The 57671-nt window shown below is 64.4% G+C and carries 53 protein-coding genes (1 of these 53 only partly in view); 28 read left to right on the forward strand and 25 right to left on the reverse strand.

Features of this window, described 5'->3' with window-relative positions:
• On the forward strand, nucleotides 1–391 hold the 3' portion of the coding sequence (locus tag ACIA48_RS09560; protein ID WP_396730083.1) for a PAS and ANTAR domain-containing protein. It extends 332 nt beyond the left edge of the window; the window shows 391 of its 723 coding nt (coding positions 333–723); the start codon falls outside the window, past its left edge; its stop codon occupies nucleotides 389–391.
• Here ACIA48_RS09560 and ACIA48_RS09565 read toward each other — a convergent pair.
• Both ACIA48_RS09565 and ACIA48_RS09570 read right to left on the reverse strand, forming a co-directional pair.
• Entirely contained in the window at nucleotides 388–1734 is a 1347-nt protein-coding gene (locus ACIA48_RS09565) for an APC family permease (protein WP_396730085.1), read from the reverse strand. The two genes, ACIA48_RS09560 and ACIA48_RS09565, sit on opposite strands and share 4 nt — an antisense overlap.
• A 36-nt stretch (nucleotides 1735–1770) precedes the next feature.
• On the reverse strand, nucleotides 1771–2655 hold the full coding sequence (locus ACIA48_RS09570) for a helix-turn-helix domain-containing protein (RefSeq protein WP_396730087.1): 885 nt from the start codon (nucleotides 2653–2655) through the stop codon (nucleotides 1771–1773).
• 56 nt (nucleotides 2656–2711) lie between these two features.
• Here ACIA48_RS09570 and ACIA48_RS09575 point away from each other — a divergent pair, with 56 nt between their 5' ends.
• From ACIA48_RS09575 to ACIA48_RS09605, 7 genes are read left to right on the forward strand one after another with little or no spacing between them, the layout of a single operon-like run.
• Complete coding sequence (locus ACIA48_RS09575) at nucleotides 2712–3974, forward strand: sulfotransferase family protein (protein ID WP_396730089.1); 1263 nt, start codon at nucleotides 2712–2714, stop codon at nucleotides 3972–3974.
• The gene (locus ACIA48_RS09580) at nucleotides 3975–5222 is read left to right on the forward strand and encodes an alkyl sulfatase dimerization domain-containing protein (protein WP_396730090.1); all 1248 of its coding nucleotides are present in this window, start codon (nucleotides 3975–3977) and stop codon (nucleotides 5220–5222) included.
• Nucleotides 5219–5959 (forward strand): SDR family NAD(P)-dependent oxidoreductase, encoded by a 741-nt coding sequence (locus ACIA48_RS09585; protein WP_396730092.1) that lies wholly within the window; start codon nucleotides 5219–5221, stop codon nucleotides 5957–5959. Before ACIA48_RS09580 ends, ACIA48_RS09585 begins: the two co-directional genes overlap by 4 nt.
• A gap of 13 nt (nucleotides 5960–5972) precedes the next feature.
• The gene (locus ACIA48_RS09590) at nucleotides 5973–6437 is read left to right on the forward strand and encodes a VOC family protein (RefSeq protein ID WP_396730094.1); all 465 of its coding nucleotides are present in this window, start codon (nucleotides 5973–5975) and stop codon (nucleotides 6435–6437) included.
• Nucleotides 6434–7405 (forward strand): LLM class flavin-dependent oxidoreductase, encoded by a 972-nt coding sequence (locus ACIA48_RS09595; RefSeq protein ID WP_396730096.1) that lies wholly within the window; start codon nucleotides 6434–6436, stop codon nucleotides 7403–7405. Before ACIA48_RS09590 ends, ACIA48_RS09595 begins: the two co-directional genes overlap by 4 nt.
• 28 nt (nucleotides 7406–7433) lie before the next feature.
• Nucleotides 7434–8126, forward strand: coding sequence for a TVP38/TMEM64 family protein (locus ACIA48_RS09600; RefSeq protein ID WP_396730098.1), 693 nt, complete (start codon nucleotides 7434–7436; stop codon nucleotides 8124–8126).
• A 31-nt stretch (nucleotides 8127–8157) separates the two neighbouring features.
• Nucleotides 8158–9096, forward strand: a complete 939-nt coding sequence (locus ACIA48_RS09605; protein ID WP_396730099.1) for a R2-like ligand-binding oxidase — start codon at nucleotides 8158–8160, stop codon at nucleotides 9094–9096.
• Here ACIA48_RS09605 and ACIA48_RS09610 read toward each other — a convergent pair.
• The gene (locus ACIA48_RS09610) at nucleotides 9093–11942 is read right to left on the reverse strand and encodes an RND family transporter (protein ID WP_396730101.1); all 2850 of its coding nucleotides are present in this window, start codon (nucleotides 11940–11942) and stop codon (nucleotides 9093–9095) included. The two genes, ACIA48_RS09605 and ACIA48_RS09610, sit on opposite strands and share 4 nt — an antisense overlap.
• Nucleotides 11943–12056: 114 nt before the next feature.
• Between ACIA48_RS09610 and ACIA48_RS09615 the strand changes: the two genes are divergently transcribed.
• Nucleotides 12057–12812 (forward strand): LLM class F420-dependent oxidoreductase, encoded by a 756-nt coding sequence (locus tag ACIA48_RS09615; RefSeq protein WP_396730102.1) that lies wholly within the window; start codon nucleotides 12057–12059, stop codon nucleotides 12810–12812.
• Nucleotides 12813–12964: 152 nt separating this feature from the next.
• Here ACIA48_RS09615 and ACIA48_RS09620 read toward each other — a convergent pair whose 3' ends face one another.
• Nucleotides 12965–13366 (reverse strand): Zn-ribbon domain-containing OB-fold protein, encoded by a 402-nt coding sequence (locus ACIA48_RS09620; protein ID WP_396730747.1) that lies wholly within the window; start codon nucleotides 13364–13366, stop codon nucleotides 12965–12967.
• A gap of 87 nt (nucleotides 13367–13453) precedes the next feature.
• Between ACIA48_RS09620 and ACIA48_RS09625 the strand changes: the two genes are divergently transcribed.
• Entirely contained in the window at nucleotides 13454–14647 is a 1194-nt protein-coding gene (locus ACIA48_RS09625) for a thiolase family protein (RefSeq protein ID WP_396730104.1), read from the forward strand.
• A gap of 331 nt (nucleotides 14648–14978) precedes the next feature.
• Nucleotides 14979–15485, forward strand: coding sequence for a DUF302 domain-containing protein (locus ACIA48_RS09630; protein ID WP_396730106.1), 507 nt, complete (start codon nucleotides 14979–14981; stop codon nucleotides 15483–15485).
• Between the two features lie 4 nt (nucleotides 15486–15489).
• Here the strand turns inward: ACIA48_RS09630 and ACIA48_RS09635 are convergent, their stop codons facing one another.
• Genes ACIA48_RS09635 through ACIA48_RS09655 form a run of 5 tightly spaced genes read right to left on the reverse strand, consistent with a single transcriptional unit; the run spans nucleotide 15490 to nucleotide 19368 of the window.
• Nucleotides 15490–16071 carry a carboxymuconolactone decarboxylase family protein gene (locus tag ACIA48_RS09635; protein ID WP_396730108.1) on the reverse strand — a complete coding sequence of 194 codons (582 nt, stop codon included), beginning with the start codon at nucleotides 16069–16071 and terminating at the stop codon, nucleotides 15490–15492.
• Entirely contained in the window at nucleotides 16068–16934 is an 867-nt protein-coding gene (locus ACIA48_RS09640) for a TIGR03619 family F420-dependent LLM class oxidoreductase (RefSeq protein ID WP_396730110.1), read from the reverse strand. Before ACIA48_RS09640 ends, ACIA48_RS09635 begins: the two co-directional genes overlap by 4 nt.
• Complete coding sequence (locus ACIA48_RS09645) at nucleotides 16931–17761, reverse strand: TauD/TfdA dioxygenase family protein (RefSeq protein ID WP_396730112.1); 831 nt, start codon at nucleotides 17759–17761, stop codon at nucleotides 16931–16933. The genes ACIA48_RS09640 and ACIA48_RS09645 overlap by 4 nt, the downstream gene beginning before the upstream one ends.
• A gap of 6 nt (nucleotides 17762–17767) precedes the next feature.
• Nucleotides 17768–18091, reverse strand: coding sequence for a hypothetical protein (locus ACIA48_RS09650; protein ID WP_396730114.1), 324 nt, complete (start codon nucleotides 18089–18091; stop codon nucleotides 17768–17770).
• Nucleotides 18088–19368, reverse strand: a complete 1281-nt coding sequence (locus tag ACIA48_RS09655; protein ID WP_396730116.1) for an SRPBCC family protein — start codon at nucleotides 19366–19368, stop codon at nucleotides 18088–18090. Before ACIA48_RS09655 ends, ACIA48_RS09650 begins: the two co-directional genes overlap by 4 nt.
• Nucleotides 19369–19460: 92 nt before the next feature.
• Here ACIA48_RS09655 and ACIA48_RS09660 point away from each other — a divergent pair, with 92 nt between their 5' ends.
• Both ACIA48_RS09660 and ACIA48_RS09665 read left to right on the forward strand, forming a co-directional pair.
• Nucleotides 19461–20378 carry a LysR family transcriptional regulator gene (locus tag ACIA48_RS09660; protein ID WP_396730749.1) on the forward strand — a complete coding sequence of 306 codons (918 nt, stop codon included), beginning with the start codon at nucleotides 19461–19463 and terminating at the stop codon, nucleotides 20376–20378.
• 8 nt (nucleotides 20379–20386) lie between these two features.
• Nucleotides 20387–20800, forward strand: a complete 414-nt coding sequence (locus ACIA48_RS09665) for an EthD domain-containing protein (RefSeq protein ID WP_396730118.1) — start codon at nucleotides 20387–20389, stop codon at nucleotides 20798–20800.
• On the opposite strand, the gene ACIA48_RS09670 is transcribed toward ACIA48_RS09665, so the two are convergent.
• A complete protein-coding gene (locus ACIA48_RS09670) occupies nucleotides 20788–21294 on the reverse strand; it encodes a nitroreductase/quinone reductase family protein (protein WP_396730120.1) in 507 nt (168 codons plus the stop codon). The genes ACIA48_RS09665 and ACIA48_RS09670 overlap by 13 nt on opposite strands.
• Nucleotides 21295–21341: 47 nt before the next feature.
• Here ACIA48_RS09670 and ACIA48_RS09675 point away from each other — a divergent pair, with 47 nt between their 5' ends.
• Nucleotides 21342–21872, forward strand: a complete 531-nt coding sequence (locus ACIA48_RS09675; protein ID WP_396730122.1) for a nitroreductase/quinone reductase family protein — start codon at nucleotides 21342–21344, stop codon at nucleotides 21870–21872.
• A gap of 40 nt (nucleotides 21873–21912) precedes the next feature.
• Nucleotides 21913–22068 carry a hypothetical protein gene (locus ACIA48_RS09680; protein ID WP_396730124.1) on the forward strand — a complete coding sequence of 52 codons (156 nt, stop codon included), beginning with the start codon at nucleotides 21913–21915 and terminating at the stop codon, nucleotides 22066–22068.
• Nucleotides 22069–22074: 6 nt separating this feature from the next.
• Here ACIA48_RS09680 and ACIA48_RS09685 read toward each other — a convergent pair whose 3' ends face one another.
• The gene (locus ACIA48_RS09685; RefSeq protein ID WP_396730751.1) at nucleotides 22075–22926 is read right to left on the reverse strand and encodes an alpha/beta hydrolase family esterase; all 852 of its coding nucleotides are present in this window, start codon (nucleotides 22924–22926) and stop codon (nucleotides 22075–22077) included.
• Between the two features lie 123 nt (nucleotides 22927–23049).
• Nucleotides 23050–23481 carry a VOC family protein gene (locus ACIA48_RS09690; protein WP_396730126.1) on the reverse strand — a complete coding sequence of 144 codons (432 nt, stop codon included), beginning with the start codon at nucleotides 23479–23481 and terminating at the stop codon, nucleotides 23050–23052.
• Nucleotides 23482–23620: 139 nt separating this feature from the next.
• Between ACIA48_RS09690 and ACIA48_RS09695 the strand changes: the two genes are divergently transcribed.
• Both ACIA48_RS09695 and ACIA48_RS09700 read left to right on the forward strand, forming a co-directional pair.
• A complete protein-coding gene (locus tag ACIA48_RS09695) occupies nucleotides 23621–24424 on the forward strand; it encodes a SigB/SigF/SigG family RNA polymerase sigma factor (RefSeq protein WP_396730127.1) in 804 nt (267 codons plus the stop codon).
• Between the two features lie 68 nt (nucleotides 24425–24492).
• A complete protein-coding gene (locus ACIA48_RS09700) occupies nucleotides 24493–27690 on the forward strand; it encodes an MMPL family transporter (RefSeq protein ID WP_396730129.1) in 3198 nt (1065 codons plus the stop codon).
• A gap of 313 nt (nucleotides 27691–28003) precedes the next feature.
• On the opposite strand, the gene ACIA48_RS09705 is transcribed toward ACIA48_RS09700, so the two are convergent.
• Complete coding sequence (locus tag ACIA48_RS09705) at nucleotides 28004–29800, reverse strand: alpha/beta hydrolase domain-containing protein (RefSeq protein WP_396730131.1); 1797 nt, start codon at nucleotides 29798–29800, stop codon at nucleotides 28004–28006.
• A gap of 83 nt (nucleotides 29801–29883) precedes the next feature.
• Nucleotides 29884–30777, reverse strand: coding sequence for an alpha/beta fold hydrolase (locus ACIA48_RS09710; RefSeq protein ID WP_396730133.1), 894 nt, complete (start codon nucleotides 30775–30777; stop codon nucleotides 29884–29886).
• Nucleotides 30778–30899: 122 nt separating this feature from the next.
• Here ACIA48_RS09710 and ACIA48_RS09715 point away from each other — a divergent pair, with 122 nt between their 5' ends.
• Entirely contained in the window at nucleotides 30900–31871 is a 972-nt protein-coding gene (locus ACIA48_RS09715) for a hypothetical protein (protein ID WP_396730135.1), read from the forward strand.
• 72 nt (nucleotides 31872–31943) lie between these two features.
• A complete protein-coding gene (locus tag ACIA48_RS09720; RefSeq protein WP_396730137.1) occupies nucleotides 31944–32816 on the forward strand; it encodes an alpha/beta fold hydrolase in 873 nt (290 codons plus the stop codon).
• Between the two features lie 27 nt (nucleotides 32817–32843).
• On the opposite strand, the gene ACIA48_RS09725 is transcribed toward ACIA48_RS09720, so the two are convergent.
• Nucleotides 32844–35708: an RND family transporter gene (locus ACIA48_RS09725; protein WP_396730139.1), complete on the reverse strand. Its 2865-nt coding sequence runs from the start codon at nucleotides 35706–35708 to the stop codon at nucleotides 32844–32846.
• Between the two features lie 272 nt (nucleotides 35709–35980).
• Here ACIA48_RS09725 and ACIA48_RS09730 point away from each other — a divergent pair, with 272 nt between their 5' ends.
• Nucleotides 35981–36247: a hypothetical protein gene (locus tag ACIA48_RS09730; RefSeq protein WP_396730141.1), complete on the forward strand. Its 267-nt coding sequence runs from the start codon at nucleotides 35981–35983 to the stop codon at nucleotides 36245–36247.
• A 72-nt stretch (nucleotides 36248–36319) separates the two neighbouring features.
• Here the strand turns inward: ACIA48_RS09730 and ACIA48_RS09735 are convergent, their stop codons facing one another.
• From ACIA48_RS09735 to ACIA48_RS09750, 4 genes are all read right to left on the reverse strand, one after another.
• Nucleotides 36320–36628 (reverse strand): STAS domain-containing protein, encoded by a 309-nt coding sequence (locus ACIA48_RS09735; RefSeq protein WP_396730143.1) that lies wholly within the window; start codon nucleotides 36626–36628, stop codon nucleotides 36320–36322.
• On the reverse strand, nucleotides 36628–40782 hold the full coding sequence (locus tag ACIA48_RS09740; RefSeq protein WP_396730144.1) for a SpoIIE family protein phosphatase: 4155 nt from the start codon (nucleotides 40780–40782) through the stop codon (nucleotides 36628–36630). Before ACIA48_RS09740 ends, ACIA48_RS09735 begins: the two co-directional genes overlap by 1 nt.
• A 1-nt stretch (nucleotide 40783) precedes the next feature.
• A complete protein-coding gene (locus ACIA48_RS09745; protein ID WP_396730146.1) occupies nucleotides 40784–41137 on the reverse strand; it encodes an STAS domain-containing protein in 354 nt (117 codons plus the stop codon).
• Nucleotides 41138–41204: 67 nt separating this feature from the next.
• Entirely contained in the window at nucleotides 41205–41882 is a 678-nt protein-coding gene (locus ACIA48_RS09750) for a PAS and ANTAR domain-containing protein (RefSeq protein ID WP_396730148.1), read from the reverse strand.
• Nucleotides 41883–41985: 103 nt separating this feature from the next.
• On the opposite strand from ACIA48_RS09750, the gene phoU reads away from it, so the two are divergent.
• Nucleotides 41986–42630, forward strand: a complete 645-nt coding sequence (phoU, locus tag ACIA48_RS09755; RefSeq protein ID WP_396730150.1) for a phosphate signaling complex protein PhoU — start codon at nucleotides 41986–41988, stop codon at nucleotides 42628–42630.
• Nucleotides 42631–42644: 14 nt separating this feature from the next.
• Here the strand turns inward: phoU and ACIA48_RS09760 are convergent, their stop codons facing one another.
• Together ACIA48_RS09760 and ACIA48_RS09765 are read right to left on the reverse strand one after the other, a co-directional pair.
• On the reverse strand, nucleotides 42645–43379 hold the full coding sequence (locus ACIA48_RS09760) for a TIGR02206 family membrane protein (protein ID WP_396730152.1): 735 nt from the start codon (nucleotides 43377–43379) through the stop codon (nucleotides 42645–42647).
• A gap of 294 nt (nucleotides 43380–43673) precedes the next feature.
• Complete coding sequence (locus ACIA48_RS09765; protein ID WP_396730154.1) at nucleotides 43674–45899, reverse strand: acyl-CoA dehydrogenase family protein; 2226 nt, start codon at nucleotides 45897–45899, stop codon at nucleotides 43674–43676.
• A gap of 95 nt (nucleotides 45900–45994) precedes the next feature.
• On the opposite strand from ACIA48_RS09765, the gene ACIA48_RS09770 reads away from it, so the two are divergent.
• Nucleotides 45995–46567 carry a TetR/AcrR family transcriptional regulator gene (locus ACIA48_RS09770; protein ID WP_396730156.1) on the forward strand — a complete coding sequence of 191 codons (573 nt, stop codon included), beginning with the start codon at nucleotides 45995–45997 and terminating at the stop codon, nucleotides 46565–46567.
• Between the two features lie 325 nt (nucleotides 46568–46892).
• Here ACIA48_RS09770 and ACIA48_RS09775 read toward each other — a convergent pair whose 3' ends face one another.
• Nucleotides 46893–47864: an alpha/beta fold hydrolase gene (locus tag ACIA48_RS09775; RefSeq protein WP_396730158.1), complete on the reverse strand. Its 972-nt coding sequence runs from the start codon at nucleotides 47862–47864 to the stop codon at nucleotides 46893–46895.
• 187 nt (nucleotides 47865–48051) lie between these two features.
• Here ACIA48_RS09775 and ACIA48_RS09780 point away from each other — a divergent pair, with 187 nt between their 5' ends.
• Complete coding sequence (locus ACIA48_RS09780; RefSeq protein ID WP_396730160.1) at nucleotides 48052–48225, forward strand: CsbD family protein; 174 nt, start codon at nucleotides 48052–48054, stop codon at nucleotides 48223–48225.
• A 69-nt stretch (nucleotides 48226–48294) separates the two neighbouring features.
• On the opposite strand, the gene ACIA48_RS09785 is transcribed toward ACIA48_RS09780, so the two are convergent.
• The 3 genes from ACIA48_RS09785 to ACIA48_RS09795 all read right to left on the reverse strand — a co-directional run bounded on the left by ACIA48_RS09785 (nucleotide 48295) and on the right by ACIA48_RS09795 (nucleotide 49987).
• Complete coding sequence (locus tag ACIA48_RS09785; RefSeq protein ID WP_396730162.1) at nucleotides 48295–48813, reverse strand: hypothetical protein; 519 nt, start codon at nucleotides 48811–48813, stop codon at nucleotides 48295–48297.
• A complete protein-coding gene (locus tag ACIA48_RS09790; protein ID WP_396730163.1) occupies nucleotides 48810–49391 on the reverse strand; it encodes a hypothetical protein in 582 nt (193 codons plus the stop codon). Before ACIA48_RS09790 ends, ACIA48_RS09785 begins: the two co-directional genes overlap by 4 nt.
• 137 nt (nucleotides 49392–49528) lie before the next feature.
• Complete coding sequence (locus ACIA48_RS09795; protein WP_396730165.1) at nucleotides 49529–49987, reverse strand: OsmC family protein; 459 nt, start codon at nucleotides 49985–49987, stop codon at nucleotides 49529–49531.
• Nucleotides 49988–50087: 100 nt separating this feature from the next.
• On the opposite strand from ACIA48_RS09795, the gene ACIA48_RS09800 reads away from it, so the two are divergent.
• The 5 genes from ACIA48_RS09800 to ACIA48_RS09820 all read left to right on the forward strand — a co-directional run bounded on the left by ACIA48_RS09800 (nucleotide 50088) and on the right by ACIA48_RS09820 (nucleotide 57593).
• Complete coding sequence (locus ACIA48_RS09800) at nucleotides 50088–51245, forward strand: LLM class flavin-dependent oxidoreductase (protein ID WP_396730753.1); 1158 nt, start codon at nucleotides 50088–50090, stop codon at nucleotides 51243–51245.
• A gap of 496 nt (nucleotides 51246–51741) precedes the next feature.
• Entirely contained in the window at nucleotides 51742–53442 is a 1701-nt protein-coding gene (locus tag ACIA48_RS09805) for a hypothetical protein (protein ID WP_396730167.1), read from the forward strand.
• Nucleotides 53443–53666: 224 nt separating this feature from the next.
• The gene (locus tag ACIA48_RS09810) at nucleotides 53667–54383 is read left to right on the forward strand and encodes a CDP-alcohol phosphatidyltransferase family protein (RefSeq protein WP_396730169.1); all 717 of its coding nucleotides are present in this window, start codon (nucleotides 53667–53669) and stop codon (nucleotides 54381–54383) included.
• Between the two features lies 1 nt (nucleotide 54384).
• Nucleotides 54385–55305, forward strand: coding sequence for a phosphatidate cytidylyltransferase (locus ACIA48_RS09815; protein ID WP_396730170.1), 921 nt, complete (start codon nucleotides 54385–54387; stop codon nucleotides 55303–55305).
• A gap of 8 nt (nucleotides 55306–55313) precedes the next feature.
• Nucleotides 55314–57593, forward strand: a complete 2280-nt coding sequence (locus tag ACIA48_RS09820) for an ATP-binding cassette domain-containing protein (protein WP_396730172.1) — start codon at nucleotides 55314–55316, stop codon at nucleotides 57591–57593.
• The last annotated feature ends 78 nt before the right edge of the window (nucleotides 57594–57671 follow it).

Genomic DNA, 57671 nt, shown 5'->3' on the forward strand with positions numbered 1-57671 from the left:
GACCGGTCGAGAGCACATCGTGATCGTGGTCGTGGACCCCGTGCTCGACTCCAACGGAGTTTTGGGTGCACGCGGCCACTACATCGACGTGACCACGGCCTTGAAAGAAACCAGTCGTGACATTCTCGACGAGACTCTGCCGAAGCTCGTTGAAGCGCGCGCCGCGATCGAACAGGCGAAGGGAGCGCTGAGGCTCGTTTACGGCATGAACGACGAGCAGGCGTTCAAGCTTCTTCAGTGGCGATCGCAGGAGAACAACACGAAGCTGCGCGCGCTGGCGACCCAACTCGTGAGCGAACTCGACGCCCTGACATCGGCGACATCAGCGCTCCGTACCGAATTCGATCACCTCATCATGACTGTGCACGAGCGGGTCAACGGGGACAGCTAGCGGTCTGCACGTCGCGTTGCCGCTCGCGCCGAGAAGTAAAGCACCACACCAAGCGTCAACAGAATGGCCGCGAAGAGCCACACCTTGGCGGTTTGTTGACTGAGCAGCAGGACGCAGGACGCTACGCCGAGCACCGGCACGACCGTCCATACCCTGAAATGAGAATGCTCGACGGTGTCGCGACGCAGGACCAGCACAGCGACGTTCGTGGAGATGAAGACGATCAACAACAGCAGCACGACGGTTTCGGCGAGCGTCGACAGGTCGCCCACCAGAGTGAGGAGCATCGCCACCGCCGTCGTCGCGACAATCGCCACCCACGGCGTCCGCCGCTGCGGCAGCACGCGGCCCAGCACGCCGGGAAGTAGCCCGTGCTCGGCCATGCCGTAGGCAAGCCGGCTCGACATGATCATGGTCAACAGGGCGCCGTTGGCGACTGCGACGAGTGCGATCGCACTGAACAGCCAGTCCGGTACACCGACGCCGGACGCCGCCACGACGGACAGCAACGGACCCGATGACGCGGACAGCTCACTGGACGGCAGAGCCGTCGCACTGGCGACTCCGACCAGGCCGTAGATGACACCCGCAGTGATGAGGGCGCCGAACAGCGCCGCCGGATAGACCTTGCTCGGGTTCCGGATCTCTTCGGCGACATTGGCCGACGTCTCGAAACCGACGAACGAGTAATACGCGACGATCGCGCCGGCAAGGATCGCCAGCGCCGGCGTCGTGCCCTCGGGGAGTTCCAAAGCGCGGCCAGTGTCGCCACGACCGCCGCCGACCATGACCGCCACCGAGATGATGACAATGAGCAAACCGGTCAGCTCGACAGCCGTCATCACGACGTTGCTCTTGAGCGACTCACTGATCCCTCGGGCGTTCAGGCATGCGACGAGAGCCAAGAATCCGATAGCGGCCGGGACCGCCGGGATGTCTACGAACGTAGCGAGATAGTCGCCGGCGAAAGCCAGCGCGAGCCCGGCAGCGCTTGTTATACCGGCGGCAAGCATGGAAAAGCCGACAAGAAACGACACCATGGGCCGGCGGTACGCGCGCTCGGCGAAAACCGCTGCGCCGCCCGCCTTGGGGTACTTCGTGACGAGCTCGGCATACGATCCCGCCGTCAGCAGAGCGAGCAGCAGGGCGGCAAGCAACGGTGCCCACAACATTCCGCCGACATCCTCAGACAGCACACCCATCAAGGCGTAGATGCCCGCTCCCAGCACGTCGCCGAGAATGAACATGAACAGCAGCGGCCCGGTGATCTTTCGCTTGAGTTTGCCGTCGGGCTCGGCGTGGTCTTCAGGGGTGTGCGCTGGTGCTGTCGATTCGCTGCTCACTGCGCAAGCGTTGACGAGGCGAGGTCACTCCAAACGTCAGTTGCCCTCCTCGATCCGGCGGGCGGCATCGCGTACCGCGGTCCCGATCTTGCGAATCTCCTTGGCCGTCAGACTGCGGAACGGCGCGACGGTGATCGACTTCGCGACAACGCCTTCAACATCCTTGACGGGCGCAGAGATGGTCGCGATCTGATGATCGGAACCGGCGTCGAGTTCGTCGGGCAGATAGTCAACCAGTGCCAGATCGGCGAATGTCCCGGCCAGTCGTGCGGTGATCTCGTCGGGCTCTCCGTCTGCGGCTAGCGCGCGCAGTGCCAGGTAGACGCGGTCATATTCGCGACTGAGCCGTTCGATGACATACCCGCGCTCACGCACCTGGGCGAGCACGGCGGTCAGCCGCCTGTGGAGCTTGGGAGACGGTTCACCGATTCCGGCGAGCCACGCCTTGATGCTCGGCTCCCCCGCCCAAGCCACATAGTCGCGCCCGAACGGCGCGACCAGTGGCATGCGCAGCCCCGCCGTCACCCGCGGGGCGGTAAGCGAATCCCCCACCGAATCCGTCACCACCAGCGTCGCCGCTTCGCGGCGAGCCAGGAAGACCTGCGCGCCAACGGTTTCGGACAGGCTCTCCAGCAGCGGCCGGAATTCCCGGTCGTTGGTCGGCCGGACCAGCGCGCCGATGGCCGGACCCCACGAGTAGCTTGCCGACGGTTCGTGCCGGACGACCCAGCGGTGCTGAGCGAGAGTGGCCAGGATGGCATGACCGGTGGCGCGGCTGATGCCGAGACTGCGACAGATGTCAGCCAGCGAGAAGCTGCGCTCCGGATCGCCGGCCAACAGGTGCATCACCGCCACGACGCGTTCGGTGGGCGGAGAGGGCACTTGACGGCCGTCGCTTCCGGCGTCTACGTTCAGCGTCACAATATCGAACGGTATGTCGAATATTCGAATCACGCAAACAATCCGAGGGAATGGCGATGGGCAGCACTGCTGAGCTCAGCTTCGACGATCTGACCGCGCCGCAACTGACCGACGTCCAAAGGCAGATACTCGAGTACACCGAAAGCCGGCACGTCGACCTTGGCATCGAACAGATGATCAACGAGGCCAGTACCGAAGCGCGAGCCGACGACTTCGCAGCCGACGACGGATTTTCGGACCGGGTCACCGCCTACGTTGGCGCGATCGAAGACGACGACGGCCTGACCCAACTGATCCGCGGAACGCTGCGCCAACGCATCGTGCGGCTGCTGCGCAACCGGCTGTCGCTGACCGACCTGCTCAAGCGCTTCCCAGAAATCGAGTCGATTCCGATCGAGAAGCCGTTCATCGTGGTCGGGATGCCCCGCTCGGGAACGACGCATCTGGTCAACCTGCTGGCCGCCGACCCTCGACGCCGCGCGCTACCGTACTGGGAAAGCCAAGAGCCGCTGCCGATCCCGGGCCAGGGCCCCGATGTTCACGGCGTCGATCCGCGCTACACCCGCGCGAAGGACGAACACGACGCAATGATGGTCAGCGCTCCGGCCACCGCCGCCATGCACGACCGCTTTCCCGAGGCGATCGAAGAGGAAGTCGAGATTCTCGACCTGGACTTCGCCGGGTATGTCCTGGAATGGCACGCCCGCGTCCCCGGCTGGCGTGATTATTACCTCGAACTCGACCAAACGCGGCACTACGCGTACATGAAGAAGGTGCTGCAGGCGTTGACGTTCCTGCGGGGCCCCCGCACCTGGGTGCTCAAATCACCGCAGCACTGCGAACAACTCGGCCCGCTGATGTCGACGTTCCCTGACGCCACCGTGGCCTTCACACACCGCGATCCGGTCGCGGTGATCCAGTCCGCGATCACGATGATGGCGTACTCCGACCGGCTGCGCCGCCGCAGCATCGAACCGCAGTGGCTGCTGGACTACTGGGCCGACCGGGTCGAGCAACTGCTGCGCGGCTGTGTGCGGGATCGGGCGCTGGTCCCCGCGGAACGCAGTGTCGACATCAGCTTTCACCACCTCAACGGCCACGAGTTCGATCTGCTCGACGACCTCTACGCGCGCGCCGGCGTCGAGCTGACATCCAAGGTCCGCAGGGCGTTCCAGGCCTATCTGGACAGCAACCCGCGCGGTAAGCACGGGTCGGTCCGATACGAATTGCAAAGGCACTTCGGGGTGTCCCCCGACGAACTACGCTCGCAATTCGCCTTCTACTTCGAACGATTCGATGTGCGACCGGAAGGACAGTAGGTGAGCGACGAACCGATCTACCGGAGCCGTCCCGGCGCTGACGCACTCGCCCCGGCGGCGGCCGAACACGCCGAGGAGGTCGCTCCCGGCATCTGGTGCTCCCCCGGACTGTCGAACACGTACCTGCTGACTACGACCGACGGCCGCGTCGTCATCAACACCGGCATGGGATTCGAAAGCCAGGTCCACCGCGCGAATTTCGACGCGGTCGATAGCTCGCCCATCCGCTACATCATCGTCACCCAGGGCCACTACGACCACGTCGGCGGCCTCGACACGATGCGCGATCCGCAGACTCAGGTGGTGGCGCAGGCCAACTGGCGTCACTGGCGTGACGACAACGAGCGCCTGCTGTCGTACCGCGCCAACAACAGCGCGTTCGCATTCTCCGACAAGCTCGCCAACGGCATCGCTGCGATCCAGCAGCGGTTCGGCAAGCGGCTGCCCACCCAGTCCGCACACTCCGCCGACATCGACCTCGACGACTCGCTGACGTTGACCGTCGGCGGGCGCACCATCGAACTCTTGGCAACGCCGGGCGGCGAGACCACCGATTCGATGGTCGTCTGGCTTCCCGAACAGCGGGTATGCCTGTGCGGCAACACCTTCGGACCGGTCTTCGGCCACATCCCGAACTTCGTCACGATGCGTGGCGACCGCTACCGTGACCCACTGACTACCATCGCCTCGATCGAGCGGGTCCGCGAGCTTCGGCCGGAGGTCCTGATCACCGGACACTTCGACCCGATCAGCGGCGCCGACCGCATCCACGCCGAACTCACCCGCCTGCGCGACGCGATCGCCTACCTGCATGACCGGACCGTGGACGGCATGAACGCGGGCACGGACGTGCACACCCTGATGCGGGAGATCACACTGCCCGCCGAACTCGAGGTCGGCCAGGGCTACGGCAAGGTGTCGTGGGACGTACGGGCGATCTGGGAGAACTACTCCGGGTGGTTCCATCACCGCTCGACCACAGAGCTTTACGAAATCGGCCCCGACGAACTCAACGCCGACCTTGTCGACCTCGCCGGCGCCGAGCGCGTCGTCGCGCGGGCCGAAGAGCGGCTGGCGGCAGGTGATCCGGTGCATGCGATCCATCTCGCCGAGGCCGTCACCCGTACCGAGCCGACCCATACGGGCGCCCGCGCCGTCCTCAAGACCGCCCATCAGGAGCTACTCGCCGCCAGCACCAACTTCTGGGAATCCGCCTGGCTCACCAAGAAGATCGGAGAGTACTCATGACCGCGTGCGCCACCTTCGACTTCACCGGAACCAACGCGCTGATCACCGGTGGCACGAGCGGGATCGGCCACGCGACAGCGATGCTGTTCCGCGACGCAGGCGCCACAGTGACCGTCACCGGCACCAGAACAGGTCCCGGCGACTACGACACGGACCTCAGCGGGATGACCTACCGGCAGCTCATCCTCACCGATACGGATTCGATTGACGAGTTGGTTTCGGCCACAAGCACACTCGATGTGCTCGTCAACAATGCCGGCGCCAACTTCCCGGGCGGACTGAACGAGGCCGAACCCGACGGCTTCGACGCGTCCGTGGCGCTGAACCTTACCGCGCCCTACCGCTTGACCGTCGGGCTGCGCAAGGCCCTGGCCGCATCGGGCGGTGCCAGCGTCGTGTTCCTGTCGTCGTTGTCGGCGCTGCGGGCGGTGACCATGGTGCCCGGATACGGTGCCGCCAAGGCCGGCATCGCGAGCCTCACGCACAACCTCGCAGTGAAATGGGCGCCGCGCGGCATCCGGGTCAACGCGGTCGTGCCCGGTGTGATCGACACCCCGATGACCGAACTCGCCCAGGCGGTGCCCGAGATCATCGACGCGGAGCTCGCCCGAATCCCGCTGGGCCGCTTGGGCACACCCGCCGAGATCGCCGCGACCATAGCCTTTCTGTGCACGGAGCAGAGTTCCTATACCAGTGGGGCGCTGTTCGTCGTCGACGGCGCGTCCACCAGCCAGTGAACGAGGAGCAGCGATGACGCACCCGCTCCGGCCCGAGAACTTCTACCACACCGGCGTCGTGGTGCCGGACTTGTCAGCGGCCGCCGAAAGGCTCACGGCGGCAGCCGGATACACCTGGACCACACCCATCAAGGGCCCGGTGACCATCCGCACGGTCTCAGGGACGCAAACCGTCGAGATGCAGTTCGTGTATTCGCTGCAGGCACCACACCTCGAACTCATCGAAGCGGTTCCGGGCACCCCGTGGACCACCGCAAAGGACAACGCCGTCCACCACCTCGGCTACTTCACCGATGACTTCGGCGCGACAGTCGACGCGCTGCAGGAGCTCGGATACGCGCTGGAGATGTGCCACACGACCGATGGTGAGGCACCGTCGGTATTTGCGTATTTCCGGTCCCCCGAGGATGTCCGGATCGAGATCGTCGACCGTACGGTGTTCGGTGACCTCGACGCGTTTCTGAAGGCATTTCAATGACAATGGCGATCTTGCGATTCAATTTCGCCGCGCCACAAGATGATCCGGCCGCGCGGCGCGACCGTATACAGGCCGCGATGGAACTCAGTTCCTGGTCGGAAACCCGCGGCGTGAGCGCCGTCAGCTTCGACGAACACCATCAGAGCGGGCACGGCTGGAGCTGTAATCCGATCATGACCGCCGCGGTCCTGTTGTCCCGCACCGAACGCGTCATCGCCAGCGTCGACTGCACGCTGGGACCGCTGTGGCATCCGGTGCGGCTCGCCGAGGACATCGCCATGGCCGACACAATCGGTGGCGGACGGTTGATCGTCACGATCGGGATGGGATATCGGCCCGCAGAATACGAGTTGTTCGGGACGCCGTTCGACGAACGCGGCCGCCTGATGGACGAGCTGCTCGACAAGCTGACGGAGCTGTGGTCGTCACCGGACTTCACCCCGGGCCCACTGACGCGGCCCCACCCAATGGTGTTCGTCGGCGGCAGTGTGCGCGCCACCGCGAGACGGGCCGCCAGGCACGGCCTACCGCTCAACCTGCCCAGCCACCTACCCGAGATCGCCAACTACTACCGCGAACTGTGCGCCGAGGCTGGCCAGACCCCGATCGTCGTCATGCAGCCACCCCGCAGTCGCGGAATGGTCTTCCTGCACGAGGACCCCGACCGTGCCTGGGCTGAACTCGGCGAGCACTACCTGTGGGAAGCGCGCGTCTACTCGGGATGGGGCGGCGGCGAGGTGCACTCGTTCATGCACGGCACAGAGAAGATCGAGACTCTCGAGGACGTGAAGGCCGCGGGCCGATATCGCTTCATGTCGCCCGAACAGTTGATCGCCGACGTGAAAGAGAATCCGGACGATCACATCGTGCTGCACCCGCTTGTCGGCGCCATGCCTATCGAGGAGGCGTGGAAGTCAGTCCAACTGCTGACCGACGAGGTGCTGCCCGCCCTGAAAGGGCGTCGATAGGGCGGCAGCGGGCACAATCGCAGTCAGCATGTCCGATATCGAAGAACCGCCGCCCGCATCGCGTCGGCGCCACATCGCGCGCCTGGCCGTCGTCGTGACGTTTCTGCTCGGGCTGTTCTACCTCGTCGCGATCGCCAGGGTGATCGATGTCGAAGCCGTGCGCGACGTCGTCGCCGCGACCGGTCCCGCGGCTCCCCTCGCCTATGTCGTGGTGTCTGCTCTGCTCGGAGCGGTGTTCGTGCCAGGGCCGATACTGGCGGCGGGGAGCGGCGTGCTATTTGGACCCGTACTTGGCCTATTCGTGACGCTGGGCGCGACCGTGGGGACGGCGATCGTCGCGAGTCTCATCGGCCGCCGCGCCGGTCGCACCAGCGCACGCGAACTGCTCGGCGCCGAACGGGCCGATCGGCTGGACAGCCTGATTCAGCGGCGCGGGTTGTGGGCCGTCGTCGGGCAGCGCTTCATCCCGGGCGTCTCGGACGCGCTCGCCTCCTACGCGTTCGGCGCTTTCGGGGTCCCGTTGTGGCAGATGGCTGTTGGCGCTTTCATCGGCTCGGTACCGCGGGCGTTCGTCTACACGGCATTGGGCGCATCGATCGGGGATCTGAACTCACCGTTGGCCTACGTCGCGGTCGCGATCTGGTGCGTCACCGCCGTCGTCGGCGCGTTCGCCACCCACCACGGCTACCGGAAATGGCGCGCCCGCTCTACGTACCGTTGACTGTGACCGTGCTCACACTAGAGTCGGATCCATGGACAGGAACCACTCTGATTCACTCGCCGCAGGCGGCCTCAACTGGGACAGCCTTCCGTTGAAGTTGCTCGCAGGCGGCAATGCCAAATTCTGGAATCCGGCCGATATCGACTTTTCACGCGACAGGGCCGACTGGGAGGCGATGTCGGAACTCGAACGGGACTGGGCCACTCGACTATGTGCCCAGTTCATCGCGGGCGAGGAAGCCGTCACCCAGGACATCCAGCCGTTCATGGCGGCTATGCGGGCCGAAGGCCGCCTCGGCGACGAGATGTATCTGACGCAATTCGCGTTCGAAGAAGCCAAACACACCCAGGTGTTCCGCATGTGGCTCGACGCCGTCGGCATGACGGGCGATCTGCAGCACTATCTGGACGATCTGCCGTCCTATCGTCAGATGTTCTACGAGGAGCTTCCGAAATCGCTCAGTGCGCTGGCGACGGACCCCTCACCGGCCGCTCAAGTTCGGGCCTCGGCGACGTACAACCACATCATCGAGGGGATGATGGCGTTGACGGGATACTATGCGTGGCACCGCATTTGCGTCGACAACAACATTCTTCCCGGAATGCAGGAGCTGATCCGTCGCATCGGGGACGACGAGCGCCGCCATATGGCGTGGGGCACCTTCACGTGCCGGCGACACGTTGCCGCTGACGACGCCAACTGGGTGGTCTTCGAGAACCAGATGTCAGAACTCATACCGTTGGCGCTGCGCAACACCGACGACGCGTTCGCGCTCTATGAGGAGATCCCGTTCAACTTCACCATGGACGAGTTCACGGCGTACGCCACCGACAAGGGGATGCGGCGACTCGGAACCATCAGCAGCGCACGGGGGCGGCCGCTCGCTGAGATCGACGTCGACTACTCGCCGGTGCAGTTGGAGGACACGTTCGCCGACGAGGACAAGAGGGCGTTGGCGGCGTCGGCCTAGGCGGGGGCACCGATCCCCCTGGACTGAAGACGACGTCTCGAGGCGGCCGTGCGGATGGTTTGAGGCCACCAGAACCACCGGCCAAGTAACGCCGCGATGGACGGCGTCATGAACGAGCGCACCACCAGCGTGTCGAAGAGAAGCCCTAGCGCGATGGCGGTACCGGCCTGACCCATGACGATCATCGGACTCACCATGAATGTGGCCATCGTGAAGGCGAACACCAGGCCTGCCGATGTCACCACGGAACCAGTTCCGGCCATCGCACGGATGATGCCGGTTTTCAGCCCGTGATGTAGCTCCTCTTTGAAGCGAGACACCAGCAGAAGGTTGTAGTCCGACCCCACCGCCAGCAGGATGATCACCGAGTACGCCAACACCGACCAGTGCAGATCGATACCGATGATGTGCTGCCAGATCAGCACCGAGAGCCCGAGTGATGCGCCCAGGGAAATGAGCACCGTGCCGACAATCACCGCGGCTGCCACCACACTGCGCGTGATGATCAGCATGATCGCGAAAATCAGTGCCACCGCGGCGATCACGGCGATCAGCAAGTCGTAGGTATTGCCGTCCTTCATATCTTTGTAGGTCGCAGCTGTGCCCGAGAGATAAATGGTCGAACCTTCCAGAGGCGTACCCTTGATGGCCTCTTTGACCGCAGTTCCGATGGGTTCGATGCGCGAAATACCCTCATTGGTCGCCGGATCGCCTTCATGCTCGATGATGAATCGCACCGACTTGCCGTCCGGTGAGATGAAGTTCTCCATGCCACGCTTGAACTCTTCGTTGTCGAAAACTTCCGGCGGTAGGTAGAACGAGTCATCGTTCATCGACTCGTCGAACGCCTCACCCATCGCGCTCGAGTTGTCCTGCATCGCCGCCATCTGATCCTGTATGCCCTTCTGGGAGGCATACATTGTGAGCATCATCGTCCGCATGGTCTTCATCGTCTCGATCATCGGCGGCATCAGCGTGACCATCTGGGGCATCAGCTGATCCAAGCGCTCCATATCCGGTAGCAGCTCCTGGATGTCGTCGGTCATCGTGTTGACACCGTCGATCGTGTCGAAGATCGACCGCAGCGCCCAGCAGATCGGAATGTTGTAGCAGTGCGGTTCCCAGTAGAAGTAATTGCGCACCGGTCGAAAGAAATCGTCGAAATTGGCGATGTTGTCCCGTAATTCGGCGATATCGACGGTCATGTTCTTGATTTTGCCAACCATCGAATGAGTCGTCGCCGCCATCTCCTCGGTTAGCGTCGACATCTTCTCCATCGTCATGATGGTGTTGGCCATCTCGTCGGCTTGGACGAGCATGTCGGCCATCCGATCCTGCTGATACTTCTCATTCATCTGCTGAGTGGTGCCCTGCATGCCGAGCAGAAATGGAATTGACGTGTGCTCGATCGGCTTTCCGGTGGGCCGTGTGATCGCCTGGACCCGAGCGATGCCTGAAACTCGGAAGATGGCTTTGGCGATCTTGTTGATCACCAGGAAATCGGCCGAGTTGCGCAAGTCGTGATCGCTCTCCACCATCAGCAGTTCCGGGTTCATCCGGGCCACGCCGAAATGCTTCTCGGCGGCGGCATAGCCGAGATTGGCCGGAATGTCAGCGGGCAGATAAACGCGGTCGTTGTAGCTCGCCTGGTAACCGGGTAGCGCAAGCAAACCGACCAGAGCAAGAGCAAGCGTCGCGACCAGGACGGGCCCCGGCCATCGCACCACCAGGGTGCCGACCCGACGCCACCCGCGGGATTTGATGTCGCGTTTGGGTTCGAAAAGCCCGAAACGGCTGCCGATCGCGACTACCGCCGGGCCTAGTGTGAGGGCGGCGATGACCGCCACCAGAGTGCCGACCGCGCACGGCACTCCCAAGGTGTTGAAGTACGGCAGCTTGGTAAAGCTCATGCAGAGCATCGCGCCTGCGATTGTCAGTCCGGAACCCAGCACGACATGAGCTGTCCCACTGAACATGGTGTAGTACGCCGATTCGCGGTCCTCCCCTGCTCCCCGGGCTTCCTGGTATCGGCCGATCAGGAAGATCGCATAGTCGGTGGCCGCCGCGATCACCAGCAGGGTCAACAGTTGGACCGCAAACGTCGACAGCCCGATGATCTCGTGATATCCGAGGAAGGCTACGGCGCCGCGGGAGACACCTAGCACGACGAACACCATCAAAATCACCGCGATGACCGTGCGGATCGACCGGTATACCAACAGCAACATGACGATGATCACGAGGAAGGTGATCATCGTGACCATCAAAATGCTGCTGTCGCCGGCGTGCTGCTGGTCGGCCCACAGCGCGGCGCTTCCTGTGACGTACACATTCAGTCCCGGTGGAGCCGGCGTCGAGTTCACGATCTCGCGAACTGCTGCAAGGGACTCGTTCGCCAGGCTCTCGCCTTGATCGCCACGGAGATATATCTGCACGAATGCTGACTTGCCGTCATTACTTTGAGCCCCGGCCGCAGTCAGCGGATCACCCCAGAAATCTTCGACGTGTTCGATATGGGCGTGGTCTGCCTCAACCCTGTCGATCAAAGCGTCGTAATAGCGGTGCGCATCAGCGCCGAGGGGCTGGTCACTCTCCAACACGATCATCGCGCTGCTGTCGGACTCGAACTCCTGGAAGTTCTCGCCGATCTTTTTCATCGAGAGGTAGGACGGCGCACTGGTCGGATTCATCGAAACGGTGTGGTCGGCGCCGACCTTTTCCAACGACGGCAGCAACACATTGGTAGCGACCGTCAACACCAGCCAGCCGAGCACGATTGGAACCGACATCACGCGGATGAAGCGCGCGATCTTCGATCGCGCCATCGACGCTTCACTCACCCGCATCCACCGCTCCTCCGAGACCGGACGAGAATCGCCGTATTGGTAGTGAAATTAGACGTAACTGACGGTTGACTGTCAATTACCTGTGATCCTCGCAGCCAGGAGGTACGGACGTACGTGATCAAGGTCGGCGTTCAGATCCATCCGCAGAACACCACGATGGCCGCGTTACGGGCCGGGTGGCAGGGCGTCGACGACCTCGGCGTCGACAGCCTGTGGACATGGGACCACTTCTTCCCACCGCTGTACGGCGAAGCGGACGAGGCCCATTTCGAGGGTTGGCAGATCCTGTCGGCAATGGCGGTGACCACGTCGGCGGTCTCCCAGCTCGGGATGCTGGTGACGGGCGGGTGCTACCGCAATCCGGACCTGCTCGCCGACATGGCGCGCACGGTGGATCACCTGTCGGGCGGACGTGCCGTGCTCGGCATCGGGTCGGGCTGGATGGACAAGGACGAGATCGAATACGGCTATCCCATCCGCACCCCGGGGCAGCGCCTCGACGCCTTGGCCGAAGCGCTCCCGCGCATTCGCCGTCGCCTCGGCCTGCTGCAGCCCGGTCCGCTCGGACGTCTGCCGATCCTGATCGGCGGCCAAGGCGAACGCAAGACCTTGCGCCTGGTGGCGCAATACGCCGACATGTGGAACGGCTACGGCGACGCCGCGGCGATTCGCGCGAAGAACGCCGTCATCGACCGGTGGTGCGCCGAGATCGGGCGCGATCCCGCGGAGATCGAGCGCACAGTCTGGATCGAGCGGGCGGATCCGGACCTCATCCGCTCCCTGGTCGACGTCGGCGCCGAGCATCTGATCCTCGGCCTACGAGCTCCTTACGATCTGCGCGAGGTGGAACGACTGGTGGCGGCCCGCTAGTCGTTGCGTGGCGTTCGGCCGCGGGCCGGTTCGCTCCGCCGAACCCCGCCAGACCATAGTGGGACGGTGCCAACCTCTGAGCGACAATGTCGCTCAACTACTACCAAGTGGCGAAGATGCGCGACTTTGTCGCTGAGAGCTTGGCAGCGCGACTAACTGGTCTGCGGCGCGAACACCGGCATGTAGACGCTTTCGTCGCCGGCGTCCTGACGTTCGAAACGCACCTCGACGGGCAGGCCAATGCGAACCGATTCCGGTTCGCAGTCAACAATATTGGAGGCGATGCGCAGATCTGCCTGTTCCTCCAGCTCGACGATCGCGATCACGTACGGCACGGGCACGCCCGGGTTGAACGGCTGATAGTTGACCGTATAGGTGAACACCGTGCCACGGCCGGACACCGGGCGATACTCCAGCACGCCGTCGCAGTCCGGGCATTCGGTGGCCAATGGAGTAACCCACACGCCACATTGGCCGCAGAAGGGGATGTTGAGTGCTCCGTCGGCTCCCCCGGTCCAGAACGCCCGGTTGTGGTCGTCGAGCGTGGGCAGCATCCGCGCTGAGGGTGGGGCGTCGTCGGACATAGGAAGCAAAGTACATTCCTATCGGCTGTCATTACAAAAATAGATGGATGGGTGCCGATGAGCTTCTTCGAGAAGGACACGATTGTCAGTGGCCTCGGCATTTCGCGCATCGGTCGCAAGACCGGCATTCCCGGATTGGAACTGACCATGGAGGCGGTCCGGGAAGCGATCGCCGACGCCGGTCTGACACCCGGGGACATCGACGGCATCGCGACCTTCGGCGACACACTGCCTTCTGAAGTTGTTGCAAGCCTTGGCAATCAAGCGGCCGACGTCGGCGTCGGGTTTGGGACGGGCGGGGTGCTGACCCCGTTCATGTCGGCACTGGTCGCCGTGTCGGAGAAACGGGCGCGGCACGTGCTCGTCTATCGGACGGTACAGATGCTCGGGGGTGCGATGACCGGCTCGACGGCTTCGCCACTCCTCGCTCCGCTGGCCGACCCGCCGCTCGAGCCCCGGCTGCCGGGGACGCGCCGGAAGCTCAAACCGTTCGAGGACATCAACGCGCTGCTGGCGGCCCATGCGTACTCGGCGGCGAACTGGGTCGGTATGCACTGCCAGCGCCATATGGAGCTGTACGGAACGACGAAAGAGCAGTTGGGCTGGCTCGCCATCAACAGCAGGCGCAACGCCGGACTCAACCCCCGCGCGGCGTTCCGCGAGCCGATGACCATGGACGACTACTTGACCGCACGCCCGATTTCGACGCCGCTGGGCCTCTTCGACTGCGATGTTCCGATCGACGGGGCCATCGCGCTGATCGTTTCGCACGCAGACTATGCGGCGGACTGCCCGAACCCCGCGGTGAAGGTCGAGGCGGTCGGCGGTGCCTACGGGTCCGATGGGTGGTTCCATCGCGACGACTTCCCGAGGATGGCGTCCAGCGAGGCCGCAACGGAGATGTGGTCGCGCACAGATCTCACACCGGCCGATGTAGATGTGGCCGAAATATACGACGGCTTCACATTTCTCACGTTCGCATGGCTGGAGGCGCTGGGCTTCTGCGGTGACGGCGAAGCCGGACCATTCGTCGAGGGGGCGAAGCGTATCGCGCTCGACGGTGAGCTACCGCTGAACACCTACGGGGGGCAACTGTCCGCCGGGCGCATGCACGGCTACTGGCTCTTACACGAAGCCTGTCTGCAGTTGCGGGGGCAGGCCGGTGATCGCCAGCTTGCGCGACAGCCAGAGGTGGCTGTCGCCGCGGCCGGTGGCGGTCCGATCGCCGGTTGCATGGTGCTGACCCGCTGATCGTCAGCATGTCGGGGATCAGTCGATGATGGTCACGATGCCCGGCGCAGTACAACGCCGATGATGCGCACGTGACTCAAACCACCCATCGCATCGATGAGGTTGCGGGTTCCTTCTTCGCGGATCCTGGCGGGCCAACCCGGCGCGATCGAAGACGTCGCAGACGATCGGCTACCATCGATTGGCCTAGGTTCGCGGGCCATTCTTGGCATACGTTTCTGGGCCATTCAGCAGCACGTTCGAATCATCTGGGTTTATTTAACTGAACTCAGAAATAGATCCGGACACGGCGCGCTTTTACCTGGCAAGAGTGAACGTCAGGAGTCCGATCATGTCCGTATCTGAACCGCAGGTGATTCCGTTCGACGGAGTCCGCCTCCGCTATGCCAGCACCAAGAGATTCGACGCTCTCGTCGACGCCGTCCTCGCCGATGTCGGCCGCGACCCGGTGCCCATCGATGACATCGGCAAGTTGTACGCGACCTGGGAGTCCTATGGACACGAGGTGCAATCCCACGTTGGCCCAAGCGGTTTCATGCTGTTCGGTTCGCTGAACCACGGCGGATGGATCGCCAAGGCCGGCATCCATCGCAAGGTGTTGCGACTGATCATCGGAAACCCGCTGATCGCGATCACCATGCTGCGCCACGATGTGACCGCGGGCCTCTTCGCGCCGGTCGAACTACTACTGACAGAGGAGGACAACGGCACCAGCGCGTTGACCTACGTCGTGCCGTCATCCCTTATGGTCGTCGAACCCGATCCACCACTGCTGTCGGCGGCCCAAGATCTCGATGCCAAACTCGCCGCACTGGTCGCGAAAGTGGCAGCGTCCTAGGCCTTCAGGTCGGAAGTTGCGCGCTGCCGGGCGGCGGCACGAGCGCCCACGTTTCGCACGCCATCGCGAGCATGGCATAGGTGCCGACCACGAAGATGAGCTCCATCGCCTGGTGTATGCCAACGCTGTCGACGAGCCGGCGCCATGTCTCCGGCGCCGCACGCCCTTGGGTCAGCAGTTCGTCGGTGGCCTCGAGCACCAGCCGGTCGACGCCGTCGAATCCGCCGTTACCCGCGGCCAGGCGCGCGATGTCCGCTTCCTGCAGGCCGCCAGCGGTGGCAACCCTGACATGCTCACCCCAGAAGAACACCGACCGCCGCGTGTGCGCCAGGCGAAGGATCGCCAACTCGCGCAGACGCAGCGGGAGCTCGCCGCGTTGCAGCAGAAAGGCGTTGTACGCCAGGAACTCCCGGGTCATCGCGGGATATCGCGCGAGGACCCCGAGGATGTCGAAGTTCATCGGGTCTCGCGGCTCCCCCGAACCCGCCCGCGGCACGTCCTCACCCGGTATGCCGAACAGCGCGCCCACCGCGGCGTATTCGTCGTCGCCCCACTCGTCCTGCGTCAGCGGTGGCAACAAGGTCACGACGGCGCCCCGGTCAGGCCGTGCAGTTCGGCCAACGCGTGGAGCTGCTCGTGGTAGTGCTCGAACGAGTCGTGGACGAAATAGGCGAACACCGTCGTCGTACCGGCCGCAGCCATCTTCTCGAGCGTCTGTCTGGTCGCCTCCGGATTTCCCACCGGATCGAGCGGCTTGTCGGCGGGCAGCACCACCTCGAAGTCGTCGGGTACGTCGCGGGTGCTCAGCCACTCGGCAGCGGTATCGATCGGCACGGCGAACGGGCACCAGCCGTCGGCCAGCGTAAGCGCGCGTCGCAGCGAGCGCTTCGTGCGTCCGCCAACCCAGATCGGCACCTTGGGCTGCAGAGCGCAAGGGTCGACGGTGAGACCACCGAAGGAGTAGAACTCCCCTTCATACGTCGGCTCGTTGGTCGGCAACGCGACCCGCAATGCGCGCAACGCGTCGTCACCACGCTCCCCTCGGCCGTCGAACGGTGCGCCGAGCAGATCGAACTCCTGCTTCAGCGAGCCGACCCCGACACCGAGGATCACCCGCCCGTTGCTGACGTGATCGAGTGTCCCGTAACGCTTTACGATCTCCAGCGGATGGTGATAACCCAGCACCAGAGTCATCGTAGCGAGCCGGATCCGCTCGGTGCGCGCCGCGATGTAGCCAAGGGTGGCCAGCGGATCCCAGTAGCGCGCACCACGCCGGCCCGCCTCGGACGCAGGGATGCCGATGTGCTCGCTGCATGTCAGGAACTGATAGCCCAGGCGATCCGCGGTCTCGGCGATCCGACCGATGTCTTCAATCGTCGCGTCACGTTCCCACGTCAATGCCGCGCCGCCGACGTTGGTGACTACCGGCGTCGCAATTCCGATTTTCACTGCAGCGGCTCTTCACCCGCGAGGATTGTGCGATGCATGAGTCGCCCGCTGTCGACGGGATATTCGAGCACGCGGTGCATCGTGCCGGTGTTGTCCCACATCAAAAGGTCACCGGGCTGCCACTGATGGCGGTAGACGTACTGCGGCTGGGTGGCCCAGTCACGGAGGCGGGCAAGGAGCGCGCGGCTCGCCTCGACCGGCATGCCGACCACGTAATCGGCTGTCGCACCAAGCAGCAGCGACTTGCGACCGGACTGATGCGTCCACACGATGGGACACGCCTTCGTCGGTGACTTCTGCCAGAACGTGATCTCCTCGAAGCTCATTTCGGGCCGGACGTAATACTGCGAGCGTTCGGCGCTGTGCACCACGCGAAGATCCGCGATGAGTTCCTTGTCCGACTCCGGCAGGTCGTCATAGGCCGCGTAGGTATTGCAGAACTCCGTCTCGCCTCCGGTTTCCGACAGCGTGATGGCCCGCAACAGGGTCGCGAGGTTCGGGAAGGGCTGCAATGACCCGTCGAAGTGCCAGAACATCGAGCCCTTCAGGTATTCGGCTCGTTGGTTGACGTTCTTGTCGAGCGAGATCTTGTAGATGCCGCTCTCCCCCTCGTTCGCCGGGATGGCCCCGAGGGTACTGGCGATCGCGACCTGTTGTTCGTCGGTGATGTCGAGTCCGCGGAAGAACACGACACCGCGCTGCTCGAGGATTGCGCGGATGTGCTGCGCCTCGCCACCGCTGAGGAGCGTGTCGAGGTCGGTCCTGATCTCGCTACCGATCCTCGGGGTTAGGTCGACGACATCGAGTTGTGCAGAGGTGAGTCCCATGTGGAATCAGCTCACTCTCGTGAGAATCGTGTTGGCCGAATGCTTTACGCGTGGCTGCTTCCACAGTTCGACCGCCAAAGACACGGTGATCAGCGAGTAGAGCAGATTGCGCAGATTCGCGACATCGTCGGGCAGCGGTTCGGAGTAATCGAACTTGTCGACGTAGGTGACGGCTTCTTCGGCGAACGGGAACACCTGGTCGTAGAACGCCTGGATCTCCTCCATGGAGGAGTTCACCCGCTTCACGTAGCGCTGATGTCCATCCTCGATGGCCCACTCGTCGACCAGGTGCTCGAGTTGGGAGAACTCCGGCGGCAAAATCGGGCTCATCGAGCCGCCGCCTGCTCGCCCGCCGTCACATAGTCACCGACCACCTTGTGCAGATGACGCAACAGGATCTCCTCATCGTTCATCGTGAAGTGCGTCAGCGCACCGCTGTTCAGCATCGCCTGAAGACCCTCGGACGGGCTGGCGTCCTCCAGGATGATGTCGTTGAGAAACGTCATCGTCAGCTCTTGGCCCAACCGCTCACGGTGCGTAGTCGGCGGCTGGTAGTACGCCTCTGTTTCGAAGATGTGCGAATGCGGCCCCGTGGGCCAGTGCGTGTGCACCGTGAAACCCGATGCACCGAAGATCAGCACGAAGTTCGGGAAGAACTGGAAGGAATCGAATCCGTACTTCTCGGCGCGGGTCGGGTTGATACCCGGCGGCATCGACCCTCGATTGGGCTTCTTGTTCCACGGTCCCGCGGCACTGGCCTCCATCACGCATTCGATCGGTTTGGAGTAGGGCGTCTTCTGCGACGGCTCGCCGGCGAAGGAGAACATCCGGTGCGGCCCCTTGATCTGGTATCCCAGCGCATCGGTGAACGGATTCGGTTGGTCGAACGCATCTCTGGCCTCCGCCGTGAGCGCACCGAACGACGAGGCGTGCAGGTAGGGGCCATGGTAGCTCTCCGCGAATCCATCAACGAAAATCTTCCAGTTGCACTGTAATTCGGCCTTGAACTGGTAGACCTGGTGCGGCCCATCGAAGGGATAGCCCTCGAGACCGTGTGCAAGTTCGCCGAGGTACGAGCGCACCGATTCGGTGTTGTCCGGGTTGAGATTGATGAAGATGAACCCCTCCCACACTTCGCACTGGATGGCGGGAACCCGGCAGCTGTCGGCGTCGAAATCGAGCAGCAGATCCTTACGCGTCGTCGAATGCAGCGAGCCGTCCAGCTTGTAGCGCCAGCCGTGGAAGCGGCAGTACAGCAGTGGCGCGCGACCCGAGACCTCCTGGAAAGGATCGTCCTCCCACAGCATCTTGTTGCCGCGGTGCGGGCAGATGTTGTGCATGGCGCGAACGACGCCGTCCTTGCCCCGCACGACGATGACCGAGGTGTTGAGGAACCTCAGCTCGCGGGTGAAGTAGCTGCCCGACTTCGGCACCCGCTCCACCCGGCCGACATAGAGCCACGTCTTCTTGAAGACGTGTTCTCGTTCCTTCTCGTAGAACTCCTCGGAGACGCAGTCTTCGAGTGACACCGGGCCCCGGCCGAGTTCGGGATACGCGTCGGTCCAGTGGCCGCTTTCGGGTTTGGTCACAGGGCTGTTGTGACTCATGAGGCTCCACCTCCTGGCCGAAAACTACAGCTGCGGAAATGGTCAAAACAGATGCAGAAGCGCAACACCCTGTTGCATATTTGGAACAGCTGATGGAACAGAACCTGCCCTTCGACGTCGACGCCCTGCTGGTATTCGGCAAGGTCGTCGAGAGTCGCAGCCTGTCCAAGGCGGCCGCTCTGCTCGGCATGCCCAAATCCACGGTGAGCCGCAAGCTGACCAAGCTCGAGGCCGATCTTGGCATCAAGCTGCTCCGCAAGAACACTCATCAGCTCACCGTCACCGACCTCGGCGAGAAGGTCTACAGCCACGCCGTGAACATTCTCGCCGAGGCCAACGGAGTGCGGGCGCTCGTCGAAGGCAGCCGGGAGGAACCGCAGGGCGAGCTGAGGGTCGCCATTCCGATCTTCCTCGGCATCGACTACGCGTCGCGCGTCGGTGCTGCTTTCCTACAGCGTTATCCCCACTCACGGTTGGACATCCGACTGGTAGACAACCTCGTCGACCCGATTAGAGACGGGTTCGATGTGGTCTTCGGCACCGGGCCGCTCCAGGATTCGACGTTGATCGCGCGGAAGGTGTTCAGTCTCGAGCTCTTCCTCTGTGCCACACCGGACTTCGTGTGCCGGTTGCCTGACCCGATCACCGACCCAGCACAGTTGGATACCCTCCCGTTCATCGATTTCGGCTTCGGCGGTCCTCGCAAGTTCAGCGTGTCGAAGCACAAGCGTCGATACGAGCTGTCACCTCAAATACGGGCGCGAGCCAACAACTTTCAGGTGAGCAAGCAGTACATCCTGCAGGGACTCGGTATCGGTCCGATGCCTACACAGATAATCTGCACGACCGAGCTACGGGAGGGCAGTATCGTGCCCGTTCTCCCGGAGTGGCAGCTCGACGCAATGGACGTGCACATGATCTATCCATTCGAGCTCTCTTTCTCCACACTCATCAGCGCGTTCTATGAGACGGCCTGCGAGATCATCGTCGAAAACTCGGCACGAACCTAAGGAAGTGAATGTTCAAGCAAGTGTGCTTCTTTCGCAAGCGTCCGGATATGACGATGGACGAGTTCATCGACTACTACGAAAATCAGCACTCCCGGCTGTCGGCCCGGATGGGACGATCGCCGTCGATCCCCAATGCCGTGCGCTATGTGCGGCGCTACCTGAGCCCGGAAATGAATCCGGTCACGGGCGAGGTGATCGATCCGGGCTACCACTGCATCATGGAAATCTGGTGGAACAGCCGCGAGGACTTCGAGAACTCACAGCGGATCATCGCCGACCCTGAACGCTTGCCGGACATCATGGCTGATGAGGCAAAACTCTTTGCCACCCACAGCAACCCGATGTGCTCGGTGGCGGAGTACGACTCCCCGATGGGTCCAGAGGGTCAGCTGCCGCGCGTCGAGTTGGTCTACGAGGACTGAAGGTCGGATTCCTCGAACACGTCGATTGACGCGACAGGCTTCATCATGACCACCGGAATGTGCCGCGTCGTCGCCCTCTGGTAGTTCAGATACGGCGGATACACGCGCGACATGAAGTCCCAGATCCGGTGTCGCTCTTCACCTTCTGGCTCACGCCACGACGCCCGGAACGCCTGGGTCGCGATCTGCACGTCGACCTCGTCACCGGCGCGCAGATTGTGATACCAGTCCGGGTTCTTGTCGGCACCGCCCTTGGACGCGACGATGACCACCTCGCCTGCGATGTCGCCGTAGATCAACGGGACGATCTGCGTCTTACCCGACTTGCGACCCTTGATCCTGATGAGGCAGTGGGTCGTGAACGCATGGCCACCGACCTCGGTGATATCCATGATGTGGCCCTGCGCGCCGCCGGAACGTAGGTACATGTCGCGGTGGCTGGCCATCCAGTCGCGGCGGTCCTGCCGAATAGCCGCTGCGGACTCGTTGCTCATTGCGCTTCTTCCTCCTGCCTGGTCTCGACATACATACCATGGCGACCATGGCCGATCTGTTGAATGGCATCCCACGGGTCGATGCGACTGCCAAGACGCCCCTCATGCTGCGGATCATCGCCCGCGTCCTGTCCACAGAACTGGGATCCGTCGTCCATCGCCATGTCATGGCTCCCCTTGACGGGCCGCTGGGCCGACTGACCCGCGGCCGCGTGCACTTCGGGAAGGGCACGATCCCCCTCGTCGTGTTGCGCTCGACCGGAGCCAAGTCCGGCATCCCGCGCGATGTGCCGCTGGGGTATTTCACCGACGGAGACGACGTCATCCTGATCGCCTCGAACTACGGCCAGGCCCATCATCCGAGCTGGTATTACAATCTGCTGAAAAACCCTCAGTGCCAGCTGTTTCCGGACGGGCGCACCGACGGCGGGGGTCACTTCGTGGCCCGCCGCACCGAGGGTGCGGACCACGACCGGCTGTTCGCCCTCGCGAAAGGCTACGCGTCGAACTTCGCGTCGTATGAGGTGAAAACCGACGGCGTCCGCGCCATCAACGTGTTTCGCCTGTCGCCCGCGTAGCGGGGTTTAGTCAGCGCGGCGCGCGGAGAATCTCTGCGGCATGCAGCAGACCAACGATCCGCCCTCGACGCCGAAGGACGCCACCAAAGCGACCGACGAGCAACGAGACATCCAGGAGAAGCTGGACCACCAGGACGACGACCCTGAGGCCCCCGGCGGGCATCAGACCAAGGACCAGGTCGCCGACGAGACTTAACCCAGATCACCTGCCGTGGGTGGCGAAGAATTGTCCACTGGCGAACGATGCGTCCAACCAGGTGTGACCGCCACCGTCGATCTGGACGAACGCGACCTCGGTGCCGTCGGCGCAGCCGGCGGAGGTGAACCGATGCACCGAGGGTGCCGGCGAATCCTCGCTGGGTGCGCCCGGGCACCCATCCAGCTCACGCCACCGCTGCGCCATGGCCGGTGCGGAAACGATGTCGCTCGCCCCGCCCCGGCCCACCATCGGGCCGCCATTGAATGGCACGACGTTGTCGGCCGTCCCGTGAATGCTCAGCACGGAGACGGGTTGTGATGGGCTGCATGGGAACGCCGAGCCGAGGGTCCCCGCGACGGGCGCGACCGCGGAAAAGACGTCTGCGCGGGAACATGCCAGCCGATTGGCCATGAACGCGCCGGCCGACATTCCTGTGGCGAACACGTGGCCCGGGTCGATGCCGAAGTCCTGCGTGAGCCGGTTGGCGAGCGCGACGAGGAAGCCCACGTCGTCGACGCCCTGACGATCAGGAACCGAGGCACCCCGCCCATCGGCCCAGCTGAGGTCGATGCCGTCGGGGTAGACCACCACGAATCCGTGCTGATCGGCGACGGCGTTGTAGTTCGTCATGGCCAATTGAGCGCCGCCGGTCATCCCGGCACCGTGCAAATTGATGACCAGGCCGGTCGGTTGCTCCAGCCCTGGCGGAACGTGAACAAGGTAGTTGCGCTGGAGCCCGCCGAAGTTCAAGCCGTCGGGAAAGTCCCCACCCGGAACCGCCGAGGCGTGCGAACCACTGAACGAGAGAAGACCCAGAATGACAGCGGCCACCAGTGCCGGCGTGCGCCCAATCAACCGCAATTCATCTCCCCCTGTCGCGACATGACACCCGACCGTACGGACCGCCATCGTGACTGCGCAACCAACTGAGAGGCGCGTGACGGTGAAGTTCCCTGCTAGCAGGCGCAGCGAACGCGATCAACCCGCGACGAAAAGCTCGAGCTGAATGTTGTCGGGGTCGCGAAACACGACGGTCGCGAAGGGGAAGGGCAGGTCCCCGCCCCTGATGCCGGAGTGTTCGATCCCGAGTTCGTCGAGGCGAGCCGTCCACGCCTCGAGATCGCTGCGTGAGGCGACGTTCAGCGCCACGTGGTCCAGCCCCGTACGGGCCTCGTTGAAGGCCTGCCCGTCGTTGCCGGTGTTGGTGTGCAGGCCGATCACGACGCCCGACCGCGGTTCGACGAGCAACTCGCCGTAGCCGGTGTCCTCACACCCGTAATGCGGGAATTTCATGGGCACCCGGTCAGCGCCGAGCAGTCGCTGATACCAGGCCAGACTGGCCTCGAGGTCAGTCACGGTGATGGAGATGTGATGGATCCCGGAGATACCGGGAACTGCAGTTTCGCGCACGTCAGGCTCCATGCCGAAGGTTTACCAGGTCGACGGTGAGTTTGTTTCGTCATGAAGGCATTTGGGTACAGTCCCTAACACGCAGAGGTTCAGATCCGAGCCGCGTCATTCAAACGCAACCGGATAGGGGCAAACTCTCGTGTCCGAACATTCTTCTGAGTATGCCGATCTCACCGATATGTTTCGCCGTCTGGCGACGCTCGATGAGGGCTCGGCCGCATACCGTCGCCAACGCGACGAGATCATCGAGCGCGGACTGCCGCTCGCGAACCACATCGCACGTCGCTTCCGCAATCGGGGCGAGCCGGTCGACGATCTCGTGCAGGCCGCCCGGGTGGGTTTGGTCAACGCCGTCAACCGATTCGACCCCGAAAACGGCGCGGACTTCCTTGCCTTCGCCGTGCCGACGATGATGGGCGAAGTGCGCCGTCACTTTCGTGATTACGGATGGGCGGTCAAGGTACCCCGCCGCCTGAAAGACCTTCAGGGCCAGATTGTCAAGGCTCGCGCCGCGTTGTCCCAGGACCTCAATCGGGCGCCGACCGCCTCGGAGATCGCCAACTACCTCGGCATCGACCGTGAGTCGGTGGTCGAAGCGACGATCGCCAGCAGCAACTACTCCACGTTGTCGACCGATGTGCAAGCCGGCCCGGACTCCGAGTTCCGGCCAATCGGTGACACGCTCGGCGATGTCGATCCCAACATCGAGAAGGTGCTGGCGCTCCAGACGGTACGTCCCCTGATCGCCGCATTGCCCGACCGCGAACAGACGGTGCTTAGCCTGCGGTTCTTCGACAACTTGACCCAGACGCAGATCGCCGAACGCATGGGCTACTCGCAGATGCATGTATCCCGGCTCATCGCGAAGGCCCTCAACACGCTGCGCGACCAGGTTCGCGAGCCCGAAGCGTCGAACGCGCACAAGACCCCGGTACCCGCCTGACCAGCCCGGATCCTCGAGCGCAGTCAGCCCTTTAGAAAGTGCCAAGGGCGCCGCCGGACCCTGTCGTCATGAAACAGGTCGGGATTGTTCCGCTGGTCGGCAAGGTGATGCGGAGCGGTTCGGCGAACGGCGGCGCGTTGACACGGGTCGCCGACTTCACTGTGCGCTCCCCCAAAGTGGTGCTGGCCGTCCTCGCGCTCCTGCTCGGTGTCAGCATCGTGATCGGCGGCGGCGTGTCCGACAAGCTCGCTGTCGGCGGCTACAACGCCCCGTCATCCGAGTCGACCCACGCCGCCGAGCTCATGGACCAGAACTTCGGCACCACCGCGAACCTGGTGATTCAACTGCTGCCGAAGGAAGGCACCATCGACGGTCCGGAGTCGGCCGACGTGGCCGACCAAATATCGGAACTCATCAAAGCTGAGCCCGAGGCGAAGGTCCTGCGATCGTTCACCGATCCCGCAGCCACCGATCTGCGCAGCCGCGACAGCCGCTCGGGTCTGATTCTTGTGCATGTCAGCGGCACTGCGGATGAGGCGGCCGACATCGCCAAGCAGCTCATCGCCAGCCTGCCGGTCAACCCGGACGTTGCGGTGCGCGCCGGTGGCACTCTCGGTGTCCAGCAAGAGATTCGGGCCAAAGTGAAGAAGGACCTGCTGGTCAGCGAAAGCATTGCGCTACCGGTGTCGATGGCCGTGCTCGTCATCGTGTTCGGCGGGCTCATCGCTGCGTTCCTACCCATCGTTGTCGGCATTACGTCGATCGTCACGACGCTGCTGGTGCTCGTGCTCATGACGAGGGTCACCGAGGTCTCGACCCATGCGCTCACCGTCGCAACGGCATTTGGTCTCGGGCTCTCCATCGACTTCGGGCTGCTGATGGTGTCGCGATTCCGCGAAGAACGCGACAGCGGTAAGGAACACGAAGAAGCAATAGTTGCGACGGTGGCTACCGCGGGCCGCACGATCATCTTCAGCGCGGCGACGGTCACCCTGGCGATGATGTCGCTGCTGGTATTCCCGACATCCTTCCTGCGCTCTGTCGGTATCGCCGCGAGTGCGACGGTCACGCTGTCGGCGTTGAGCGCGATCATCGTGCTGCCCGCGATGCTGTCGCTGCTGGGAAAGCGCATCGACTCGCTGGCCATCATCCGGCGCAAGACCCCGCCATCCGCGGACTCCGCGTTCTGGCGGCGGTTCGCAGCGGCGGTCATCCGCCGCCCACTCCTCTACGCCTTGCCCGTCGTCGTAGTGCTGATCGGACTCGGTGTCCCTTTCCTGAAGGTGCAGTTCACCAATCCCGACGAGCGCGCGCTGCCCACCGACTCGAACGCACGCCTGGTCGCCGAGTCGTTGCAGCGGGACTATCCGCTCGACCCGTCGCAGGCGATCACCCTGGTGACGCAGAACGACGCCGGTGTCCTTGAGACGCTGGCCGCCGAGGTCTCCCAGATGCCTGACGTGGTTCTTGTCAACGGTTCCGTCGGCAAGTTCGAGGGCGGCACGCGGGTCGACGACACCCCGCCGAGCGAGCGCGAAGGCGCTGCCTATGTGTTGGCATACCTTGCGGTGGACGCGGATTCGCAAGCTGCAGAGCAACTCGTGCACGACATCCGCGCGAAGATCACCGACAAGCAGGTCGAGGTCGGTGGACCATCGGCCACGCTCATCGACAGCCGCGCAGCGATCGCTCAGCGACTGCCGTGGGCGATCGGATTGATCGCGGTGTTCACCTTCATCCTGCTGTTCCTGTTCACCGGCAGCGTTGTCGTACCGGTTAAGGCGCTGCTGCTGAACCTCCTGGTGTTGTCCGGGGTCCTCGGCGTGATGACATGGATCTTCCAGGACGGACATCTGTCGTCGCTACTCGGATTCACGCCTGCACCTTTGAATTTATCGATGGTTGTCCTGCTCTGCGCCATTGCGTTCAGCCTGTCCGTCGACTACGAGATCTTCCTGCTGAGCCGCATCAAGGAAGCCCGGGACTCCGGCATGTCGAACGACGAGGCCATCGTCATCGGTCTGGGCCGGGTTGGCCGGATCGTCACCAGCGCAGCACTTCTGCTGACCATCACGCTGGTCTCCTTCGCAAACGGGATGTCGTTCATGAAGATGTTCGGTCTCGGCACCGCGCTGGCTGTCGTGATCGACGCGACGATCATTCGCGGCGTCGTCGTACCGGCGTTTCTTCGTCTCGCAGGCGAACTCAACTGGTGGGCGCCGAAACCGTTGCGGTGGTTACACTCTCGCATCGGCATCAGTGAGGCGCTGTCCTTCGCCGTGGACGAGGCGACCGTGGTGGTGCCGCGGCCCGCCGTACTCTCACTGAACTCCAACCATGTACCGCCTCCGGTCTCAACGCCGGCCGAGCGTGGCCACCGGGTCGAGGTCGTCTCCGGTCAGCACCTCGTCGCGAACGTGAACGGCACCGTCATCGTGGTCGCCAACCGCAAGTCGCTGGCACAACAGACCATGGCAGCCCGCCAGATGCAACATCTCGTCGAGATCGTCCGCAAGAGCGAGCCGGCGAGTTTGTCGTATGCGTTCTCGCAGCTCGCCAAGAGCGGCACGTGGAGTCGTGATCACGCCGAGGTCGGCATTGTCATGCCCACCGATTCGGGGTTGGAGATCTTCCTGTGCGGCGGTGTCACGGTGGCGCTCGACGACGGTGCGGGGGTGACCCTGATCGAGGGTCGCAATCGCTGCCTGCACCAGTCTGTGCGCACGCCTGACGTCGCCGCGGTCGTGACCGTCGACGAACTCGGTAAGCGACCGGCCGTTCCCCCGACGGCGAGAAACGGCGTCTTCTCAATGCCCGACGGCGTTGTTCCTGGGCGCGGCGCTGTGGTGTGGACGACGGATGTCCCCGCGGCACGTCCCGCGCGGTGGGTGGTCCTCGATGACGATTCGCGGCTTCAGATCGACCGCGACTGCGTCATTGGTCGCGATCCCTCAGATTCACCCGCCGCACGGCAGGGCCTTCGCCCGGTGTCCATCTACGACCGCACGGGCCTGATGTCACGCGCGCACCTGGAGATTCGGATCGTCGACGGCGAGCTCGTCGTCGTCGACCGGGAATCGACCAACGGCGTACTGATTCGCGAGCCCGGAAAGCAGGTCTGGAAGCGGCTCACCCCGTGGAGGCCCGCGAACTTCCGCGCCGGCGCCTCGATTCAGGTCGGCGGACGGACGCTTCGTCTTGAGCCGCAAGCTGCGCCTCAGCCGCGGCAGCACGAGCGCGCTCGTGTACACGCCGTGTCGGTCTAGAGCATCGCGCGTCGTAGCGACCCCACACTCGGCCCGTCGAGTGTGGGGTTAACGCACGCAATCACCGGCCGAGGCGTGACACAACCCCACACTCGACGCGTCGAACTCCGGACGGCGAGATTGCACCGACGTGTGCGGCGCCGGACTGCTCAGCGGCCCTCGAGTGTGGGGTTAACGCACGCAATCACCGGCCGAGGCGTGACACAACCCCACACTCGACGCGGCAACGGTCGCCGCACGCACACAAAAAGCGCACAGCGGCCGAGGGCTAAGCCGCCCGGCCGCTATGCAGAGTGAAGTGTGTGGGGAACCGTCAGTAGTCGGCTGCCGCCTTCTGGACGACAGTGTCGACCTCTTCAGCGAGCAGGAACCGCTCGGCGACAAGCGATTCGGCAGCTGCACGGGCCGCAGCGACGTAGTCCTCGCGGGACGGGTATCGCTCGGTGACCGTCGGCCGACCGGGAGGGAAGGCCAACTTGCTGCCCACCCGCTCATAGAGCACATCAGGCAATTCGTCGATATGCCGGCGGGGATTCCAACCTGTGTACGCGGCCAACGGCGCGGCGACAGCGGGCAACCGGATGCCGGCGACCTCGTTACCGTCCGCGTCGACCGCCGACACCAGGTCGACATACGGCTCCCCAAGCTTCACCGGCCAGCTACCGATACCGCGATCGGCATCCGGGCCGAGGTCGATCAACCGCGCGTGCGGAAGCGCCGACGGGTCCGGGGTGGTGGTGTGGCTGAACGCCGACAGGACCTCCTTGCGCGCGACCGCAGTGCCGTCACTGGTCCGCGGCACCTTGCTGTGCGGAGGTTCCACGCCGTCGCACACCCAGTCCTCCAGGGCGACGAGCAGCGCCCGGTTGACGGGCGCAACATCCAAGCGGTGTACCGGATTCGCGGTCGGCAGCGCCTCCTTGAGCTTGCTGCTGCCGAAATGGTCCGTGCTGGCGAGCAAATACGTGCGGACATCGGGATCCTCGGGCAGATCCGCACCGGTGAGCGGATCGACGTGCACCAGCGCGCCCCCGCTCGTCCAGTACTCGGTCGCGGTGTTGATGAACATGGTCTTCGGTACGCCGCCCAAGTCACGTTGACGCATAAGCAATTCGGTGGCCCCGAACGGTGCCATGTTCCCGAAGCCGTTGACCTGCGCCACGGACGGCTGCGCGTAGCGGTGGTTGAACTCTCCCGTTGCCGCGCTTGCCGACTCGCTGAACACACCGTCGAAGACGGTCATGCCCGTCTCATCGACATTCAGCCCGTCCGCGAGGAATTGACGAAGGAGCCGACCCGCCTGCGAAACGCCGTACGCGAACGCATGCTCGATGCCACCGCCGACGGAGCCGGCAGTGGAGGCACCGCTCCCCCGAAGATGCGACACGAGATCGCGGATCGCCAGCAGGCCGGCGCCGACGACCGGCGTCCGCGACGTCCGGTACACCAACTCGTACCAGTGGAAAGGCTCGAATCCGCCGTCGAGCGTCAGATGCGTCTCATCGGTGAATCGCCAGTTGTCCCTTGAGATGATGGTCGGCTCGGTATCCGGCGAGGTGCGCACGGACAGTACGGCGTCGGGATCGTCGACGTCGACGGTCGGGTAGTCGGTGAACGTGAACAGCGCCTCGGCACCGGCGGGCAGCGCATCGATTTCGGGCACGGTGAAGCTGAGCGGGTGGTCGACACCGGCGCTGTCGGAGCGCCACTCCAGACGCATGAATCCCGGCGGCACATCAGCCTGGGGCGCGGTCATCCCGAGGAGACCGTTCGCTCGCTGGATGTCCCACTGCCAGCCGCACGACGCGATGGTGTAACCACGGTCCAGCAGGAAGCCGCCCTTCAGCCACGGCGCGTAAGTGGGCATGCCCCGGTTGGGCACGACAAACAGAAGCTTGCCGTTTCCGCCTTCGACCGGGCGGAGGAGTTTCAGGTCGGCGTCGAAGCGCACCAGCCCGTCGGCGTCGCGCGGCGCGAGGTCGAGATCGACAATGCGCTCGTTCGCCAACAGCTCGGGGTCGACGGCGAAGTCGACGGTCGCCTCTACCCACTCATAGCGGGTGTCGGAATGGGGGTAAACCGTGTTCACGTGAACTGATTCGACGGTCATTTCCACTCCTCCATTTCGTGTGCCGAAGTCTGCTGATTAGCAATGTGCGGTTTCGGGCTTGGAGAGTTCTTAAAACGCTGGTGTCAGGCCGGTACTGCATGGAGAGCGCGTCGCGCCGCGCGCTCGGGCCGGCCGGCGAAGTCGCCGACGAGTTGTGCCACTAGGTCGGGGCACTGCACCTGGGGTTGATGGCCAACGCCGGGAATGACGTGCAGCTCGCTGCCCGGAATCGCCTCATGCACCGAATGCGCATGCGCGACAGGGATGCAGCGGTCCTCGTCGCCGAAGATGATCAGCGTCGGCAGGTCTGCGCGCAGCCGGTCCAATGCGCAAACCGCTTGGCCGCGGTGGTCAACGACCGAACGCAAGGTCCGCAAAAACGCGGCACGACTGTGCCGGTTCGACAGGGCCGCTTGCCCTTTCAGCGTCTCGCTGTATCTGGTGACATCGCGACCGGAGGCCAGCGCGCGTTTGCGAAGGGCCTTACCGACCTCGACCGCTGGACGCGACGCGAGCACCTGCAACGCGATTTCGGCGCCGGGCAGCGACAGCATGCGCAGCAGTCGGCCCAGATCGGGGCCCAGACCACCGCTGCTGATCAGCACCAGCCGACGGCAGTACTCCTTGTGCTGGTGGGCGAATTGCAGCGCCACGCCGCCACCGAACGAATGGCCGACGACGGTGACCTCGCGGATGTCCAGGGCATCGAGGAAATCACGCAGCCATACCGCGAAGGCGCCCAGCGAGTAGTCACCGCGCGGCTTGTCGGACTGACCGTGGCCGAGGAGGTCGACGGCGATGACGCGATGTCGAGTCGCCAACTTGTGGACCACGTTGCGCCAGCAGTCTGAGCTACCGCCGATGCCGTGGATCAGCAACAGCACGTCTCCGGCGCCTTCGTCCAGGTACGCCACCCGGTTTCCATGCAGGGTCAGCTCGCGAAGGTTCGTCGCGGCCAGTCCCCGAATTGCAGTCATCGTCTTCCTCCTCACTTTGTTGGGAGGACTCTCAGCCCCGCGGCTTGGAGGTTTCTTAACGGGCTCGTCAGACCTTCCCGAACTCCCCCGCCTGCTGATCACAGGTGTGCGACGCTGCGACGATGACGGGATCTCGGTGGTCTCAGTGCAGGGTTGTTGCCGCCCTCATCGCCGCCACCACCGTGCTCTCTCTTTGGTCTGCCTCCCCCGCCGCCGGCCAGAACTGCGGCGAACGGACCGCGGCGTTCTCCGCGGCGTTCGACAGCCTGCCGAACGACTTGAGCGTCGTACCCATCTGCCCGGCCGACATCGGACTCGGCTTTGCCGACCCGAAGCCCACCGCCCAGTTCTCCACGCTCGCCGCCGGCGAGGTCACCGACACGAGCATTGCGCCGGACCTGGTAGCGCTCGATGCCCTCGTCGGCACCCTCGATAAGGGTGGCGGCGAAGCCTACGTCGACGGGTTGTTCGCACGGCTGGGACCCGAGGCTGACGGCGGAACCGTCATCCTCGACGGAAAGGTGGTGCGATACATCAACGTGCCCGGCGGTCCTGCCGGCTACGCCTACGGCGCGGGCCCGACCGTCGTCATCGGTTACGTCAAGGCGCCCCCCGGCCCGCCGTCAAGTAATTACGGCGCGCTGGCTGCGCGGCAGGCCTACACCCACATTCTCGGCATTGCCACCGGCGCACCCCTACCCGATATCCCACCGCCGGCCAACAACCTCGACCAGTGGCCGCTGGCGCGGGGCAACTTCACGACGCCGACCGACCCGGGCTGGATCTACTTCCGAACGCCGCTCGAAAAGGAAGGCGTCTACTCGTACTCCTGCGGAATCGCCCCGGGCGGCACCCTGGCCGGTTGCGATTTCGTTCCCGATTCGGCACCCGAAGGCACAAATCAGACGATCGTGGACTCAGCAGGCGCCCGGTACATCCACTCTGAGACTCCGACCTTCACCCGGCAGGTCGACGCGCTGCCCGCCGGCGAACGGCTCGAGACCGGTCCCGCCGCGTGCGGTTCGACGTATCAGGGTGCCGTCACCTGCCGGATCGGTGATCACAAGTTCGGCACCAACGGCTACCTCGAGTGATTCGCGTCGCAGAGTCGCACGGGTTTTCCCGATGTCAATCCGGATCGGACCGATCCGCGTTATGAAAACTAGGTGACCACTGCACCTGAGGCATTCACGACGGCCGGCGACGGCGGCGTCCGCATCGTCGGCGACCGCATCGGCGACCCTCTGGCACCGGCGGTGGTGTTCCTGCATGGTGGCGGTCAGACGCGCAGGTCCTGGGGCCGGGCCGCGGCCGCCGTCGCCGAGCGCGGATGGCAGGCGATCACACTCGACTTCCGCGGCCATGGCGAGTCCGACTGGTCCACTGACGGCGACTATCGCGTCACCTCGTTCGCCCGCGATGTGCTCGAGGTGCTGCGTGATCTTCCGTCGAAGCCGGTGCTGGTCGGCGCCTCGCTCGGGGGCTTCACCTCGATGCTCCTCGAGGGCGAGCTCGCGCCCGGGACGGCACGCGCCGTCGTGCTCGTCGACATCGTGCCGGACATGGACCAGTCGGGGGCATCGCGGATCCACAACTTCATGTACGACCGCATGCAGTCCGGGTTCGATTCACTGGACGAAGTCGCCGACATGATCCAGGAGTACAACCCGCACCGTCCGCGACCCACCGACCTGGACGGTCTGCGAGCGAACCTGCGCCACCGTGACGGTCGGTGGTACTGGCACTGGGACCCGAAGTTCATCGACGGCACCTCGGCGCTGCCTCCGATCGAGGTCACCGAGGTCGATCGCATGCACGCGGCCGTTCAATCGATCGTCGACGCCGGTGTGCCCATGCTGCTGGTGCGAGGCCAGGTGAGCGATCTCGTGACCCAAGAGCGTGCCGACGCGTTCCTAGCCCGGTTTCCCGCGGTCGACTTCGTCGACGTCGGCGGCGCGGGCCATATGGTGGCCGGAGATCGCAACGACCTCTTCGCGGGTGCCGTCGTGGACTTCCTCAGCCGCCACGCCGACGGTTGACCTCGCCGCCGAAGAGAGGTGGCGACTCTAGGCCGGCGACTTGGCGTCGCGGTCGCCGAAGATCTTTTGCATCCGCCGCCTCGACGCGGGCGTCTGCGGAATTTGAGGCCACCAGAACCAGCGGCCCATCAGCGCGGCGATCGACGGCGTCATGAACGACCGCACGATCAACGTGTCGAACAAGAGCCCCAACGCGATCGTGCTGCCGACCTGCGCGATGGACAGTAGGTCGCCGAATACGAAGGACGCCATGGTCGCAGCGAACACCAGACCGGCCGACGTTACCACCGAACCCGATCCCGCCATGGCCCGGATGATCGCGGTCTTCAACCCGTGGTGCAGTTCCTCCTTGAACCGGGACACCAGCAGCAGGTTGTAATCGGAACCGACTGCCAGCAACAGGATCACCGACATCACCAGAACGATCCAGTGCAATCGGATGCCCAGCAGGTACTGCCAGACGAGCACCGAAAGCCCGAACGACGTACCGAGCGACAGCAGCACCGTTCCCACAATCACCGCCGATGCCACGACACTCCGCGTGATGAGCAACATGATGACGAAAATCAGTGCTGCGGCTGACAATCCGGCGATCAGCAGGTCGTAGTTGGCGCCGTCCCGCATGTCCTTGTACGTCGCCGCGGTGCCGCCGAGGAAGATCGTGGAGCCTGCCAATGGCGTGCCCTTGATGGCTTCCTTGGCCGCCTGCTTGAGCGCGTCGATGCGCGCAATGCCCTCGGGGGTAGCCGGATCGCCGTCATGCTCGATGATGAAGCGCACCGACTTGCCATCGGGTGAGATGAAGTTCTCGATGCCGCGCTTGAAGTCCTCATTCTCGAACACTTCCGGCGGCAGGTAGAACGAGTCGTCGTTCATCGAGTCGTCGAATGCGTCACCCATCGCGGACGAATTCTCTTGCTGCGCCGCCATCTGATCCTGCATGCCCTTCTGGGTGGCATACATCGTCAGCATCATGGACTTCATCGTCTTCATGGTCTGGATCTGCGCGGGCATCAGCGCGACCAGCTGCGGCATCAGCGTGTCGAGATGCTCCAAATCGGGTAGCAGCTGCTGGATGTCGGTGGTCATGATGTCGACGCCGTCGAGGGTGTCGAATATCGACCTGATCGACCAGCAGACCGGGATGTTGTAACAGTGCGGTTCCCAGTAGAGGTAGTTGCGCATGGGACGGAAGAAATCGTCGAAATTGGAGATGCCGTCCCGCAATTCGGCGATATCGACGGTCATGTTCCTGGTCTTGGCAACCATGTCGTGGGTGACGGCGGCCATCTGCTCGGTCAGTTCCGACATCTGCGTGAGCGTGTCGATCGTCGTCTGCATCTCGTCGGCCTGAACCAGCATGTCGGCCATGCGGTCCTGGTTGTACTTCTGGTTCAGCTGGTTCGTCGTGCCCTGCATGCTGAGCAGGAACGGAATGCTCGTGTGCTCGATCGGCTTTCCGTCGGGACGGGTGATCGTCTGCACCCGCGCGATGCCCGAGACACGGAACAGCGCCTTGGCGATCTTGTCGATCACCAGGAAGTCGGCCGAGTTCCGGAGGTCGTGGTCGCTTTCGACCATCATCAACTCGGGGTTCATTCTGGCGCTGTCGAAATGCCGGTCGGCGACGGCGTATCCAATGTTGGCGGGGGTGTCCTCGGGCATGAAATGGCGTCCGTCGTAATCGGTCTTGTAGCCCGGCAGGGCGAGCAGACCGATCAGCGCAAGGGCGCAGGTGGCCACGAGGATCGGGCCCGGCCACCGCACCACGACCACACCGATTCGACGCCAACCACGGGAGCTGATGGCGCGTTTGGGCTCGAAGAGACCGAACCGGCTGCCGATGACGATGACGGCCGGGCCGAGTGTCAGCGCGGCGATGACTGCGACGAGGATGCCCACCGCGCAGGGCACCGCCATGGTCTGGAACCACGGCAGCCGCGTGAATTTGAGGCACAGCATCGCACCGGCGATCGTGAGGCCAGAACCGAGGACGACGTGTGCGGTGCCGTGAAACATGGTGTAGTACGCGGTCTCCCGGTCTTCACCGTCTCCGCGCGCCTCTTGGTATCGGCCGATGAGGAAGATCGCGTAATCGGTACCCGCGGCGATCGCGATCAGCGTCAGCAGGCTCGTCGCGAAGGTCGACAATCCCATGACGCCCGCGTTCCCGAGGAACGCCACGATTCCGCGGGAGGCGCCTAGTTCGATGAACACCATCAGCAGGATCAGGATCGTCGTGGCGAACGAACGGTAGACGACCAGCAGCATGACGAAGATGACCACCAGCGTCACCGACGTCGCCTTGACCGCACCCTTGTCGCCGGCGACCCGCTGGTCGGCGCTCAACGCTGCCCCGCCGGTGACATAGGCCTTGACGCCCGGCGGCGCGGGTGTCTTCTCGATGATCTCGCGAACCGCGGCGATGGACTGGTTGGAGCGCGTCTCGCCCATATTGCCGCGCAGATACAGCTGAACGTAGGCGGACTTGCCGTCGCTGCTCTGCGCTCCCGCCGCGGTCAGCGGATCGCTCCAGAAGTCCGCGACGTGCTCGACGTGCTCGGTGTCGGCCTCAAAGGCCTTGATCAACTCGTCGTAATAGTGATGCGCCTCGTCGCCGAGAGGCCTGTCCCCTTCCAGGATGACCATGGCGTTGCTGTCGGAGTCGAATTCCTGGAAGTTCGCACCGATGCGCTGCATGGCGATGAAGGCCGGCGCGTCGTGTGCGTTCATCGACACGGCCTGGGCTTCGCCCACCTTCTCCAGCGAGGGCACGAAGACGCTCGTGATGACCGTCAGGACCATCCAGCCCAGCACGATGGGCACGGCGAGCACGCGAATGGCGTGTGCGATCTTCGATCGCTCCGTGGATGCAGAACTCACAGAACTCACTGTCGGACTACCGGCCCCTCAAGCCCGGCCTACAAGAAGCCGTGCGCGTTACACGTTCCGTTTCGCTTGGAACATGGCTGCGCATATATGTAGCCAGTCAAAGTGTCGCGTGTCAATTGCTGAGCCGCAGGTCTGACAGGCTTTTCACAGCAACTCCACAGGGCTGCGCGGACCACGGACTCGATTTCTTGGGATCGGTAGCCATCGCGGCTGGATGTACTTGCCGCAGTGACGACGCCACACCGGCGCCGCGTGACCTAAAGGAAACAGCAATGAACCTCGTCCCCACCCGTATCCAGGAGCAGATCAGCCAGGTCGACCGCACGTACAGCCTCATCATCGGGATCAGCACCGGCATCGCCGCGCTGTGGTCCATCTACCGGGTGTTCTGGTTGATCTACACCGCGGCCACGTTCTCCAGCGTTGGCTGGTCCCCCGTCTCGCTGGTCTTCCCGCTGGTGCTGTGGAGCGTGTTCGCAGTCGCCACGGGACTCGCGTCGGCTGCCTTCCTGCTCCGGTACGCCAAGAACCCGGAATAGGTGGCGGGAGGCCAAGAGGGGTCGCAGATATCTGCGGCCCCTCTTTGGCATTTCTTCCGACGCCGAGGGTTACTAGCCAGCTTCCACCGACATCACGTTGGTGAGGCCGCTGATCTTGAGAACAGGCAGGAGTATCGGGTTGACGATCAGCCGGACGCGATCAGCATGGCCGAAAAGAACATCGATGGCAGCGCTGTCCAAGTACTCGACACCGGTGAGGTCGATCGTCAGCACACCGCCATCCTGCGAGGCCGGGGTCATGGCGTCGGCGATCGCCGTGGAAAACACATCGATATTGCTCACGTCGAGTTCGCCGGTCACACTCAGCACCGCCGTGCCGTCGTCACGGGCGCCAGTGCGGACGCTGACTGGAGTGGCCATCACGCGATCCTCGTGTACATCCGAACCGTCGTGCCGGTCTCACCCGGCTCAATGGTCACATCCTGCATCAGAGCGCGCATCAACATGATTCCTCGACCCCGGAAAGCATTGGGATCAGGCTGTATTGGTCGCCACGAGCCGGTATCGACCACCGTCAGGTGCAGGAGGTCCGCCAGAGCGGTCGCGCGCAGCAGCACCGTGCCGTCGAGATGGTCACGGTGGCCATGCTCGATGGAGTTGGCAACCGCCTCCCCCACCGCGATCAGCACATCCAGCGTCTGTTCGGGCTCCAGACCCGCGCGCGTCAGCCAGCCGCGCAACGCAGCTCGGGTGGTTGCAAGCTCGCCCACGTCGGCAGGGATCTCCACTTCGAGTGGTGCGGGTTGCCGATAAAGCAGGAGAGCGACATCGTCCTGATAGCCGCCATTCGGCGCGAGTCGAGACATGATCTCGTCGGCGAGACCCTCGAGCGCGGTGTCACGGTTGTCCTGAACGAGGTCGGTGGCTCGGCGGATCCCTAGGTCCAGCGATTCACGACGACGCTCGATCAACCCGTCGGTGTAGAGCAACAGCGTCGATCGTGCCGGCATGATCGCGCGGGCCTCGGGACGAGACACGTCGTACAGCAACCCGAGCGGAGTGGCCGCCGCACCGTCGAGCAGGTGCGTGGTGCGGTCAGCCGTGACCAGAATCGGCGGCGGATGACCGGCACTGGAATACACGATTTCTCCGGTGTCGGGACTCAGCACCGCGCAGAACGCCGTCGTGCATCGCGCGCCCTCCAGCCGCGCGGCGAACCGATCGAGAGCCGCCAGCGCGGCCGACGGACTCGGATACTCGAGCAACAGTGCGCGACAGGCGCTTCGGAGTTGGCCCATGACAGTCGCGGCCGCGAGCCCGTGACCGACGCAGTCGCCGACGATCAACGCGATACGACCGTCGTCCAGATTCACGACGTCGTACCAGTCCCCGCCGACATGCAGGGGCCGGGTGGCCGGCTGATAGCGCACCGCGAACCCACCCGACACGTGCGGACCGAGGATCGCGTGCTGCAACGCCAATGCGGTTTCACGCTGCTGATCGAGATGATGTGCACGCTGCAGTCCCTGGCCGAGACGCCCGGCCAACACGGTGAGCAGCGTGTGGTCCTCCGAGGTGAACGGACGTCGCTCCTCGAGTTCGACGAACATCACGAGTTCGCCGGCCGGGTGGCGCAGCGCGATAGCCGCCATTCCGGGATCCGTTGCGGCCGAGGAAAGTAAGTCGCCATCACGGTGTGCACGGATCACATCGCGAGCGCGAGATGTCAACTGATCCCACGACGCAGGCTCACCACTACACACGATCTCCGACGGGTCGGCGTCGGCCTCGTCGACTGGGAAGGTCACGGCCAGGACGCGGCGCGCCGACCAGACATTGCGAAACTCCTCCGCGGCCGCGCGCACGGCGTCGGGAAGGGAATCTGATTGTGTCAGTGCCTGATTGAGAGCTGCAAGTGCCGACTCGCGTTGCACGGCGTAATGCTCAGCGGTGACGTCGCGGAACGTGCCGACCATGACGTGACGGCCGGTGTCTGGATCGTCGACGTGATTGAAGGTAGCGGTGACCCACAGCCGGTGTCCGTCCCGATGGGTGGCGGGAACCGTCACCGTGCCATGCAGTTCCTTCAGGAGGGTCTCGAAGGCCTCCGACATCTGCTGATGGGCGTCGGGGTCTGCGTCGATCGACGGCCACCACGGATATGCGGGTTCGTACGGTAGATCCTCCACGCCGTACCCGAGGATGTCGGTGAACGCTGCGTTGATCTCGATCACTGCGCCGTTTTCGTCGCAGACGAAGAACGCTTCCTGCAGCGAATCGACCAGCGCGGTGCGCCATCGCGCGTGATGACTGCGCAGCCGCGCCAGCCCGACGTTGGCACGCACGCGCGCAAGCAGTTCCGCCGCCGCGAACGGTTTGGTGAGGTAGTCGTCGGCACCGGCCTGCAGACCGCCGATCGATGCCTCCTGTCCAGCACGTGCGGACAACAGCAGCACCGGGACCGCCGCCGTCCGCGGATCCGACCGCAGCGCCGCGACCAACCCCAGCCCGTCGAGCCGCGGCATCATCACGTCACTGACCACGATGTCGGGCAGGCTGGTGCGCACGGAGTCCAGCGCCTGTTGGCCGTCGGTGACCGCGTCGACGTCGTAGCCGTCGCTCCGCAGCAGCCGTAGCAGGTAGTCGCGCATATCGGCGTTGTCGTCCGCGATGAGCACGCGTATTGGCGTCCTCGAGTCGGGACCCAACGTGCCCTCACCGTGCTCATCCGACGCTTCCACGGCAGTTGACTCGGCGGGGATCCAGCGCAACGCCTCTTGCACAAAAGGTTGGGCCACAGCGGACGATGTCCGGCCCGCATCGGCGGTGGCGACTCGGGCGGCGGGCAGATTCGCGGCACCGAGGGGCAGACGAATGGTGAAGGTTGTCCCCACACCTTCGGTACTGCTGGCCACGATGCTGCCGTGGTGCAGGTCGACCAACTCCTTGACCAGAGCCAACCCGATGCCGCTGCCCTCGTTGGATCGTGCGCGAACATTTTCGATCCGGTGGAAGCGTTCGAACAACCGGGGTATCTCCGTGGCCGCGACGCCGATCCCCGTGTCCGCCACGGTGACCACCACTTCGTCGTTCTCGAGGTCGTTCTCGCGACGTACGCCGATCGCGATGCTGCCGTCGAAAGTGAACTTCAACGCGTTCGAGAGCAGGTTGAGGACCACCTTCTCCCACATATCACGATCGATGTAGACCACATCGTCGAGCGGCGGGCAGTCAACCACCAAAGTCAGTCCGGCACGTTCGACGGCCGAGCGGAACACGCTCGCGAGCTCGGCGGTGACGGTCGCGATATCGACCGGTACGAATTGCGCCTGGGTGCGGCCAGCCTCGATGCGTGAGAAATCCAGCAGCGAGTTGACGAGCTTGGTTAGGCGTAATCCGTTCCGCCACACGGTATCCAGTTCCTGGCGGGTCGGTTCGTCGAGATCTGTGCGACCGCGCATCTGGTCGACCGGATCGAGAATCAACGTCAAGGGTGTGCGGAACTCGTGGCTGATGTTCGAGAAGAACGTCGTCTTGGCGCGATCCAGTTCGGCCAGCTCTTCCGCCCGGCGCTGCTGGTCCCGGTAGCTTCTGGCACTGGCGATACCAGACGCGATGTGCCCTGCGACGAGCGAAACGAAGCCGCGATTGGCGTCATTCAATGGGCGATAGCGGTTCAGCGCGGCCACCAGGAATCCACTGGGTGTGCCGCCCTGCTGCAGCAACGGAACCACCAGCGCCGCGGTCGGCGGGTCGCGCCAATCCCCCGTCGGCAGGCTTGGCAATCCGGCGAGTTGTACCGACACTGTGTCGCCGTCCGCGGGCTCGTCGACCGGCCATGGCCAAGGGGCGCCCGCGGGTATGAGCGCAGGGGCGGCGGGATGGCCCGCGTCGATACCGCTCGAGCCGGCAAGCCGCGCATCGCCGTTGTCGTCGTACAGGTAGGTCAGGGTGAACGGGAGGTCGCGCAGGTTGTGACCGAGCTGGCGGTCGGCGAAACGAAGTGATTCTTCCTCGGTGCGCGCGACGCTTGGATCGGAGCCGAGTTCACGCAGCGTCGCCATCCGCCGCTCGCCGATCACGCGCTGTGTGTCCTCGCTGACCACACAGAGCATTCCGACGATCTGGTTTTCGTCGTCGCGCAGCGGGCTGTAGGAGAACGTGTGATACGTCTCCTCTGGGTATCCGGAACGTTCCAGGAACAGCAACAGCGCCGAGTCCCACGTCGCCTCTCCACTGGACAGGACGCTGTCGATTCGCGGCCCGATGTCGTCCCAGATCTCCGCCCACACCTCGCGGGCGGGTCGTCCCAGCGCCCACGGGTACTTACGGGCCAGGGTGTCGCGCCGATACGCGCTGTTACAGAAGAAGGTCAGATCCGGTCCCCAGGCCATCCACATCGAGAACCGAGACGACAGCAGGATGCCGACTGCCGTCTGAAGGCTCTGCGGCCATTGATGCGGTGGACCGAGCGGGGTGCCCGCCCAGTCCACCTGGGCGAGGTCGGCGCCGACTTCCCGGTCGGCGCTGAAGACGGCGGCAACGCTGAGGTGGTCACCGTCGGCATCGCTCATCTCAGTTTCCTTCGAGCGCGGCGGGGACGCTCGGATAGAGCAGAAGGACGCGGTCGAGCTTGGTGACTTGGATGGGACGCAGAACTTCGGGGTTGGGAGCCGCAATGCGGACGGTGGCTCCCGCGGACTGTCCGTGTTCGTGACATTCGAGGACGGAGTTGAGTCCTGCGCTGCCGAAATGCGTGACGCCCGACAGGTCGATGACCAGAAGTCGGGCCGGGTGGTCCAGAGCCCTCTTCAGTGCGGTGTCGAGATGGAATTTCAGGCTCGCGACACTCTCGGAATCGACATCACCGACGGCCGACACCACGACCGCGGCATCCCGCACATCCTGAGTCACTTCCAGTAACGCCACGTCTCCGCACCTGTTGCTAGCCGAATATTTGGTTGTTCGATACCCAATTCGGCGTCTGACCACACCATTAGTGATCTACGCCGCGCTCAATGCGCTCATGCGCGGTGAGCAAAAGGTGGTCGAACGACCGTCGCAAGTCGTCGGGATTGAAGTCCACGGTCATGAGTTCGTCGACTATCTGCGTTGCCAGCGCGCGCACTTTGGTGTTGGTGTGCTGCGAACGCCACAGCAAGAGCTCGAACGCCGCATTGGCGTCGATTCGGTAGACCAGCATCAGTGCGCCTTTGGCCTGCTCGATCGCGGCACGCGACTCCAACAGTTCCGGAAGTGAGGCATCGAGAGCCTGGCGGCGAGTCTGATCGAACGTGTCGGTCAAGTCGACGTAATAGCCCTCCGTTCCCACGACCGCGCCGTCCTCGTCGAGCATGCGGTCGGCGAGCACGATGACCGTGTGGACCCGACCGCCGGTGTCGATGAAGCGGTGGCGGCTCGAGAAGGATCCTCGAGAGAGCAGCGCATGATCGAGCGCGTCCTGGACGTGCTGCCGGTCGTCGGGATGCTTGTGGGACAGCAGCAACTCGGTGGTCGGCACGACCTCGCCCGGCTCGTAGCCATGCATTCGGGCGACCTCGTCGGACCATTCCCACGACTGTCCGACGAACCAGAACCGAAAACTGCCGACGTTGAGGTCCGGCGACACCAGCGCCGGCCGCTCTCCGCGGTGCGACACGCCGGGCTGGTGCATCGACCGATCATCGCATTAGTGCGCTCGTCAGCACAGATAATTCACGACGGTGTCAGGCGGGATGAACCTCCTCTACCGGGCCATTTACCCCTAAGCTCGTGGGGTGCGGAATGCATTCCATCAGCAACTCGAGGACCTGACCATCGGGATCGCCGACATGTGCGGCTCGGCAGGACAGGCGATGGAAACCGCGACCCAGGCCCTTCTACAAGCCGATCTGGTGCTCGCCGAACAGGTGATCACCGACCACGAGGTCATCCTGCAACGGGCGCGGAAGACCGAGGAAGAGGCGCTGACCGTCCTCGCGCTGCAGGCCCCAGTCGCCGGAGACCTGCGCGCAGTCGTCAGCGCGTTGAAGAACATCGCCGATGTCGACCGGATGGCGGCACTCGCGCTGCACGTCGCCAAGATCACGCGTAGACGGCATCCGCAAAACGTGCTCCCGGAGGAAGTCAACGGCTACTTCACCGAAATGGGCAGCATCGCGGTCGACATGGGAAGCAACGTCAAGCAGGTCGTGCTGACAATGGACACCCACCGCGCAGAACAGCTTGCGGACGACGACGACGATATGGACAACCTCCACCGCCACCTGTTCTCGGTACTCATGGACAGGGAATGGAAGCACGGCGTCGCCGCCGCGGTCGACATCACGCTGCTCGGCCGCTACTACGAACGATTCGCCGACCATGCGGTGGAGATCGGCCGTCGCGTCATCTTTTCGGCGACCGGGGAATCGGCGGTCTGAACCCGCCTGCGCGCTCAGACGGCGGCCGGACTCTGCTCGGTTCTCCGCCGTGTCCGCTCCCATGGCCAGGTGATGAGCGCCCACACGACGAGCACGATCGCCACCTCGATGAGCAGATACACCGGCCACGGGCCTAGGAAGTCCAATACCGATGCCGTGGGCGGTTTGCCATTGAGGTAGCCGTAGTTGGTTCCGACGATTGCGTTGAAGGTGAACGTAAAAGCTCCCCACACGAGGGTGGCGATGATCGCGAACCGGTAGTCGCGCCAGCTCGGCCGCATCCTCCGGCCCCACGTCAGATAGATGGCCGCCCATACGACGAGCACGTGCAGCGCGAAGAAGGTGATGAAGAGGTGGTGGGGAAAGTCTGGTGACCCTTCTGCTGCCGTGCCGACGTCCGGTGTGATCAACGCCTGCGAGCTGAGTACGAGGCACCAGTAGTACGTAAGCACAAACGCCCAATGTCGTTGTGTCCACAGGGCATAGACCGCAACCAGTTCCGCGACGTCGCACAGCTGCAGCGGTATCGACGTATCGAGGACGGGGCTCATCAGCTTGTACGTCAGCGCCACCAAGAACATCGCGAGGATGACGAGCGCGAAACCGCGGCTGAACAGTCGGGCCTGCGCTTCGCTCTGTTTGCGCCCACCCCAAACGAGCAACGCCGCGCCTATCGCGAACAACGCGAGCACGATGAGGTGCGACGGCCCGTAGGCGGTGAACTCTCGTTGTGTTGCCAATAGCTCCATCAGATCCCCTGTCTTGAAGAACCCTATTGCCTCGGGGCCGCGATGGCGCGACTTGTGGCAGATCGTGTCGCGCAAGCGCGCCGATGGCTTTGCAGCTAGCAGGTACAACCACCCCTGTCAGCCCGGATGACTCAGATGGCGCAATCGGCGAGTTTCATCGGCATGAAACCCGCAACCCCGTGCCGAGCAGTACTGCGCCTCGGCGGGCCGGCAAGTGTCGTTGCCGCGATCGGATCATCACCACGTATTGAAAATACCTGCGGCCTCGAACTTCTGGCGGTTCGCTGCGCCCGGCTACTTCCGCGGCAGACCCATGATCATCTGCGCGATGATGTTGAGCTGGATCTGTCGGGTCCCCCCGCCGATGAGCTCGGCGGGCAGGCGCAGGTACGGAGCGACGACTGCCGGCTCCGACCGTTCAACCAATGCGAGCGGGCCCGCCAACTCGAGGGTGGCTTTGAACGTGCGGCGCAACATGATGCTGGTGGCGACCTTGGCGATACTCGATGCCGGGCCTGCACTTTGTCCGTCGAGCAGCCGGATAGTCTCCCGCACACCGAGCGCCTTGATGGCATTGGTGTACGCGTCCAGTTCGCCGAGTGCGCACACCACGGCGTCTTGATCCGGCCCTGCGTTCGCGGCGAGAGTCCTCAGGGCGCCCGCGCGGTCGATGTGTACGTAGGCGCCGATCGCGACCCGTTCCTGGGCCATCGTCGCGATCGCGAGGCTCCAACCGTCCGTTGGCCCCCCGAGCAGCATCTCGTCGGGAACGAAGACATCAGCGAGGAACACCTCGTTGAAATGCGGTTCCCGATCCGCGGTCTTGATCGGCTGGATCTCCACACCGTCCGCGCGCATATCAATGATGAAATATCCAATGCCCTTGTGCTTCGGTGCGTCCGGGTCGGTCCTGGCCAGCAGGGCGCCGTAGTCGGCGTATTGCGCCGACGAAGTCCAGATCTTGTGACCGTTGATTCGCCAGCCACCGTCGACCTTCACCGCACGTGTGCTCAACGCCGCAAGATCGGATCCGGCACCCGGCTCACTGAACAGCTGACACCAGAGCAACTCGCCGCGTTGGGTCGACGGAATCAGTTGCTGCTGAAGCTGTTCGGAGCCCGAGCTGATGATTGACGGCAGAATCCACTCGGCAATGTTGAGCGAGGGCCGCACCAGGGCAGGGCGTTTGGCGAATTCGTCGTCGATGATCAGCTGCTGCAGCGGCGTCGCATCCACACCCCAGGGCGATGGCCAGTGTGGGGCCATCAGCCCCGCGTCGGCGATGAGCGTGCGTTGTGGCCCGCTGGCCAGATGATCGTAATCCCCGAGTGGGCTCGGTTTGTCGTTACGCAGTTCGAGCGCCCGGTCCAGGAGTTCGGCGATCCCGGTCCTGAAGTCCACTTCGGCCTCGCCGAGCTTCACCGACATGTCACGAACATGAGTCCCACTCAGCTCGCCCAATCGGCGCGACCAACCGGTGATCGGCCCCATCGAGGCGGCCAGGCTGGTTGCGCGCCGCCAGTGCAAGTGCACGTCGTGTTCCCACGTGAACCCGATCGCGCCGAACATCGTCAACGCATCGAGCAATAGTTCGGGCGCAGGCGAAACGGCCATGATGGCGGCCCCGGCGGCCGCAAGTTGCCGCTGCTCGGTCGGTTCGGCGACGGCGCGCACCGCGTCCCACGCTGCCGCAGCGGCCAATTCGCTGTTGACGAGCAGCATCGCCGCTTCATGCTGAAGCGCCTGAAACGTGCCGATGGGCTTGCCGAACTGTTCGCGGGTCCGCAGGTGCTCGGTTACTGCGTCCACCGCCCACTGCAACGCGCCGGCAGAAGCACAGGCGGATAGCGCGACGGCCGTGTCCCACGCCTCATCGTCGTGAATGCCGTTGAGCACCAGCGTATCCGGCACGTCGAGGTCGGCAAGATGCACGACACCGACGTCGATGGTCAGGTCGGTGCCGCCACGCGCCTCGACCGTGACTGAAGTGATGGTCGGATCTACGGTGAACCAGAGGGTCTCGCCGTCCTCACGCCGGGCCGCCGCCAGGATTACGCCGGCTGAACACAGTCCAAGGACGTCGCCCGACGATCCGGACACGCGCCATCCGCCGTCGATCACGGCGGCGCGTAGGTTGCCGGACTCCGGCAGCACGACCGTTGCGGTGGCCCCTGCGGCGAGATCGCTCAGCAGTTTCTGCACCGGGGGCACGTTCTCGGCCGAAAGCGCGATTGCGCCGGTGGTGACAGTCGGCAGCAGCGGGCCGGGCAACAGCGCTGTGGCCGCAGCCTCGATGACACAGGCCACGTCAACCAGCGAACCTCCCTGTCCACCAACGGATTCCGGCAGGTGGACCGCGTGAAAGCCTTGTGCGACAAGATCATCCCACCACTTGGGTAGCCTGCCATCGGCAATCGCGTCGAAGGAGCCGCGGGTAGCTTCTACAGCAGCGTGCCGTGCGGCAAAGCGACTAACCGCCTCTTCAAGTTGACCCTGCTCCGGGGTGATCCCGATGGGCACCGTCGCGCCGCCTTCCGTTCCAAACAAGACGGACCGTCTCGTCTTGTGGCAGACTACGGGTTGTCCGACGCACCGGCAACCGAGAGACGCGCCACATGGTCCGCCCCGCCACGACTCCGCGCCGACGCAGCGAGAAGTCACGCGTCGCGATCGTCACCGCAACGCAGGAGTTGCTGCTCGAGCGCGGGTTCGACGGGACGAGTATCGAAGCCGTCGCCGCCCGCGCACGCGTGGGCAAGCAGACCATCTACCGGTGGTGGCCCACCCGCCCCGCCCTGGTGGCCGACGTGCTGCTCGCCGATGCGGACAAGATCATCGCCCCGGTACAGCACACCGATGATCTGGTCGAGGATCTTGTCCGGTGGGCCGGCAAGCTCGCCGCGACGCTGACCACCGAGCGCGGATCGGCGATGTTGCGCATCCTCACGGTGGCCTGCATGGAGCATGAGGACACGGCGATCAGGCTGCGGGCAGGGTTCAGCGCGCCCCTGCTGGAAAGTGTTCGACTGCGTCTGCTCGCCGGCGGCGTCGACGAGCCCACCGCGACATCCGCAGCGGACGCGATCGTCGGGGCCGTCGTCTACCCAATCCTGTCCGAAGGTCGCACGTACGGGCGGGAACGGGCCGAGACGACGACGCGACTGATCATCGCGGGGCTGGCGATCTAACGGTTCATGCTCGCTTCGGTCACGAAAGACCATCGACCACCCACATCCGGCGACGCCAGTGATTGGATCGCCTGAGCGGCCCACATTGACGAACGGCCCGGAGGTCATATGGTGCCGGAGTTCATCACTCTGCTTGTGGTGGTCTCGGCCGCCGCCGCGCTGTGCGGCTACACCGCATCGGCGATTGCGCGGCGAAGGAGGCAGCGCCCTGAGCGATCTTTCATCGTGGGCGTCCTGTGCGGATTCACCGCGGGTGTCATCGTCCGCCGAAGGCGGCGAGATATCGGCCGCCTGGCCGCACGCACACTGCTTTCCCTGGCCCGACCTAATCAGCCGGGCTGGCAGGCGCAGCGGCCTCGTCGGCTTCCGTTGGCGTTGTTGCCTGTTCGGCGTTAGCGCGGCCAATGAACTCGAGTCCGGCGTGGATCGCCGCGCGGTGACGCAGGATGCGGTAGTGCGCCAAGCGCCCTAGCCCACGTGTGGTCACCAGGCTCGCGCCCGACCAGACGTCGACGATTCGCTGGCTCATTTCGTAGGGGCTGTCAGGGTCATCGGGGTCGTGCACCACCAGAAGTGGCGGCGGTTCATCGAGGGTGGGGGCAACTGCGGCAATGTCAGTGTCGTACAACGGCATCCTGCACCGCTTGTCCAGTCGGCGGTGCAGGCCACGGCGAATGCGCGGACCAAAGCCGTGGCGATCGGCGAATATGTCCAAGTACCAGGAGAAGTCGCCCATCGGGGCCAAGAACACCATCCGGTCCACGTCGGCGCCTCTGGAAACCGCAAGGGCAGCGGCTTTGGCGCCGAGGGAGTGTCCGATGATCGCGCGCGCCGAGCCGTGCTCGCGAACGAACGCTCTTACCGCTTCGGCGCATTCGACGATCGTCGTGCGCCCCGGCGCGAGATCTCCAGGCGCGGAGTCGTTGTGGCTGGGCAGGTCGAAAGCGATGACCCGGTGCCCGGCCTCGACCAGTGGTTTGACAAAGATGGCGAGGTGGGCGCGGCACCCACCCCACCCGTGGACCAGATACACCGGAGGTCCATCGCCCCATGCTTCCCCCGCGATCCGGTGCCCGGACCAGGCGGCTCCGACCGGCTCGCTCGGTGGAAGACCGGGTGGCATTCGCAGGCTCGCTTCCACGGCGGGCGGGGTGCACCAGAGCTCAATGGCCCATCGTGACCCGATCGCGGGCGCAAATCGCTCGAGCAGGCCGAGCGCCCGCCGCACGTTCGGCTCGATCGGTGGTTCGATGCCGGATCCCGCGTCATCCCGCGCCGGTCCGGATTCACCCACCATCGGCAACTCCCCTTTTGGCAACAGCGCGATATTACTCACGAGTAAGATAGGCGCGGCGGCCGGGTGGCCTATTGCTCGATTTGAATGACGATGCCGCGAATGTCACGTTTGAGGCGACCCTCCCAGCGGTAATCCGGGACACGAAGCGCTCAAATCCGAGTCGCTCGCGAATCGAAGGGAACGCATCATGGGTGCCGGAGACAAGATCAGCAACAAGATTGACGACGCCGGCGGCAAGGCCAAGGAAGCCCTCGGCAAGGCAACCGGCGACAAGAGCACCGAGAATGAGGGCAAGGTCGACCAGGCAAAGTCCAGCCTCAAAGATGCCGGCGAGAAGATCAAGGACGCGTTCAAGAGCTAGCCGGCATTCGAAATTGGCCCGCCGCCCCATAGGGGTGGGCGGGCCAATTCGTTGCCGGGGTTGGTCGGCCTAGACGGCGAGAAGTCGTTGGAAGAACTCGCGGTAGCGGGTCAGGGCCACACGCAGATCCTCGGTGGACGCATTCTCACCGCGCGCCCACTGCTCCTCGAGATGCGACCGCGCATCCGCGAAGCCCGTCGTGACCTGCGCGATGATTTCCTCGACCAGGGTATCGGCCTTCTGCACACATGCAGCAGGGTCGTCAACGAAGGCGGCCTGGATGTCATCCCATCGCGATCGAAGGGCGGAAGGGTCTGCAGCGAACAGCAATTCGTCCGTCGCCGGTTCAACGTCGGCGCTACGCGGAACCGTCTCCGTTTGCCCGGATTCAGGTTCGTTCGGCATCGTGGCCGGTGCTTCTGCGCCTTCGGGAGCCGTCTCCTGCGGCGCAGTCTCCGCACGCGGCGGTTCGGTTTGTGCTAGCGGCGCACTCTCGACCGGCGCGGAGAATTCCTCTCGTGCGCTTGAGAATTCGGGCTCGGCATGCGCCGCCGACATGGTTTCGGTGTGCTGGTCATGGGTGGTCATGCCGTCGCCTCCTTTGGCGTGTCATTCGCGACTGCGCGATTTGCGCCGAGTAACTCCTCGAAAAGCGCGCGATAGTGGACGAAAGCCTGACGCTGCGCCTCCGTGCCGATGTCGGCCTTCTCCTGCGCCAGGTGCAGGGTCCGCGCAGCCCGATAGTGCTCAACCGTTTCGGGGTGATCGACCGAGATGTCGGATGCACACTGGTCGAAATCGCTTATCGGATAACCACGCTCGCGCATGACCTCAATTACGAGCCTGTTTGCGTAGCCGACTGCGCTGGAAGGGTCGTCGATGAACGAGCGCTGAACCTCTTCCCACTGCTGCGTATACCGTCGGTGCGCGTCGGGTGACAGCTCGATGATGTCGAGCCTTTTCCTTTTCCGCTCACGCGCGACGAGCTCGTTTTCCGCGGCACGTTGATCGCCGGCGTTCTCGACGACACGCTCGTACTCCGCGCCGAAGTGTTCCTTCAAGCGTCTCGTCCTCCTGCGACTGGTCGCGGCGAGCACCGCGGCGAGTATCAAGGTCAACGCGATCAGAACGGCTGCTGCGATAAAGAACCAACTCCAGACGGGCATCTCTCCTACCTCCTTCAAGGCGGATACCCGACCGGTGCCTACGGAAACGTCAATTCTTTGCGAGGGGGCATTCCGGTGTAGGAGAGTTCGCCAACGGGGTCATCGAACGAGTGCTTCCAAGCCACTTTCCCCTGATCTCACCGTGGGGTCGTGACGATGTCGATTTCCGAAGTCAATGTCTGGTGAACGGGACAGCGTCCCGCGATCAGTATCAACCGTTGCCGCTGAGCGTCATCGAGATCGCCGATCAATTCGAGGTCGAGATCGATATGATCGATCATCCCGATTCGCGTCTCGCAGTCCGCACAATCTTGCGCGTGAATACGCGAGTGCCGCAACGTGACCCGTACCTGTTCGAGTGGCCAGTTTTTGCGTTTGGCATACATTCGGACCGTCATGGACGTGCACGCACCGAGTGCCCCGAGTAGCAGATCGTAGGGCGTGGGACCCGCATCTTCGCCGATCGGCCGCGGCTCGTCGGCAAGCAGTTCGTGCTCCCCGACCGTGATCCGTTGGGTGAGGGTCCCCGGGCCCACTCCCGTCACGACGGTCATTTCGGTCGGCGCCGGATCATGGATCGCCTCGGGTGATGTCATGCCCGACCTTATCGCCCAGCGCAGAGCCGAAATGGACCAATTCTCCGCCTACTGCGACGTCGCCTGCGACCCGCCACAACGTCGGGTCCAGAATGTGCGAATGCGATTCGGAAACTTCATGGCGCCCTTCCACCCCACCGGACAGAATCCGACGCTCGCCCTGGAGCGCGACCTCAAACTCATTGTGGCGATGGACGAGCTCGGATTCCACGAGGCGTGGGTCGGCGAGCACCATTCCGCCGGGTTCGAGATCATCGCCTCGCCCGAGGTGTTCATCGGCGTGGCCGCCGAGCGAACCAAGCACATCAAGCTCGGTACCGGAGTCAGCTCGCTGCCGTACCACAACCCTTTGATGCTCGCCGATCGCATGGTGCTGCTGGATCACCTCACGCGAGGCCGGGTCATGCTCGGCTGCGGACCGGGACAGCTCACGTCGGACGCGCACATGCTGGGGATCCCCGCCGATGAGCAGCGACCTCGCATGGAACAGTGCCTCGACGCGATCATGCGCCTACTCCGCGGCGAAACCGTCACCATGGTCACCGACGGATTCACCCTTCAGGACGCCCGGTTGCAGCTGAAGCCCTACAGCGACCCCTGCTTCGATGTCGCTGTCGCAGCGTCGTTCTCCCCCACCGGTCCGCGTGGCGCGGGCAGGCACGGGATCGGCATGCTCTCGATTGCGGCGACCGCAAGACAGGGAATGAACATGCTCGCTCACCACTGGTCCACGTGGGAAGAGGTCGCCGCGGACCACGGCCATGTCGCCGACCGCTCGAAGTGGCGACTCGTCGGCCCGATGCACCTTGCCGAGACTCGCGAGCAGGCTGAGCGCGACGTCGAGTACGGCATCGCGGAGTTCTCGCGCTATTTCAGTCACATCCTTCCCGCCGGGCCCGTCCAGGGCGATACTCCGGCGGAGATCATCGCCAACAACCGCGAGTCCGGTTTCGCGGTGATCGGGACACCCGAGGACGCGGTGGCCAAAATCGAGGAACTCGTTGAGGCGAGCGACGGCGGATTCGGTGCTTTCCTCCTGTTCGACCATGACTGGGCACCACCCGCCGCGAAGCTCAAGAGTTATGAACTTTTCTCGCAGTATGTGATCCCGCATTTCACCGGGCAACTCGATGGACCGGCATCCTCGGCCGACTGGGTGGCCGCAAGCGGAACCGAGTTCGTCGACCGCGCGTCGCACGCTATCGGCAAGGCGATCGAGGATCACGCGGCCGAGCGGGCGGCGCGCCCTGCGACATAGGGGCGCATCGAACAACAATTCTCGCGGCTCACGGCTTCACCGCGATTCGCCAAAGCCCTCGCAGCGCGCCAGTGGAATGGGAGCGCCTCTCAGCACTTTGCCCGCCCGCGAGGGCAGAATTTGCAGGAGCGGGCGCTCAATCGGCGGCGAGCTGAGGTATCGGCACGGCGTTGGACGACTGATGACCACCTCAGCAACACCAACGGACCGGCGATAGCAGACTGGCTGCCGCGAAGTGGCGAAGCTCACCGGAGCGCTGGAAGACGTAGACCGCCGCAAGGGCTGACTGTGGTGTAAATTCACGCCAGTCCGCTTCGTGACTTGGGAAGTACCGGTTCTTAGCTGCGATTTCTTCGCAAATCGGACACTTGGGCGATAGCCGAGCCGGTGCGCGAAGCAAACCCTAATTAGTCGATCGAATCTCTTGCGCCTAAGGTTAGCCTCAGCTAATCTTCAGCTGCCATTTGGCAAATTCACAGGCACAACAGGAGACAACGTGCAACTCGCAGTTCATGCCGGCCCGCCGGTTTACGATCTGTCGCCCAGCCACTCGCCGTCGACTCGCCGCAGCTCCAAGTTCATGGTTGCTGGCGTCGCGATGGCCAGCGCCGGCGTGATCGCGGTCAGCCCGGTAAGCCCCCCTCTGCCCACAATCCAGGACGTCCAAGAGCGCGTGGCGCACGCGGCGGTTCAGCTCACGGCAGCGGCCAACCCGCTCGTCGTGTGGCAAGAAACAATCGCCACATCGTTGGCCAATCTGCAGACCTTGGCGACCGGGGCCCAGGGCGCATTCGGAGAGCTCGGAGAGCAGTTGGCCACTGGCTATATCTTCCAGGAGATCGCCAACGTCTTGGTGCTCAATACCCTCAATCCAGGCCCGCTGCTGGATGCGGTCCTGAACTTCCAGACGCGCTTTGGTCCCACGATCGATAAGGGTCTGAACGACACGCTCACGGGACTTGGCACAGCGCTGCAGCAGTTGCCGGGTGTCGTCCAGGAGTCACTGACGTACTTGTCGCAGGGCCAGTTCACCGAGGCCTTCACGAAGATCAACGGCTGGTTCGTGCTCCGGGTCCTGGGCGGAGTTCGCCCACTGATCAACGTCATCAACGTCCCCGGTCAGTTCGTTGGGTCACTGCCGGGTGTGGAGAAGCTGGACGACCTGATCAATGTTCTGAACGAGTTCGGCCTCGCCAAGGCCATTTTCGAACCGCTCATCGGCGGCGTTCTGCAAACAACCTACATTTTGGACGCCACGCGGGCCGCACTCGAGGCCGGTGACATCGAGACCGCAGCCGGCGAGCTGGTGAACTTGCCGGCCAAGGTGGCCAACGCCGTACTCAATGGGATCGTGCTGCCCGGCACCACCACGCAGTGGCAGGGTCTGCTCAGGGGCGGCCTCGGCACCTTCCTCTTTGTGACACTGCCCACCACGATCGCCACAGCGTTGACGCCTCCGGTCGCGGCGCCGACCACCCTTGCCGACTTCGGGCCGACTGGTTTGAACTTCGGCGGTGGTGATCTCCTCACGATCAACACCGGTCTCGAGGGCGACGGCACGGGCACCGGCACCGGCGAAGGCACCGGCACCGGCGAAGGCACGGGCACCGGCGAAGGCACGGGCACCGGCGAAGGCACCGGCACCGGCACGGGCGAAGGCACCGGCACCGGCGAAGGCACCGGCACCGGCACGGGCGAAGGCACCGGCACCGGCGAAGGCGAAGGCACGGGCACGGGCACCGGCGAAGGCGAAGGCACGGGCACGGGCACGGGCACCGGCGAGGGCACCGGCACCGGCGAAGGCACCGGCACCGGCACGGGCGAAGGCACGGGCACCGGCGAAGGCACCGGCGCCGGGACGGGCAACGGCTCGGGTTCGGGCAACGGCAGCGGCAGCGGCAACGGCTCGGGCTCGGGCAACGGCTCGGGCAACGGCTCGGGCTCCGGCAGCGGCTCGGGCAACGGCGCGGGCTCCGGCAGCGGCAACGGCTCGGGCTCCGGCAGCGGCAACGGCTCGGGCTCCGGCAGCGGCAGCGGCTCGGGCTCCGGCAGCGGCTCGGGCTCCGGCAGCGGCTCGGGCTCCGGCTCCGGCAGCGGCTCGGGCTCCGGCAGCGGCTCGGGCTCCGGCTCCGGCAGCGGCTCGGGCTCCGGCAGCGGCTCGGGCTCCGGCAACGGCTCGGGCTCCGGCAACAACTAAATAGGTACGAACCGACGGCCCCCTCGGAAACGAGGGGGCCGTCTTTCGTCGTGGGTGAGTTTGGGATCAGCAAGTGAGTTCGCGCCGAGAAAGCCCACCAGACCGGCGACAGCTTATTGGGATCGGTAGTCCCCGGGGCTCTATTTACTCATCGTCATCACCGGCGCCGCGCAAGTGGCGCCATGACTCGCAGGAAAAGCGGCACGATACGAAAGGAGCCAGCCGTGAACGCACAACTCACTATTCACACCGTCGCCCAGGCGACGCCGCAGGGAACCCGCGCGGCTGGCCTCTACGCGCTGAAGCCATGGTTCACCGGGCGCATGACGTTCATCGTCAACGCCGCCGTCGCTCGGAAGGTGTCCCCGGACGCCTTCACCGCCGCAGGCGTCGTCGCGGCTGGTGCCGCCGGAGTCGCGGTCGCATTCGGGTGCTGGCCGCTCGCCGCGGTGTTCATGGTCCTGCGCCTCGCCGGTGCCAACCTCGACGGCGCAGTCGCCCGTGCCCGCGGCGTGAGCCGGCCGTGGGGTTTTGTCGTCAACGAGATCGGCGACCGCACCGCGGATCTGCTGGCCTTCGCAGGCCTGGCGGTATGGGCCGCGCAACAGCACGGTCCCGGCATGAACTGGTTGTCCTGGCCGGTGCTACAGGTCGCGGTAGCCGCGCTGGCCGCGACGCTCCCGACCTTCGCATCGCTGGCTGCGGCCGGCGCAGGCGCAACCCGGCGCAACGGCGGCCCACTCGGCAAGACCGAACGTTGCCTCTTCGTGGTGCTGGCCACCGCTTTTCCGGGCATCATGCCGTTCATGCTCGGGCTGCTGGTGACCGGTTCACTGATCACGACAGTGCTGCGCCTGCGGGCCGCGCACCGTGAGCTGACCGCTCAGCCAGCCGCCGATGTCGTCGCGTTCGAGCGCTTTGTGCGCGGCGAGGCCGCGTGACATGGAGATCATCAACTCAATCGTCGAGCGGTACTTGTGGTTCGTTCACCTCGATCGGCGGATGCCTCTAAACGTCGACCTGGGTCCGCTGCACATCCACCTCCACTCCCGCGCCGTGTTCTTCATGTGGGTCACCGCGGCGCTCCTGGCGCTGGCCGGCATCGCGGTGCTCGCCTCACGCAAGCCGGAGTTGATCCAAAAATGGCGAACCTGGGTGCTGATCGCGCCCATTGTCGGCTTTCCGATGTGGATCGGCGAAGGCACCACCGCCGGACTCGCCGCGGTATTGGCGATCGTCGCGACGGTCGAATATTCGCGACTGACGCAACTGGCGAAAGCTGATACCTGCGTCCTCCTCGCACTCGCCTTGCTCTACCCGGTCGCGGCGTGGTTGCGCCCCTCCCTATTGCATCTCGCGCCCGTCGTTCTACTCCTGTGCGCGCTGCCGTCGGTGCTCGGCGGCGATGTCGAGAACGGCTCCAAGCGCACGGCTTTCACCGCTTTCGGGTCGGTATGGATTTGCTGGTCGCTGTCGCACCTGGTGATGGTCTGGCCCGATTCGTTCCTGCTGTGCTTCGCGGTAGCGGCCACGGATGTCGCCGCATGGTGTGGCGGAAAGGGCTTGCGCCGCATCGCGTGGGCACGCCGTCCGCTGTCTCCTTTGAGCCCCAACAAGACGCTCGGCGGGTTGGTGGGCGCCATCATCGGGGCGTTCATCATCCTCACTCTGCTGGGCACCATTTCGGTCGGCCTGTTGATCGCGGTCTCCATCGGCGGGGTGTTCGGCGACCTTCTCGAGTCCATGTTGAAGCGGCAGGCGAAAGTCAAGGACGCCGGCGACTGGCTGCCGGGCTTCGGCGGCCTGCTCGACCGGATCGATTCGCTGTTGCTCGTCCTCCCGTTGGCGTACTTCCTAGGATGAACACTCACATGATCTCTCCGACAGCGCCCGCGATCACCATTCGCTCCGGCGGTTGGCAACGCACCTTCACCGCGGGTCGCGACGTCGTCGTCGGACGTGATATCCACGCAGACGTTCGCATCCCCCATTCGGCGGTATCTCGCTCGCATGTGATCCTGCGCTACCTCGACGGGGGCTGGGTCGCGGTCGACGACAACAGCTTCAACGGAATGTTCGTCGAAGACCAACGCGTGCAGTCCGTCCAGATCAACGACGAGCGCGTCATTCATCTGGGCGCCCCCGAGGGTCCGCGCCTGACTTTCGAGCTCGGTACCGCACCGCCTGCGGATGACAGCCCCACGCAATCAAGGGATTCCATCACGATCGGACGTTCAGCGGACAGCGATATCGTGGTACCTGACGTGTTGGCCTCGCTTCATCACGCCGAGTTGATAACCACGGGCCTGGGCGTGCAGCTGCAGAACACCGATGGCAGAGGCACATTCGTCAACGGCGAGAAGGTCACCGATGCAGCACTCGGCGAAGACGACATAGTGACGATCGGAAACGTCGACTTCGTCTTCACCGATGGCGCGCTGACTCGTCGCACTCAGCCGGCCACCACAACGGGCGGACTCGAGGTGCGCGATGTGAGCCTCGCGATCGAACACGATGCCGTTCTGCTGGACAGGATTTCGTTCGACGCCCGCCCGGGCACGTTGACGGCGGTGATCGGCCCCTCGGGCTCAGGCAAGTCGACTCTGTCCCGCGTGATCGTCGGCGCTGCCCGGCCAACCGGCGGCTCCGTGTCATTCGACGGGCGCGATCTGCACGACGGGTACGCGTCGTTGCGCAGCCGGATCGGCATGGTACCCCAGGACGACATCGTGCACGGTCTCCTCACCGTCGCGCAGGCGATGGCCTTCTCCGCGGAACTGCGGATGCCCGCCGACACCACCGACGCGGATCGTCGGCAGGTGATCACCCAGATACTCGAGGAACTCGAGTTGTCCGATCATGCCGCGACCCGCATCGACAAGTTGTCAGGAGGGCAACGCAAACGCGTGTCGGTCGCGTTGGAGCTGCTGACAGGGCCGTCGCTGCTGGTGCTCGACGAGCCAACGACGGGGCTGGACCCCGCGCTGGACCGGGCGGTCATGGCGATGCTGCGGCGCCTCGCCGACGCCGGCCGCGTCGTCGTGGTCGTGACGCATTCGTTGGCGTTCCTCGATGCGTGCGATCAAGTGCTGCTATTGGCGCCTGGCGGTAAGACCGCCTTCTGCGGAGCGCCCGACGATCTCGAAACGGCGATGGGCGCGACCGACTGGGCGGACATCTTCACGATCGTGAGCACGGATCCCGACGGCGCTCAGCGACGGTACTTCGAACGCACGGGATCAACTGCCGAGGAAAAATCGAGCTCTGAGGACACCGTGCTGCAGGTCGCGGCCGGTCCTGCGGTGCAGGCACCGCAACCGGCACCAATTGGCGCGTGGCGCCAGTTCACGACAATCGCCCGCCGGCAGGTGCGGCTCCTGATCGCCGACCGCGTATACCTCGTCTTCCTCGCGGTGTTGCCGTTTCTCGTCGGTCTGCTGCCGCTGACGGTCGCAGGCGACGCGGGATTTGGGCATCCGCCCTCGGACGGCTCCGCACCCCTTGAACCCAAGCACGTCATCGCGTTGATCAGCTTCGCCGCCATCCTGATGGGGACGACGCTCACCGTGCGGGACCTCGTGGGCGAGCGCGCCATCTTCCGGCGCGAGCAGTCGGCCGGGTTGTCGGCCTCCGCCTATCTGCTGGCCAAGATCGCAGTCTTCGGCGCGGTCGCGGTGCTTCAATCGGCCGTCTTGGTTCTGGTCGTCACGGCACCTGGGTTCGGCAAGCCTGGGCCGTCAGCGGCGGCCGCGCTTGGCATCCCCGCGCTGGAACTGTTCGTTAACATCGCGGCGACATGCGTGGTCGCCGCGGTGCTGGGGCTTGCGTTGTCGTCGCTCGCGCGAACCAACGATCAGGTCATCGTGCTCCTCGCGGTGGCGCTGGTGACGCAGCTGGTGTTCGCCGGCGGATTCATCCCGGTGACGGGACGGCCGCTGCTGGAGACCATCGCGTGGATCATGCCGGGGCGCTGGGGTTTCGCGGCCACTGCGTCGACGGCGGATCTGAGCAATCTCGTAGTCGGGATCGCCCAGGACTCACATTGGCAGCACTCGGCGTCGGCGTGGCTCTTTGACATCGTCATGCTGGGCGTGCTGGCAGCCCTCCTCGCCGGCGTCGCGCGGTGGAGGCTGCGCCTGCCTGCCAGATAAGGTTTTGCTATTCAGAAACGACGCAAGCCCAATGCCGAGGAACGCCGCCGCGATCTGTGTGACGCGGCTATTGAATTG

Origin of the sequence: Mycobacterium sp. NPDC051804, assembly GCF_044452905.1 — a bacterium.
Taxonomy (GTDB): domain Bacteria; phylum Actinomycetota; class Actinomycetes; order Mycobacteriales; family Mycobacteriaceae; genus Mycobacterium.

Excerpts from the sequence above, each read along its gene's own strand:
- ACIA48_RS09815 (WP_396730170.1), top strand. The coding sequence starts at position 54,385 with ATGGAGATCATCAACTCAATCGTCGAGCGGTACTTGTGGTTCGTTCAC.
- ACIA48_RS09655 (WP_396730116.1), bottom strand. The coding sequence starts at position 19,368 with ATGAGTCACAACAGCCCTGTGACCAAACCCGAAAGCGGCCACTGGACC.
- ACIA48_RS09820 (WP_396730172.1), top strand. The coding sequence starts at position 55,314 with ATGATCTCTCCGACAGCGCCCGCGATCACCATTCGCTCCGGCGGTTGG.
- ACIA48_RS09630 (WP_396730106.1), top strand. The coding sequence starts at position 14,979 with ATGTCCGTATCTGAACCGCAGGTGATTCCGTTCGACGGAGTCCGCCTC.
- ACIA48_RS09735 (WP_396730143.1), bottom strand. The coding sequence starts at position 36,628 with ATGGCCACTCCAGTCAGCGTCCGCACTGGCGCCCGTGACGACGGCACG.
- ACIA48_RS09665 (WP_396730118.1), top strand. The coding sequence starts at position 20,387 with ATGTTCAAGCAAGTGTGCTTCTTTCGCAAGCGTCCGGATATGACGATG.
- ACIA48_RS09590 (WP_396730094.1), top strand. The coding sequence starts at position 5,973 with ATGACGCACCCGCTCCGGCCCGAGAACTTCTACCACACCGGCGTCGTG.
- ACIA48_RS09610 (WP_396730101.1), bottom strand. The coding sequence starts at position 11,942 with ATGCGGGTGAGTGAAGCGTCGATGGCGCGATCGAAGATCGCGCGCTTC.
- ACIA48_RS09650 (WP_396730114.1), bottom strand. The coding sequence starts at position 18,091 with ATGAGCCCGATTTTGCCGCCGGAGTTCTCCCAACTCGAGCACCTGGTC.
- ACIA48_RS09705 (WP_396730131.1), bottom strand. The coding sequence starts at position 29,800 with ATGACCGTCGAATCAGTTCACGTGAACACGGTTTACCCCCATTCCGAC.
- ACIA48_RS09680 (WP_396730124.1), top strand. The coding sequence starts at position 21,913 with ATGCAGCAGACCAACGATCCGCCCTCGACGCCGAAGGACGCCACCAAA.
- ACIA48_RS09585 (WP_396730092.1), top strand. The coding sequence starts at position 5,219 with ATGACCGCGTGCGCCACCTTCGACTTCACCGGAACCAACGCGCTGATC.
- ACIA48_RS09620 (WP_396730747.1), bottom strand. The coding sequence starts at position 13,366 with ATGCTGCCCACGCTCGACGACCACAACCGGGCGTTCTGGACCGGGGGA.
- ACIA48_RS09600 (WP_396730098.1), top strand. The coding sequence starts at position 7,434 with ATGTCCGATATCGAAGAACCGCCGCCCGCATCGCGTCGGCGCCACATC.
- ACIA48_RS09730 (WP_396730141.1), top strand. The coding sequence starts at position 35,981 with ATGAACCTCGTCCCCACCCGTATCCAGGAGCAGATCAGCCAGGTCGAC.
- ACIA48_RS09710 (WP_396730133.1), bottom strand. The coding sequence starts at position 30,777 with ATGACTGCAATTCGGGGACTGGCCGCGACGAACCTTCGCGAGCTGACC.
- ACIA48_RS09605 (WP_396730099.1), top strand. The coding sequence starts at position 8,158 with ATGGACAGGAACCACTCTGATTCACTCGCCGCAGGCGGCCTCAACTGG.
- ACIA48_RS09700 (WP_396730129.1), top strand. The coding sequence starts at position 24,493 with ATGAAACAGGTCGGGATTGTTCCGCTGGTCGGCAAGGTGATGCGGAGC.
- ACIA48_RS09595 (WP_396730096.1), top strand. The coding sequence starts at position 6,434 with ATGACAATGGCGATCTTGCGATTCAATTTCGCCGCGCCACAAGATGAT.
- ACIA48_RS09715 (WP_396730135.1), top strand. The coding sequence starts at position 30,900 with ATGACGGGATCTCGGTGGTCTCAGTGCAGGGTTGTTGCCGCCCTCATC.
- ACIA48_RS09675 (WP_396730122.1), top strand. The coding sequence starts at position 21,342 with ATGGCCGATCTGTTGAATGGCATCCCACGGGTCGATGCGACTGCCAAG.
- ACIA48_RS09790 (WP_396730163.1), bottom strand. The coding sequence starts at position 49,391 with ATGCCCGTCTGGAGTTGGTTCTTTATCGCAGCAGCCGTTCTGATCGCG.
- ACIA48_RS09660 (WP_396730749.1), top strand. The coding sequence starts at position 19,461 with ATGGAACAGAACCTGCCCTTCGACGTCGACGCCCTGCTGGTATTCGGC.
- ACIA48_RS09670 (WP_396730120.1), bottom strand. The coding sequence starts at position 21,294 with ATGAGCAACGAGTCCGCAGCGGCTATTCGGCAGGACCGCCGCGACTGG.
- ACIA48_RS09800 (WP_396730753.1), top strand. The coding sequence starts at position 50,088 with ATGCGATTCGGAAACTTCATGGCGCCCTTCCACCCCACCGGACAGAAT.
- ACIA48_RS09760 (WP_396730152.1), bottom strand. The coding sequence starts at position 43,379 with ATGGAGCTATTGGCAACACAACGAGAGTTCACCGCCTACGGGCCGTCG.
- ACIA48_RS09780 (WP_396730160.1), top strand. The coding sequence starts at position 48,052 with ATGGGTGCCGGAGACAAGATCAGCAACAAGATTGACGACGCCGGCGGC.
- ACIA48_RS09625 (WP_396730104.1), top strand. The coding sequence starts at position 13,454 with ATGAGCTTCTTCGAGAAGGACACGATTGTCAGTGGCCTCGGCATTTCG.
- ACIA48_RS09770 (WP_396730156.1), top strand. The coding sequence starts at position 45,995 with ATGGTCCGCCCCGCCACGACTCCGCGCCGACGCAGCGAGAAGTCACGC.
- ACIA48_RS09750 (WP_396730148.1), bottom strand. The coding sequence starts at position 41,882 with ATGCACCAGCCCGGCGTGTCGCACCGCGGAGAGCGGCCGGCGCTGGTG.
- ACIA48_RS09645 (WP_396730112.1), bottom strand. The coding sequence starts at position 17,761 with ATGGGACTCACCTCTGCACAACTCGATGTCGTCGACCTAACCCCGAGG.
- ACIA48_RS09795 (WP_396730165.1), bottom strand. The coding sequence starts at position 49,987 with ATGACATCACCCGAGGCGATCCATGATCCGGCGCCGACCGAAATGACC.
- ACIA48_RS09740 (WP_396730144.1), bottom strand. The coding sequence starts at position 40,782 with ATGAGCGATGCCGACGGTGACCACCTCAGCGTTGCCGCCGTCTTCAGC.
- ACIA48_RS09775 (WP_396730158.1), bottom strand. The coding sequence starts at position 47,864 with ATGGTGGGTGAATCCGGACCGGCGCGGGATGACGCGGGATCCGGCATC.
- ACIA48_RS09575 (WP_396730089.1), top strand. The coding sequence starts at position 2,712 with ATGGGCAGCACTGCTGAGCTCAGCTTCGACGATCTGACCGCGCCGCAA.
- ACIA48_RS09785 (WP_396730162.1), bottom strand. The coding sequence starts at position 48,813 with ATGACCACCCATGACCAGCACACCGAAACCATGTCGGCGGCGCATGCC.